The organism is Pseudomonas sp. lyk4-R2A-10 (assembly GCF_030209075.1).
GTDB classification, from domain to species: Bacteria; Pseudomonadota; Gammaproteobacteria; order Pseudomonadales; family Pseudomonadaceae; genus Aquipseudomonas; species Aquipseudomonas glycinae.
The window spans coordinates 739615-796682 of sequence record NZ_JARVSR010000010.1; the positions used below are offsets into that span (position 1 = coordinate 739615).

Annotated in this window: 52 protein-coding genes and 1 pseudogene (2 of these 53 only partly in view); 30 read left to right on the forward strand and 23 right to left on the reverse strand. The window is 59.7% G+C overall.

All coding sequences use genetic code 11. The annotated features are described in order from the left end of the window. The 3 genes from QRN46_RS16730 to QRN46_RS16740 form a co-directional block, all read right to left on the reverse strand. Nucleotides 1-21 carry the 5' portion of an SDR family NAD(P)-dependent oxidoreductase gene (locus tag QRN46_RS16730; RefSeq protein ID WP_011334280.1) on the reverse strand. The gene continues 741 nt to the left of window position 1, outside the view, so only the first 21 of its 762 coding nucleotides appear in the window; its start codon is at nt 19-21; its stop codon lies off the left edge, out of view. A 16-nt stretch (nt 22-37) separates the two neighbouring features. Beyond that, nucleotides 38-1702, reverse strand: a complete 1665-nt coding sequence (locus QRN46_RS16735) for an AMP-binding protein (RefSeq protein WP_221614602.1) — start codon at nt 1700-1702, stop codon at nt 38-40. 313 nt (nt 1703-2015) lie between these two features. Beyond that, nucleotides 2016-3032 (reverse strand): AraC family transcriptional regulator, encoded by a 1017-nt coding sequence (locus QRN46_RS16740; protein ID WP_201818499.1) that lies wholly within the window; start codon nt 3030-3032, stop codon nt 2016-2018. 179 nt (nt 3033-3211) lie between these two features. Between QRN46_RS16740 and efeU the strand changes: the two genes are divergently transcribed. Genes efeU through efeO (QRN46_RS16760) form a run of 4 tightly spaced genes read left to right on the forward strand, consistent with a single transcriptional unit; the run spans nt 3212 to nt 7421 of the window. Next, nucleotides 3212-4051 (forward strand): iron uptake transporter permease EfeU, encoded by an 840-nt coding sequence (gene efeU / locus QRN46_RS16745; protein WP_011334283.1) that lies wholly within the window; start codon nt 3212-3214, stop codon nt 4049-4051. An 8-nt stretch (nt 4052-4059) separates the two neighbouring features. Continuing rightward, entirely contained in the window at nt 4060-5259 is a 1200-nt protein-coding gene (gene efeO, locus QRN46_RS16750) for an iron uptake system protein EfeO (RefSeq protein ID WP_201818497.1), read from the forward strand. A gap of 17 nt (nt 5260-5276) precedes the next feature. Next, on the forward strand, nt 5277-6575 hold the full coding sequence (efeB, locus tag QRN46_RS16755; protein ID WP_011334285.1) for an iron uptake transporter deferrochelatase/peroxidase subunit: 1299 nt from the start codon (nt 5277-5279) through the stop codon (nt 6573-6575). Nucleotides 6576-6596: 21 nt separating this feature from the next. Further along, nucleotides 6597-7421 carry an iron uptake system protein EfeO gene (gene efeO, locus QRN46_RS16760; RefSeq protein WP_011334286.1) on the forward strand — a complete coding sequence of 275 codons (825 nt, stop codon included), beginning with the start codon at nt 6597-6599 and terminating at the stop codon, nt 7419-7421. Nucleotides 7422-7484: 63 nt separating this feature from the next. Here the strand turns inward: efeO (QRN46_RS16760) and pssA are convergent, their stop codons facing one another. Then, nucleotides 7485-8828, reverse strand: a complete 1344-nt coding sequence (gene pssA, locus QRN46_RS16765) for a CDP-diacylglycerol--serine O-phosphatidyltransferase (protein WP_041475284.1) — start codon at nt 8826-8828, stop codon at nt 7485-7487. 216 nt (nt 8829-9044) lie between these two features. On the opposite strand from pssA, the gene QRN46_RS16770 reads away from it, so the two are divergent. Both QRN46_RS16770 and QRN46_RS16775 read left to right on the forward strand, forming a co-directional pair. Then, complete coding sequence (locus tag QRN46_RS16770) at nt 9045-9611, forward strand: TetR/AcrR family transcriptional regulator (RefSeq protein ID WP_011334288.1); 567 nt, start codon at nt 9045-9047, stop codon at nt 9609-9611. A 53-nt stretch (nt 9612-9664) separates the two neighbouring features. Further along, the gene (locus QRN46_RS16775; protein WP_007951263.1) at nt 9665-10144 is read left to right on the forward strand and encodes a nuclear transport factor 2 family protein; all 480 of its coding nucleotides are present in this window, start codon (nt 9665-9667) and stop codon (nt 10142-10144) included. A 42-nt stretch (nt 10145-10186) separates the two neighbouring features. On the opposite strand, the gene sfnG is transcribed toward QRN46_RS16775, so the two are convergent. Further along, a complete protein-coding gene (gene sfnG / locus QRN46_RS16780) occupies nt 10187-11281 on the reverse strand; it encodes a dimethylsulfone monooxygenase SfnG (protein ID WP_221614601.1) in 1095 nt (364 codons plus the stop codon). A 258-nt stretch (nt 11282-11539) separates the two neighbouring features. Between sfnG and QRN46_RS16785 the strand changes: the two genes are divergently transcribed. After that, nucleotides 11540-12319 (forward strand): TSUP family transporter, encoded by a 780-nt coding sequence (locus tag QRN46_RS16785; protein ID WP_011334290.1) that lies wholly within the window; start codon nt 11540-11542, stop codon nt 12317-12319. Here QRN46_RS16785 and nudC read toward each other — a convergent pair. From nudC to QRN46_RS16800, 3 genes are all read right to left on the reverse strand, one after another. Then, complete coding sequence (gene nudC / locus QRN46_RS16790; RefSeq protein WP_011334291.1) at nt 12287-13117, reverse strand: NAD(+) diphosphatase; 831 nt, start codon at nt 13115-13117, stop codon at nt 12287-12289. The genes QRN46_RS16785 and nudC overlap by 33 nt on opposite strands. Nucleotides 13118-13123: 6 nt before the next feature. Then, nucleotides 13124-13936, reverse strand: coding sequence for a crotonase/enoyl-CoA hydratase family protein (locus QRN46_RS16795; RefSeq protein WP_221614600.1), 813 nt, complete (start codon nt 13934-13936; stop codon nt 13124-13126). Nucleotides 13937-14018: 82 nt separating this feature from the next. Further along, entirely contained in the window at nt 14019-14792 is a 774-nt protein-coding gene (locus QRN46_RS16800; RefSeq protein WP_011334293.1) for a class I SAM-dependent methyltransferase, read from the reverse strand. Between the two features lie 158 nt (nt 14793-14950). Between QRN46_RS16800 and QRN46_RS16805 the strand changes: the two genes are divergently transcribed. From QRN46_RS16805 to QRN46_RS16830, 6 genes are all read left to right on the forward strand, one after another. Continuing rightward, the gene (locus QRN46_RS16805; RefSeq protein ID WP_011334294.1) at nt 14951-15484 is read left to right on the forward strand and encodes a tetratricopeptide repeat protein; all 534 of its coding nucleotides are present in this window, start codon (nt 14951-14953) and stop codon (nt 15482-15484) included. A 62-nt stretch (nt 15485-15546) separates the two neighbouring features. Then, complete coding sequence (locus QRN46_RS16810) at nt 15547-16032, forward strand: RNA polymerase sigma factor (protein ID WP_080511038.1); 486 nt, start codon at nt 15547-15549, stop codon at nt 16030-16032. After that, entirely contained in the window at nt 16029-16787 is a 759-nt protein-coding gene (locus tag QRN46_RS16815) for an anti-sigma factor family protein (RefSeq protein WP_221614599.1), read from the forward strand. Before QRN46_RS16810 ends, QRN46_RS16815 begins: the two co-directional genes overlap by 4 nt. A gap of 50 nt (nt 16788-16837) precedes the next feature. Beyond that, a complete protein-coding gene (gene pncA / locus QRN46_RS16820; RefSeq protein WP_011334297.1) occupies nt 16838-17464 on the forward strand; it encodes a bifunctional nicotinamidase/pyrazinamidase in 627 nt (208 codons plus the stop codon). 377 nt (nt 17465-17841) lie between these two features. Then, nucleotides 17842-19221 carry a hypothetical protein gene (locus tag QRN46_RS16825; RefSeq protein WP_201818491.1) on the forward strand — a complete coding sequence of 460 codons (1380 nt, stop codon included), beginning with the start codon at nt 17842-17844 and terminating at the stop codon, nt 19219-19221. Nucleotides 19222-19288: 67 nt separating this feature from the next. Further along, nucleotides 19289-20218 carry a hypothetical protein gene (locus QRN46_RS16830; protein WP_011334299.1) on the forward strand — a complete coding sequence of 310 codons (930 nt, stop codon included), beginning with the start codon at nt 19289-19291 and terminating at the stop codon, nt 20216-20218. A gap of 39 nt (nt 20219-20257) precedes the next feature. Here the strand turns inward: QRN46_RS16830 and QRN46_RS16835 are convergent. The 3 genes and pseudogenes from QRN46_RS16835 to QRN46_RS16845 form a co-directional block, all read right to left on the reverse strand. After that, nucleotides 20258-20401, reverse strand: a pseudogene (locus QRN46_RS16835) (GNAT family N-acetyltransferase); the annotation flags it as partial. A gap of 11 nt (nt 20402-20412) precedes the next feature. Continuing rightward, the gene (locus QRN46_RS16840) at nt 20413-21714 is read right to left on the reverse strand and encodes an ATP-binding protein (RefSeq protein WP_285355996.1); all 1302 of its coding nucleotides are present in this window, start codon (nt 21712-21714) and stop codon (nt 20413-20415) included. A gap of 4 nt (nt 21715-21718) precedes the next feature. Continuing rightward, nucleotides 21719-22420 (reverse strand): response regulator, encoded by a 702-nt coding sequence (locus QRN46_RS16845; RefSeq protein WP_007960391.1) that lies wholly within the window; start codon nt 22418-22420, stop codon nt 21719-21721. Between the two features lie 184 nt (nt 22421-22604). Here QRN46_RS16845 and QRN46_RS16850 point away from each other — a divergent pair, with 184 nt between their 5' ends. The 4 genes from QRN46_RS16850 (at nt 22605) to QRN46_RS16865 (ending at nt 28241) form a co-directional block, all read left to right on the forward strand. Further along, complete coding sequence (locus QRN46_RS16850; RefSeq protein ID WP_011334302.1) at nt 22605-23762, forward strand: efflux RND transporter periplasmic adaptor subunit; 1158 nt, start codon at nt 22605-22607, stop codon at nt 23760-23762. A gap of 15 nt (nt 23763-23777) precedes the next feature. Further along, on the forward strand, nt 23778-26876 hold the full coding sequence (locus QRN46_RS16855; RefSeq protein WP_285356003.1) for a multidrug efflux RND transporter permease subunit: 3099 nt from the start codon (nt 23778-23780) through the stop codon (nt 26874-26876). Nucleotides 26877-26955: 79 nt separating this feature from the next. After that, nucleotides 26956-27597: a DUF1345 domain-containing protein gene (locus tag QRN46_RS16860; protein ID WP_011334304.1), complete on the forward strand. Its 642-nt coding sequence runs from the start codon at nt 26956-26958 to the stop codon at nt 27595-27597. Between the two features lie 161 nt (nt 27598-27758). Continuing rightward, nucleotides 27759-28241, forward strand: a complete 483-nt coding sequence (locus QRN46_RS16865) for a hypothetical protein (protein ID WP_041475285.1) — start codon at nt 27759-27761, stop codon at nt 28239-28241. Nucleotides 28242-28317: 76 nt separating this feature from the next. On the opposite strand, the gene QRN46_RS16870 is transcribed toward QRN46_RS16865, so the two are convergent. The 3 genes from QRN46_RS16870 to QRN46_RS16880 all read right to left on the reverse strand — a co-directional run bounded on the left by QRN46_RS16870 (nt 28318) and on the right by QRN46_RS16880 (nt 33657). Then, the gene (locus QRN46_RS16870; protein WP_201818486.1) at nt 28318-30561 is read right to left on the reverse strand and encodes an autotransporter outer membrane beta-barrel domain-containing protein; all 2244 of its coding nucleotides are present in this window, start codon (nt 30559-30561) and stop codon (nt 28318-28320) included. A 202-nt stretch (nt 30562-30763) separates the two neighbouring features. Next, a complete protein-coding gene (locus tag QRN46_RS16875) occupies nt 30764-32761 on the reverse strand; it encodes a hypothetical protein (RefSeq protein ID WP_285356006.1) in 1998 nt (665 codons plus the stop codon). 92 nt (nt 32762-32853) lie between these two features. After that, entirely contained in the window at nt 32854-33657 is an 804-nt protein-coding gene (locus QRN46_RS16880; RefSeq protein ID WP_285356122.1) for a hypothetical protein, read from the reverse strand. Nucleotides 33658-33880: 223 nt separating this feature from the next. On the opposite strand from QRN46_RS16880, the gene QRN46_RS16885 reads away from it, so the two are divergent. The 5 genes from QRN46_RS16885 to QRN46_RS16905 all read left to right on the forward strand — a co-directional run bounded on the left by QRN46_RS16885 (nt 33881) and on the right by QRN46_RS16905 (nt 39130). Next, nucleotides 33881-34906 carry a LacI family DNA-binding transcriptional regulator gene (locus tag QRN46_RS16885; RefSeq protein ID WP_201818484.1) on the forward strand — a complete coding sequence of 342 codons (1026 nt, stop codon included), beginning with the start codon at nt 33881-33883 and terminating at the stop codon, nt 34904-34906. Nucleotides 34907-34969: 63 nt separating this feature from the next. Then, the gene (locus QRN46_RS16890) at nt 34970-35752 is read left to right on the forward strand and encodes a sugar phosphate isomerase/epimerase family protein (protein ID WP_285356008.1); all 783 of its coding nucleotides are present in this window, start codon (nt 34970-34972) and stop codon (nt 35750-35752) included. After that, nucleotides 35745-36782, forward strand: coding sequence for a sugar kinase (locus tag QRN46_RS16895; protein ID WP_221614594.1), 1038 nt, complete (start codon nt 35745-35747; stop codon nt 36780-36782). Before QRN46_RS16890 ends, QRN46_RS16895 begins: the two co-directional genes overlap by 8 nt. A 59-nt stretch (nt 36783-36841) precedes the next feature. Then, the gene (locus QRN46_RS16900; RefSeq protein WP_285356010.1) at nt 36842-38140 is read left to right on the forward strand and encodes an MFS transporter; all 1299 of its coding nucleotides are present in this window, start codon (nt 36842-36844) and stop codon (nt 38138-38140) included. 21 nt (nt 38141-38161) lie between these two features. Beyond that, nucleotides 38162-39130, forward strand: coding sequence for a 2-hydroxyacid dehydrogenase (locus QRN46_RS16905; RefSeq protein ID WP_285356012.1), 969 nt, complete (start codon nt 38162-38164; stop codon nt 39128-39130). A gap of 6 nt (nt 39131-39136) precedes the next feature. Here QRN46_RS16905 and QRN46_RS16910 read toward each other — a convergent pair whose 3' ends face one another. Further along, the gene (locus tag QRN46_RS16910) at nt 39137-40324 is read right to left on the reverse strand and encodes a pyridoxal phosphate-dependent aminotransferase (RefSeq protein ID WP_011334314.1); all 1188 of its coding nucleotides are present in this window, start codon (nt 40322-40324) and stop codon (nt 39137-39139) included. A 242-nt stretch (nt 40325-40566) separates the two neighbouring features. Here QRN46_RS16910 and QRN46_RS16915 point away from each other — a divergent pair, with 242 nt between their 5' ends. Beyond that, nucleotides 40567-40920 (forward strand): hypothetical protein, encoded by a 354-nt coding sequence (locus tag QRN46_RS16915; protein WP_285356014.1) that lies wholly within the window; start codon nt 40567-40569, stop codon nt 40918-40920. A gap of 36 nt (nt 40921-40956) precedes the next feature. On the opposite strand, the gene QRN46_RS16920 is transcribed toward QRN46_RS16915, so the two are convergent. The 3 genes from QRN46_RS16920 to QRN46_RS16930 all read right to left on the reverse strand — a co-directional run bounded on the left by QRN46_RS16920 (nt 40957) and on the right by QRN46_RS16930 (nt 45161). Continuing rightward, nucleotides 40957-42582: a methyl-accepting chemotaxis protein gene (locus QRN46_RS16920; RefSeq protein WP_011334316.1), complete on the reverse strand. Its 1626-nt coding sequence runs from the start codon at nt 42580-42582 to the stop codon at nt 40957-40959. 223 nt (nt 42583-42805) lie between these two features. After that, nucleotides 42806-43945 (reverse strand): glycerate kinase, encoded by a 1140-nt coding sequence (locus QRN46_RS16925; RefSeq protein WP_285356017.1) that lies wholly within the window; start codon nt 43943-43945, stop codon nt 42806-42808. A 91-nt stretch (nt 43946-44036) separates the two neighbouring features. Then, the gene (locus tag QRN46_RS16930; RefSeq protein WP_285356019.1) at nt 44037-45161 is read right to left on the reverse strand and encodes a sugar diacid recognition domain-containing protein; all 1125 of its coding nucleotides are present in this window, start codon (nt 45159-45161) and stop codon (nt 44037-44039) included. A 171-nt stretch (nt 45162-45332) separates the two neighbouring features. Between QRN46_RS16930 and QRN46_RS16935 the strand changes: the two genes are divergently transcribed. Then, nucleotides 45333-46643 (forward strand): MFS transporter, encoded by a 1311-nt coding sequence (locus tag QRN46_RS16935; RefSeq protein ID WP_285356021.1) that lies wholly within the window; start codon nt 45333-45335, stop codon nt 46641-46643. A 56-nt stretch (nt 46644-46699) separates the two neighbouring features. Here QRN46_RS16935 and QRN46_RS16940 read toward each other — a convergent pair whose 3' ends face one another. The 3 genes from QRN46_RS16940 to QRN46_RS16950 all read right to left on the reverse strand — a co-directional run bounded on the left by QRN46_RS16940 (nt 46700) and on the right by QRN46_RS16950 (nt 48490). Further along, entirely contained in the window at nt 46700-47071 is a 372-nt protein-coding gene (locus QRN46_RS16940) for a DUF6124 family protein (RefSeq protein ID WP_011334319.1), read from the reverse strand. Between the two features lie 352 nt (nt 47072-47423). After that, complete coding sequence (locus QRN46_RS16945; RefSeq protein ID WP_285356024.1) at nt 47424-47789, reverse strand: VOC family protein; 366 nt, start codon at nt 47787-47789, stop codon at nt 47424-47426. After that, nucleotides 47786-48490 (reverse strand): SDR family oxidoreductase, encoded by a 705-nt coding sequence (locus tag QRN46_RS16950; protein WP_285356026.1) that lies wholly within the window; start codon nt 48488-48490, stop codon nt 47786-47788. Before QRN46_RS16950 ends, QRN46_RS16945 begins: the two co-directional genes overlap by 4 nt. Nucleotides 48491-48589: 99 nt before the next feature. Between QRN46_RS16950 and QRN46_RS16955 the strand changes: the two genes are divergently transcribed. The 3 genes from QRN46_RS16955 (at nt 48590) to rarD (ending at nt 51740) form a co-directional block, all read left to right on the forward strand. Then, a complete protein-coding gene (locus QRN46_RS16955; RefSeq protein ID WP_285356028.1) occupies nt 48590-49489 on the forward strand; it encodes a LysR family transcriptional regulator in 900 nt (299 codons plus the stop codon). Nucleotides 49490-49558: 69 nt separating this feature from the next. Continuing rightward, the gene (locus QRN46_RS16960) at nt 49559-50572 is read left to right on the forward strand and encodes an aldo/keto reductase (protein WP_201818473.1); all 1014 of its coding nucleotides are present in this window, start codon (nt 49559-49561) and stop codon (nt 50570-50572) included. 286 nt (nt 50573-50858) lie between these two features. Continuing rightward, nucleotides 50859-51740, forward strand: coding sequence for an EamA family transporter RarD (gene rarD / locus QRN46_RS16965; protein ID WP_011334324.1), 882 nt, complete (start codon nt 50859-50861; stop codon nt 51738-51740). A 63-nt stretch (nt 51741-51803) separates the two neighbouring features. Here rarD and hppD read toward each other — a convergent pair whose 3' ends face one another. Together hppD and QRN46_RS16975 are read right to left on the reverse strand one after the other, a co-directional pair. Then, nucleotides 51804-52880 (reverse strand): 4-hydroxyphenylpyruvate dioxygenase, encoded by a 1077-nt coding sequence (gene hppD / locus QRN46_RS16970; protein ID WP_011334325.1) that lies wholly within the window; start codon nt 52878-52880, stop codon nt 51804-51806. Between the two features lie 247 nt (nt 52881-53127). After that, complete coding sequence (locus QRN46_RS16975) at nt 53128-54075, reverse strand: DMT family transporter (protein WP_285356032.1); 948 nt, start codon at nt 54073-54075, stop codon at nt 53128-53130. A gap of 77 nt (nt 54076-54152) precedes the next feature. Here QRN46_RS16975 and QRN46_RS16980 point away from each other — a divergent pair, with 77 nt between their 5' ends. The 3 genes from QRN46_RS16980 to QRN46_RS16990 all read left to right on the forward strand — a co-directional run. Then, nucleotides 54153-55025 (forward strand): LysR family transcriptional regulator, encoded by an 873-nt coding sequence (locus QRN46_RS16980; protein ID WP_011334327.1) that lies wholly within the window; start codon nt 54153-54155, stop codon nt 55023-55025. 106 nt (nt 55026-55131) lie between these two features. Further along, nucleotides 55132-56667: an EAL domain-containing protein gene (locus QRN46_RS16985; protein WP_285356035.1), complete on the forward strand. Its 1536-nt coding sequence runs from the start codon at nt 55132-55134 to the stop codon at nt 56665-56667. A gap of 234 nt (nt 56668-56901) precedes the next feature. Next, a protein-coding gene (locus tag QRN46_RS16990; protein WP_011334329.1) for a histone-like nucleoid-structuring protein, MvaT/MvaU family crosses the window boundary here: on the forward strand, nt 56902-57068 show its start. 199 nt of this gene lie beyond the right edge of the window; 167 of the gene's 366 nt are visible here — the first part of the coding sequence; it begins with the start codon at nt 56902-56904; the stop codon falls past the right edge of the window.

Here is a 57068-nt window from a genome sequence, read left to right on the forward strand (position 1 = left end):
AACCTTGTTCTCGATCTGCATGACTGTTTCCTTGGGTTCAAGCTGAAACGTTGTGCGCCGCAGCCTCTTGAGCCTTGGCGATTTCCTGGTTGCGCAAGATAAAGCGCTGCAATTTGCCGCTCGGGGTTTTCGGCAACTCGCTGACAAATTCGATTTCACGGGGGTACGAATGCGCGGCCAGACGTTTGCGCACGTGTTGCCGCAGTTCTTCGGCCAGCGCCGGTTCGGCGCGGTATTGCGGGTTGAGCACGACGAAGGCTTTGACCAGTTCGGTGCGCTCAGGATCGGGCTTGCCGACCACGGCGGCTTCGACAACGGCCGGGTGTTCGATCAGTGCGCTCTCCACGTCGAACGGGCCGACGCGATAGCCGGAAGTGGTGATCACGTCATCGCTGCGGCCGACGAAGCTGATGCTGCCGTCCGGGTTCCACTCGACGGTGTCGCCGCTCAGGTAGTAATTGCCGACGAAGGCCTTGGTCGGCACGCCTTCATAGCCGGCGAACCAGCACATCGGCGACTGTGTGCGGTCGATGGCGAGGATGCCGGGCTGGCCGACGCCGAGTTCGTTGTTCTGCTCGTCAAGCACCACGATGCGATGGCCCGGCGAGGCGAAACCGGCGGCGCCGAGGTGGATCGGGTGTTCGAGGCCGTGGTGGTTGCACAGGACCATGCCCAGTTCGGTTTGGCCGTAGTGGTCGTGAATGGCCACGCCGAGGTTGTCGGCGAACCAGCGGATCACTTCCGGATTCAACGGCTCGCCGGCGCTGCTGACGATGCGCAGCTTGCCCTTGATCGACTTGGCGAACTCATCGCCACCGGCAATCAGCAGGCGATACGCCGTGGGCGAACCGGTGAGGTTGGTGATCCCGTACTTGTTGATCACCCGGCAGGTGCTTTCGAGGGTGAACGGGCCATCGTAGAACGTGATCGGATGGCCCATCGACAACGGGCCGGTGACGCCGAAATAAATGCCGTAGGCCCAGCCCGGATCGGCAACGTTCCAGAACGCATCTTCCGGGCGCAGATCCACGGCATCGCGGGTGTAGCTCTGGAACGCGACGATGGCCTTGAGCGGCACCGACAGCGCCTTCGACGGGCCGGTAGTACCCGAGGTGAACATCAGCAGGAACGGGTCTTCGCCGGTCAGCATCAGCGGCTCGCAGACACTGGAATGGTTGGGCAGCTCGGCCCAGAAACTGAAATCGCCACGGACGATGCCCTGGCCTTTCGGACCACCGACAGTGACCAGCGTCGGGCAATCGGCGACTTCGCTGAGTTTTGGCCGATTGACTGCATCAGTGACTACAACCTTGGCGCCGGAGCTGTTCAGGCGATGCTCGAGGGCTTTGGGGCCGAACGCGGTGAACAGCGGTTGATACACCGCGCCGATGCGCCAGGTGGCGAACACGGTGATCAGCAATTCGATGTTACGCGGCAGCAGGCCGGCGACCTTGTCGCCCTTCTGCACGCCCTGGGAGAGAAGGAAATTGGCGAAACGCGCGGCTTTGTCCTGTAGGTCGCTGAAGGTGTAAGTCGCACTGGCGCCCTCGCGGCCTTCCCAGAACAACGCGATGCGCCCCGGCAAGGCGTGACGGTCACAACATTCGACGCAGGCGTTGAGCGCCTCGAGCGAGCCGCTGAGTGCGGCGTCCACGGTGTGCTGATAATCAAACTGTGCGGTGGCAGACAAGTAATCGCGCATTGCCAGAATCCCTCTGTTCTTATTAGGTTGGGGAACCGTAAACAACAGAGGAATACTCGCGCCGCACGCTGGCTGCGGCAATGGTCAAAGCCCTCAAAGTGGATGACTGGTTTGGCCAAGGTTCCGGACTTTGATCGCTCCCACGCCGTGCCGCGATGATCGTTCCCACGCTCTGCGTGGGAATGCCTCAAGGGACGCTCCGCGTTCCAGCTCTGGAAGGGACGCGGAGCGTCCCGGGCTGCATTCCCACGCAGAGCGTGGGAACGAGAGTTGGCGGTGGGCGGTGGGCGGTGGGCGGTGAGTCTGTGGTGGATCAGACCGCTTCGTTGAGAATCAAGCTGCGGTAATGCCCCGGATTGGTCCCCGACCACTTGCGAAACGCCTTGTAGAACGAGCTCGCATCGGCAAACCCCAGGCGCGTGGCGATCTCGGCAAAACTGATCGAAGGCTCCGCCAACCAGGTGATCGCAAGCTCCTTGCGCACGCTGTCCTTCAAGCCCTGATAAGTCTGCCCTTCCTCGGCCAGTCGCCGACGCAGGGTCGAGGCCGACATGCACAACTGCTGGGCCAGTGCGTCGGTTTCCGGCCAGTGATCGGCGGACAACTGACGCAGATCCTGCTTGATTCGGCTGGCGAGGCTGTCCGGGTCGCGGTACTTCACCAGAATGTTGGCCGGGGCATGGGCCAAGAAGCGTTTCAACTCCTCGGCGCTGCGCTTGATCGGCAGATCGAGCACATCGGCGGCGAAGATCATCCGCGTGCGCGGCCGGTCGAAGCGCAGGTTTTCCGAGAACATCACCCGATAGTCATCGCAGAAATCCGGCGCGGGGCAGCGCAGCTCGATAGCCAGGATCGGGATCCGTCGCCCCGCCAGCCAGCACGCCACGCCATGGACGATCATCCAGTAGGTGAAATAGGTGAAGGCGCGGCGCGGTTCCGGGGCGTCTTCCAGCAGAACGATCTCTGCCAGACTCTGCTGGTGCACCAGTTGCGCCGGCAGACGTTCAAGCATCAACGACAGAAAATTCAGACCGCTGCTCAGCCCCGCAGCCAGATTCGGCTGGGCCATGGCGCTGCGGCAGAGGAACTCCAGGCTGCCGGATTTCAGCTTGCGTGGGTCCATACCAAAGAATTCGTCATCGCCGCGCCGCGCCAGCAGGCGCCACAACCGCGCGTACTGACTGGCCGGCACACGGGCGTCATCGGTGGACAGCAGCGCCGGATCAATCCCGACCTTGCTCAAGACTTCCTCCGTGGCCACGCCCGGGGCACAACTTTGCAGCAGTGCTTCGCGCACCAGTTGAATGGCGATGGTGTCTTTTTCCGACATGGAACGCGCGCAATCCTGTTGTTGTTCGAGTGGCGGGCATCTTAGCGCAGCTGACTCGGTGGCGTGGATGTTCAGACTCGTTCAGCTCCGGTTCAGCTAAATGTCAATGAATGCCATGTGAGAATGACTTTCATTATGTTACAACTTGTAACCTCATTTCGTTACACAGTGATCGTCGAATGCTCGTTCCCTTTTTGATCATGTTGCGCGAAGGCATCGAAGCCGCGCTGATCGTTGGCATCATCGCCAGCTACCTGCAACAGACCGGCCGTGGCCAGTGGATGCCGGCGGTGTGGATCGGGGTTTTTCTCGCCGCCGCGCTGGCATTGCTGGTCGGCGGTGGCCTGGAACTGGTCAGTGCCGAATTCCCGCAAAAACAGCAGGAACTCTTCGAAGGCGTGGTCGGCCTCGTCGCCGTGGGGATTCTCAGTTCCATGGTGTTCTGGATGCGCAAAGTGGCGCGTTCGATCAAGCATTCGCTGCAAGCCTCTCTCGATCACGCGCTGACCGCGTCGAAGCATCAGGTTATCGCGTTGATCGCCATGGTGTTCTTCGCCGTGGCTCGGGAAGGTCTGGAAACCGTGTTCTTCCTGCTCGCCGTGTTCCAGCAGAGCGAAGGCCCGGCCGCGCCGATCGGCGCCCTGCTCGGCCTGATCCTGGCGATTGTCGTCGGCTTCCTGATCTACAGCGGCAGCATGCGCCTGAACCTGTCGGCGTTCTTCCGCTGGACCGGGCTGTTCATCCTCGTGGTCGCCGCCGGGATTCTCGCCAACTCGGTGCAGGCCCTACATGAAGCCGGGGTCTGGAACCACCTGCAAGCCGTGCTCTTCGACTTCAGCGCGACGCTGCCGATGGACGGCCCGCTGGGCTCGGTGCTGGCCGGCATGTTCGGTTATCAGGATGCACCGACCGTCAGCACCCTTGGCGCGTACCTGATTTATCTGCTGGTGGCGCTGGTCATGTTCTTCATGCCGGCACCCAAGCCTGCTGCCCAATCGTCTTCCGTTTCCAGCCAATAAGGGCCTTCATGTCAAAGCCTAATACTCCTCAGGCCTCGCCTCCCCGCGCCTTGCGCTGGGCGGTGGCCGGTTCGGTGGTCGTGATGATCGCCGCCGGTGGCCTGTTCTACTACGCCTCGAAACTGGCCGCCGCCAAACGTCAGCACAACCGTGACGAAGTGGTGGTCAACATTCATCCGCACAGCTGCGAACCGAACACCCTGACGGTGCCGGCCGGTCGCGCTAGTTTCCGCATCGTCAATCGCTCCGACCGGGCGGTGGAGTGGGAAATCCTCGACGGCGTGCTGGTGATCGAAGAGCGCGAGAACATCGCGCCGGGCCTGAGCCAGGTGATCAACGCCAACCTGCAACCCGGCGACTACGCTATCACCTGTGGCCTGCTGAGCAACCCGCGCGGCACCCTGCACGTGACGCCGACCGCCGCCTCGGATGCCGCCGCCAAGGCCAAGCCGTCGATGGTTGCCTTCGTCGGGCCGCTGTCGGAGTTTCGCGTCTACCTGGCCAGCCAGGGCAGCGCGCTGATCAAGGCCGTGACGGCGCTGAATCAAGCCATCGACAGCGGCGATCTGGCCCAGGCCCAGGCGTTGTATTTGCCGGCCCGCGCGGCGTATCAGCGTCTGGCCCCCGCCGCACAACGCCTGGCGGAACTGGACAACAGCATCAACGCCCGCGCCGATTACTTCGAAAAACGCGAGCAGGATCCGGCCTTCGTCGGTTTCCACCGTCTCGAATACGCGCTGTTCCAGCAACGCAAACTCGACGGGCTGACACCGATTGCCCAAGGCTTGCTCGACAACGTCACCACGCTGAAACAACAGCTGCTTGTTCAGTCGCTGCCGCCGGAGCAACTGGTGGAAATCGTCGTGCGCAACCTCAACACCCTCGCCGACGTGCGCGCCGCCAGCGGCGAAGAGGAACGCTACAGTCACAGTGATCTCAACGGCTTCGCGGCCAATCAGGAAACCGCGCGCAAAGTCGTCGAACTGCTGCGCCCGCTGCTGAGCAAATCCGCCGCCGACCTGCTGCCGAAAATCGACGGCGCGCTGGCTGATTTCGATACCACGCTGGACGGTTTCAGGGTCAAGGACGGCTACGCCAGTTACGACACCGTCAACGGTGAACAACGCAAGCAGATCGCCGACAAGGCCAAGGCCCTGGCCGACGCCCTCGACGCCATTGATCCCGCCCTCGGCCTCTCCGGCCTGTAAGCAGAAGACGACTACCGATGAACGATTCCGAACACTTCAACCTGCAACGTCGCCGCGTACTGATGGGCATGGGCGCCGCCGGTGTCGCACTGGCCGGCACCGCTTTGAGTTGCCCGGCGATGGCCGCCGCGCCTGCGCAAGTGACCGAAGCGCCGAGCAGCGACAAGACCCAGGATCACCACGATTTCCATGGCGTGCACCAGACTGGCATCGTCACCCCGCGTCCGGCGGCCGGCATGCTGGTGTCGTTCGATGTGCTGGCCAGCGACCGTGAAGACCTGGAGCGGCTGTTCCGCACCCTCAACGAGCGCATCGCGTTCCTGATGAAAGGCGGCCCGGTGGCGCAGATCGATCCGAAGTTGCCGCCGCCGGATTCCGGAATCCTCGGCCCGGTGGTGACGCCGGACAACCTGACCATCACCGTGTCCGTCGGCGAGTCACTGTTCGACGAGCGCTTCGGTCTGGCCGCCGCCAAACCCAAGCGTCTGGTGCGCATGGTCGGTTTCCCCAACGATGCGCTGGAAGCCGATTGCTGCCACGGCGATTTGAGCCTGCAGTTCTGTTCCAACACCGCCGACACCAACATCCACGCCCTGCGCGACATCGTGAAAAACCTGCCGGACCTGCTGCTGGTGCGTTGGAAACAGGAAGGCAGCGTGCCGCCGCAAGCGCCGGCCAAACCCGGTGTGCCGGCGCAATCGGCGCGTAACTTCCTGGGTTTTCGCGACGGTTCGGCCAACCCGGATTCCAACGACGGCAAGGCCATGGATCGCATCGTCTGGGTGCAACCGGGCAGCGACGAACCGGCCTGGGCGGCCCACGGCAGTTATCAGGCGGTGCGAATCATCCGCAACTTCGTCGAACGCTGGGACCGCACGCCGTTGCAGGAACAGGAAAGCATCATCGGCCGGGTGAAAACCACCGGCGCGCCGATGGGCGCCAGCCATGAAACCGAAGTCCCGGATTACAGCAAGGACCCGGAAGGCAAGCTGACCAAGCTCGACGCGCACATTCGCCTGGCCAATCCGCGCACCGCCGCGAGCCAGGCCAACCTGATCCTGCGCCGGCCGTTCAACTACTCCAACGGGGTGAACAAGAACGGCCAGCTCGACATGGGCCTGCTGTTCATCTGTTACCAGGCCGACCTAGAAAAAGGCTTCATCACCGTGCAGACCCGCCTCAACGGCGAACCGCTAGAGGAATACCTCAAGCCGGTCGGCGGCGGTTACTTCTTCACCCTGCCGGGTGTCACGGGCGACAAGGACTTCATCGGTCGCTCGCTGCTCAACGCTACTCAACCAAAAACAACTGCATAGCATTCAACAGGAGCCGCCCCCATGAAAAAGACGCCACTCGCGTTATTGCTGACCCTTGGTTTGCTCAACACCCCGCTGTCGGCATTCGCCGCGACCGCGCCACTGGATCTGGTGGGGCCGGTGTCGGACTACAAGATTTACGTCACCGAACAACTGAATGAATTGGCCAGCCATACCCAGCAGTTCACCGACGCGGTGAAAAAAGGCGACCTGGCCACCGCGCAAAAGCTCTACGCGCCAACCCGCGTTTTTTATGAGTCGATCGAGCCGATCGCCGAGCTGTTCAGTGACCTCGACGCGTCCATCGACTCCCGCGTTGACGACCACGAGCAAGGCGTGAAAGCCGAAGACTTCACCGGTTTCCACCGCATCGAATACTCGCTGTTCTCGGAAAAAAGCACCAAGGACCTCGACGCCCTGGCCGATGGCCTGAACAAGGACGTGAAAGACCTGCAGACCCGCGTCGCCGGCCTGACCTTCCCGCCGGAAAAAGTCGTCGGCGGCGCCGCTGCGCTGCTCGAAGAAGTCGCCGCGACCAAGATCTCCGGTGAAGAGGACCGTTACAGCCACACCGACCTGTACGACTTCCAGGGCAACATCGACGGCGCGAAGAAAATCGTCGACCTGTTCCGTCCGCAGATCGAGAAACAGGACAAGGCCTTCGTCGCCAAAGTCGACAAGAACTTCGCCACCGTGGACAAGATCCTGGCCAAGTACAAGACCAAGGACGGTGGCTTCGAGACTTACGACAAGGTGAAGGACAACGACCGCAAAGCGCTGGTCGGCCCGGTCAATACCCTGGCGGAAGACCTGTCGACACTGCGTGGCAAGCTCGGTCTGAACTGAGTCCGCGCATAAAAAAATCCCCCGGACGCGTCCTGCGTTCGGGGGATTTTTTGTGGGCCGGTTTTAAAGAATGCGATAGAGCAACCGCTCGACCCGCACCCGGCTCACACGCTTGAGAAATTTCGCCACACCCGCCGGGTAGTCCGGCAAGGCTTCCAGATCCTGGAAGCGTGCGATTCGCGTGGTGTGAACGAAGATGTTCTCCAGCTCCACGCGGCGCGGCTCCAGCCACTCGCCTTTCGGGTCATCGATCAGCAAGGCGTTTTCCAGATCGAGACGGAACGCCCGCGGATTGAGGTTGTTGCCGGTCAGCAGCGTATAGCGCTGGTCGATCCACATGCCCTTGAGGTGATAGCTGTTGTCGCCCTCACGCCACAGGTGCAGGTTCAACTGGCCGCTGTCGATGTTGCGCTGATGTCGCTTGGCGAAACGGCGCAGGCTGATCTCGTACAGGTACGGCAGCGCGGCGATCACCTTGAACGGCTCGGTCGGCGGGATGTAGAAGTCGTTGGCGGTCTTGTCGCCGACCACGATGTCGATCTTCACGCCGCGAGCCAGCGCCCGGTTGATCTCGCGGATCACCCCCAGCGGCAGATTGAAGTACGGCGTGCAGATGGTCAGTTGCTTCTGGGCGCTGGCGATCAGCTCCAGAATCACCCGGTTCAGCGGGTTGTTCTTGCCCACGCCGAGCAACGGACTGACCGACAGGCCGGTATGCGCCGTGCTGCCGGCACTGGTGTCGTACGCCGCGTATTTGAGACGGCTGCGCAGATCGCCGATGTCGTTGCGCAGGCTGCGGGTGGTCGGCAGGTTCGGCAGGTCGAGGCGATGCACTGCTTTCGATTCGATCAGGCCGTGCTTGACCAGATGGTGCATCGAGTCCGCCAGTTCGCGGCTTTGCAGCACGTGATAACGGTCGAAACGGTACTTGTCGAATTTGTGCAGGTAGACGTTGTTCAGGCTGGCACCGCTGTAGACCACGCAATCGTCGATCACGAAGCCTTTGAGGTGCAGCACGCCGAACAACTCGCGGGTCTGCACCGGCACGCCGTAGACCGGCACCACGCTCTGGTGGGTGCGGGTCATTTCCTGATACCACGCCGAGTTGCCCGGCTGCTTGCCGGCACCGATCAAGCCGCGCTGGGCCCGCAGCCAGTCGACGACCACCGCGATTTCAAGCTCGGGACGCTTGAGTTTGGCGGCGTGCAAGGCATCGAGAATTTCCTGGCCGGCTTCGTCGTTTTGCAGATAAAGCGCGACGAGGTAGATGCGCTGGGTCGCCTGGGCGATTTTCTCCAGCAGGCAACGGCGGAAATCGGCGGCACCGGGCAGGATCGTCACGGCCTCGGCGGTCAGCGGAAAGCTGCGCAGTTTGGGCAGCAGAGAGCGTTTGAAAAGCAACGGCATAGGGCTCGCAATGGGTCGAATCCGAAGAACCCGAGAGCTTACACCATCAACTCCTTCGGGTCTTGTGAGTGTCTGTAATGACTTCATCACCAGCCGCCAGGTTCCCTCGGCTGAAATGCATTTTCCTGTGGGAGCCAGCCTGCTGGCGATCGCTAACTTCCAGATGAACAAAATATCTGCTTGACCAAGGAGAACGATCGTTCTACTGTTCACCACATGAACGAAATCACACGCAACGACACAACCCGAGACATCATTCTGGATGTCACCGAAAAGTTGATCTACAAAAGTGGCATCGCGGCCACCGGCATGGATCTTCTGGTGAAAACCGCCGGCGTTTCCAGAAAGAGTATCTACCGCTACTTCGCCAACAAGGAGGAGCTGACCGTCGCCGCCCTGCAACGCCGCGACGTGCGTTGGATGCACTGGTACAGAAGCACCGTCGATCAGGCCGAAACCCCGGCCGACCGCCTGCTCAACCTGTTTACCGTGCTCAAGGGCTGGTTCGCCTCGGAAGGCTTTCGGGGCTGTGCCTTCATCAATACCAGTGGCGAAACCGGTGATCCCGAGGATCCGGTCCGCCTGGTCGCCAAAGACCACAAACAGAAACTGCTCGACTACCTGTGCGAGCTGTGTACCGAACATGGTGCCGAGGATCCGCAACTGCTGGCCAAACAGCTGCTGATCCTGATTGACGGCGCCATTACCGTAGCGCTTGTGATGGGTGATCACAGTGCCGCCGATAATGCGCAATGCATGGCGCGAAAGTTATTGGACCTGTAACGCCTTAATAAGCCTGACACGTTGTTTAACTGTTAATAGATCGGGAGACAAACATGTCTACTGCAGCCGAAGTTCGTCCGCCATTGCCACCGTTCAACCGTGAATCGGCCATTGAAAAAGTTCGTCTGGCCGAGGATGGCTGGAACTCCCGCGACCCGGAGCGCGTGTCGCTGGCCTACACCCTGGACACCAAATGGCGGAACCGCGCCGAATTCGCCAACAACCGCGAAGAAGCCAAGGGTTTCCTGACCCGCAAATGGGCCAAGGAACTGGATTACCGCCTGATCAAGGAACTCTGGGCCTACTCCGACACCCGCATCGCCGTGCGCTACGCCTACGAATGGCACGACGACTCGGGCAACTGGTTCCGCTCCTACGGCAACGAAAACTGGGAGTTCGACGAGCACGGCCTGATGTTCCAGCGTTACGCCTGCATCAACGACATGCCGATCAAGGAAAGCGAACGCAAGTTCCACTGGCCGCTGGGCCGGCGCCCGGATGATCATCCGGGGTTGTCGGAACTGGGTCTGTAATTCAGCAGCCGATCCCTCCTGCTCAGTGTGCAGGAGGGATCTTCAGGCAACTTCGGCAGTCCGGGCCGATTGCGCTTTGGCTTCCAGCTCCCGCACCAGCGGCAACACCCGCTGACCGAAATACTCCACCTCTTCCTGAAAATGCAGGAAACCCGCCAATACCAGGTCCACCCCCACCGCTTTCAACGCCACGATCCGTTCGGCAATCTGCTGCGGCGTACCGATCAGATTGGTCTTGAAGCCGTCGTTGTACTGCACCAGATCCTCAAAGGTCGATTTGGCCCAGTTGCCCTCACCTTCCGGCGACGCCCTGCCCGCCTGTTTCGCTGCATCACCGAAGGCATTCACCGCTTCCGGGTCAGCCTGATCGATGATCTGCGCCAGCACCGCTTTGGCTTCTTCTTCGGTATCTCGGGCGATCACAAAAGCATTCACCCCGATTTTTACTGAATGGTGGTTTGCCGCCGCTTTGGCGCGAATGTCGTCGACCTGTGCCTTGATGCCCTCGACGCTGTTGCCGTTAGTGAAATACCAATCCGACACCCGCGCCGCCATGTCACGTGCGGCACGGGAGCTGCCGCCCTGAAAGATTTCCGGGCGGCCCAGCGGCTTCGGTTTGAGGCTGTAGTTGTCGAAGCGATAGAAATCGCCACGGAAGGTGAAGTTGTCCTGACTCCAGATCCCTCGCAATGAACGGATGAACTCTTCCGAGCGACGATAGCGCTCGTCGTGCTCCAGCCAATGCTCGCCAATGGCCTGGAATTCGCCCCTGAACCAGCCGCTGACGATATTCACCGCAATCCGGCCGTTGGTGAGTTGATCGATGGTCGCCAACTGCTTGGCCGCCAGCGCCGGTTGCCACGGCCCGGGCAGAATGGCGGCGATGACTTTGAGCTTGCTGGTGGCCGCGAGCAGCGCGTGGCTGAAGGCAACCGATTCATGCTGAAACTCGGCGCCGTAACCGGCGGTGAAGCGGATTTGCGTCAGGGCGTATTCGAAACCCGCCGCCTCGGCCAATTGCGCCAGTTTGCGGTTGTAGTCGATGCCCCAGTCGGTGCGTTGCTCGATCTTGCTGACCACCAGCCCACCGCTGACGTTCGGCACCCAGTAGGCAAATTTCACGGCTTGCTGACTCATTGGCGTGTCCTCGGGACAGTTGATGAAGATGAGTGAGCTAGAGCAGCAAGCATGCCAGCGGCGGGAGACCCGGTTTTATTGGGGTTTCAGGCAACAGGAATGCACGGTGAGAGGGTGAATTGTTGGGTGCGTGTTGGGTGGGCAACAGTTGAGCCGTCGCTGGTCGAGTCTTATGGGTCGCCGCAACATTCGGAAATGAGTAACATGACTGCCCTCCCCGCAGCCCAGCTCTGCGCCCTGCCGAAATAAGCCGATTCCATGCCTTTCGAACTCAGCGTTGACCTCACCACCCTGGCCGTTCTGGCCCTTGTCGCTTTCATTGCCGGATTCATCGACGCCATCGCCGGCGGTGGCGGTCTGTTGACCACACCGGCGCTGCTCACTGCCGGCCTGCCGCCGCACCTGGTGCTGGGCACTAATAAACTGAGTTCGACCTTCGGCTCGGCCACCGCCAGTTTCACCTTCTATCGACGCAAGCTGTTCCATCCCAAGCAGTGGATGCACGCCATCGTCGGCACGCTGGTCGGTGCGCTGACCGGCGCCATCGTCGCCCATTACCTGCCCGCCGAATGGCTGAACAAGATGCTGCCGGTGATCGTCTTCGCCTGTGGCCTGTACCTGTTGTTTGGCGGCACGCCGAAAGCGCCGTTGGACAGCGATGCACCGATCAAAAAGAAGTGGCAATCGACCCAGGGCTTCAGCCTCGGTTTCTACGACGGCGTGGCCGGCCCCGGCACTGGCGCGTTCTGGACTGTCAGCAGTCTGCTGCTGTACCCGATTGATCTGGTCAAGGCCAGCGGCGTGGCGCGCAGCATGAACTTCGTCAGCAACATTGCGGCGCTGTCGGTGTTCGTGTTTTCCGGGCAGGTGGACTGGATCATCGGCCTGAGCATGGGCCTGTCGGTGATGGTCGGCGCGTTCTTCGGGGCGCGCACCGCGATCAGCGGCGGCGCCAAGTTCATTCGTCCGGTGTTCATCACCGTGGTGCTGGGGTTGACCGTGCGCCTAGCCTGGCAGCACTGGTTCAGCGTGGCCTAAGCGCCGCGCCACATAGACGTCGATCAGGTATCGGGCAATCGATTTGGACGCCGGCAACGGCGGCAGATCGTGCACGTTGAACCACTGGGCGTCTTCGATCTCGTCTTCCTGGCAGACAATCTCGCCACCGGCGTATTCGGCATGGAAGCCGAGCATCATCGAGTGTGGGAATGGCCAGCACTGGCTGCCCATGTACTGAATGTTCTTCACCTCGATCTGCACTTCCTCGCGCACTTCGCGGATCAGACAATCCTCGGCCGACTCCCCCGGTTCGGCAAACCCGGCCAGCGTGCTGTAGACCCCGGTGACGAAACGCGGTGAGCGCGCCAGCAGCACTTCATCGCCACGGGTCACCAGCACGATCATGCTCGGCGAAATTCGCGGATAACTGCGCAGATCGCAGGGCTGGCAATACATCGCCCGCTCCCGTGGCACCTGGGTCATGGCCTGACCGCAATTGCCGCAAAACCGGTGTTCGCGAGCCCACGTCCCGATTTGCGCGGCGTAGCCCAGCACTTTGTAGATCGTGTGATCGCCGTCGAGCATGAACGCCCGCAGGCCTTTCCAGTTGCAACCCGGCACCTCGCTGGTGCTGTGCAGTTCCAGCAGATACACCGGTTCGCCATCGAGATGACCGATACCGTGTTCGGCGAGGATCGACAAGTCCTGGCGCTTGAGCCATTCCCGGGGGAACAGCACGCCGTTGTCATCGAACAGGAAACCCTCGGGGCTGCGCGCCACGGCCCAGCCGCCGGGTTGATCGGTGTCCAGTACTGCAGTGGTCCAGCGAGATGTCATGGTTTCTCAATCCAGAAATTCGGGTTTCTGTTTGCTCATATGGGCGGCCATGGCCACGCGCAAATCGTTGGATTGCAGCATGGCGGCGTTCCAGGTGGCAACGTACTCGAGACCGTCGTCAATGCGATGGTCGCGCATGTAGCTGATCATTTCCTTGGTGCCGGTGACCGCGATCGGCGACTTGCCGGCGATGTCCCGGGCAATGTCCATCACGCCTTCGATCAAGCCGTCCTTGTCGCTGTAGACGCGATTGACCAGGCCGATGCTGCGCGCTTCTTCGGCGCCAAAGGTGCGACCGGTGTAAGCCAGTTCACGCAGCATGCCGTCACCGATGATCCGTGGCAACCGTTGCAAGGTGCCGACGTCAGCCGCCATGCCGATGTCGATTTCCTTGATCGAGAATTGCGCGTCTTCGGCGGCGTAGCGCATGTCGCAGGCGGCGATCAGGTCGATAGCGCCGCCCAGGCAATAACCCTGGATCGCCGCGAGTACCGGTTTACGGCAATCGTCGACCGCATTGAACGAGGCTTGCAGGGTCAGGATCTTTTTGCGCAGCAGGCGCGCATTGCGGCCCACGTCCTTGCCCAGCTCATTGGCCACACCGGCCAGCATCATCAGGTCGATGCCCGAGGAGAAATGTTTACCGGCACCGCTGAGCACCACCACCCGCACTTCGTCGGTGTCGTCGATCCACTGGAACACCTCGACGATTTCGCTCCAGAACGCGGCGTTCATCGAGTTGATCTTTTCCGGACGATTGATCTGCACATGGGCGATGTTGTCGGCCAGTTCGACGCTGAAGGCGGTGTATTGAGTCATGGCAGAAATCCTTTACCGGGCTGAAAATGAGGCCCGAACTATAACAAGGCATCAGCACGGCGGTTCGGCCAAATGCGGGACTCTAGCCGTTCTTCACCGCAACGAAGGCGGCGGTCTCGTAAGGCACCGTCACTATCTCCCTGCCCCGCAGCTGCGGCTCGCCGGCAATCAGTTGAGCAATCTGCTCGTCGATCTTCGCGCGCTGCTGATCGCTCAGCGCGGCAATGAAACTGGTGGAGCGCACCCGGTTGAAAATCACATCTTCCGGCGAGCCGGTGTGGCCATGCTGAAAGTGCTGGGCCTGCAATGGCCCGAACGCCGGATGGGGAAAAGCCTTGCGCCATTCGCCGGTATAGAAGCGCGGTGTATCGCCTTCCAGCGCATTGACGATGGCGTCCAGCTTGGGCACCCAGTCAATCCGGGTGTCGCGCAGGTTCCAGATCAGGCCCAGTTTGCCGCCCGGTTTGAGGACCCGGGCGATTTCATCCAGCGCCTCGGTGCTGGCAAACCAGTGAAAGGCCTGCGCGCACACCACCGCATCCACCGAGGCATCGGGCAACGGCAGATCCGTTGCCGTACCGCTGACGGCCAGCACCTGCGGCCAGGCCAGCGACAGTTTTTCCAGCATCTGCGCCACCGGTTCCACGGCAATCACCTGGGCGCCGGTCGCCACCAGCCGTCCGGTGAACTTGCCGGTGCCGGCGCCGAGGTCGATAACGGTCTTGTGACCATTGAGGCCCAGTGTGCCCGTCAGCCATTCGCTGACCGCCGGCGGATAGTCGGGCCGGCCTTTGACGTAGGTGTCGGCGGCGGTTTTGTAGCCGCTGGCGGCCGCGTGGTGAACCTGATCTTTCATGGCCAAACTCCCATGGTAGAACTGCAGATCAACGACGAACGATGACGAGCATAGCGCCGGAAAAAGGGCTTTCCTTTAACAAAGCCTGACAAAGCAATGAATAAATTTTCACCCTGTGGTGTTCAAAGTGAAACATGACCCCCTGTGGAGCCTTGCCCATGACTATCCGTTCCGTTATGTTCGCCGCCCCGTTGCTGGTGGCCGCGATGTTGTCCAGCCCTTTGGCCCTGGCCCACGGCGATGAAGACGAGCCGGTGCAGAAACCCAACTGCCCCAAAGGCCAGGTGTTCGACACCAAGACGCAGAAGTGCGTGATGCAGACCAGCCATCTGGTGCCCGACGCCGACCGGACCGACTACGCCTACCGTCTGGCCAAGGCCGGCCGTTATGAAGAAGCCCTGGCCCTGCTCGATACGCTGGAACAACCGAACACCGCCAAGGCCCTCAACTATCGCGGTTACGCCACGCGCAAACTGGGGCGCACTGACGAAGGCATCGGTTATTACCTGCAATCGGTGAAACTCGATCCGCAGTACGCGCAAGTCCGCGAGTACCTGGGCGAAGCCTATGTGATCAAGGGCCGCGTCGATCTGGCGCAGGAGCAGTTGCAGCACATCCAGAAGATCTGCGGCACGACCTGCGAGGAATACCGGGACCTGGCCGAAGCCATCAACGATTCATCGAAAACCTGACACGACACGTGGAGGCGAACATTTTCAGCGATCAGGCCTTCAGGGCCGAACTCGGGCAACACCTGGCGCGCCTGTGGCGTTACGGCTTGCTGCTGTCGCGCAACCGGCACGTGGCCGAGGATCTGGTGCAAGCCACCTGCGTGCGGGCGCTGGAGCGTTCGGGTCAGTACGTGGCCGGCACACGCATGGATCGCTGGCTGCTGAGCATTCTGCATTCGATCTGGCTCAACGAAGTGCGCGCCCGCCGGGTGCGCCAGGGCCAGGGCGTGGCGGACGCCGACAGCCAGCTGACGTTCGATGGCGAATACGCCGCGCAAACCCACGTCATGGCCGCGCAGGTGATCCGCCGGGTCGATGCGCTGCCGGAAACCCAACGTGAAACGGTGTATCTCGCTTACGTCGAGGGCCTGTCCTATCGCGAAGTCGCCGAAATCCTGCAAGTACCGATCGGCACGGTCATGAGCCGGCTGGCCACCGCGCGCCTGAAACTGGCCGAATACCCGCCGCTGCAAGCGGTACCGAACAGCCCCGCAGGAGACCGGCAATGAATGCGCCTTCCGACGAGCAACTGGTGGCGTATCTGGACGATGAACTGGATCGCGAACAGCGCAGCCAACTCGACAACCTCATCGCCGACGATCCGCTGCTGAGCCTGCGGGTGCAATGGCTGAGTCGCAGCAGTCTGCCATTCAAGGCGGCCTACGACGAACTCGCGCAACAGGCGCCGCTTGATCGCTTGCAGGCCCGGCTCGACGCCGCGCCGTCACCGCAGAAACCCGGTTTCAGCCGGCGCTGGTTCATCGGCGCAGCGGCAGCGGGCGTTGCACTCGCCGCTGTCGCGGCGGACCGCTTGTTTCTGGCCTGGCAGGCACAGCAATCGCACAACTGGCGCGAGCTGGTGGGCGATTACATGGCGCTGTATGTGCCGCAGACCCTTGAGCATTTATCTACCGACGAGGCCTCGCAATTGGCGCAGTTGCGAACCGTCGATGCGCGGCTCGGCGTGAGTCTGTCGCCGGCGAAACTGAAACTGCCCGGTGCGCAGTTCAAACGTGCGCAATTGCTTGAATATGGCGGTGTGCCGATTGCGCAGATGACCTGGCTCGATGCCAAACATGGCCCGCTGGCGCTGTGCGTCACCCGAACCAACAGCGGCAGCCAGCCGCTGGCCCATGAGCGCCGGCACGGAATGAACGTGGTGTACTGGACCGAGCGTGAACACGCCTGGATGCTGATCGGCCATCACCCGGCTTCCGAGCTGGAAGACATGGCGAAAATGTTTAAGACCCGGCTGAACGTTTAAAGAATTTTGTCACTATGCTGCTCGGGTGATTTTCCCAGAAGGATGGATTTATGCCGATTTCGCCACGCACCGCCCTGCTGGTCATCGACGTGCAGAACGACTTCATTCCCGGCGGCCAGTTGGCCGTGCCCGAAGGTGACCTGATCGTCCCGCTGATCAACCGGCTTGCCGGGCAGTTCAAGCAAGTGGTGATCGCCCAGGACTGGCACCCGGCCGGGCATGCTTCGTTTGCCTCCAGCCACCCCGGCCGCCAGCCTTACGACGTGATTCAACTGCCGTATGGCGAGCAGACACTGTGGCCGGATCACTGCATTCAGGGCTCACGCGGTGCCGAGTTTCACTCGGGACTCGATCTGCCCCATGCGCAATTGATCATCCGCAAGGGCTGCAACCCGGACATCGACAGCTATTCGGCGTTTCTGGAAGCGGATCGCGTCACGACCACGGGTCTGGCGGGTTATCTGAAGGAACGCGGCATCGACACGGTGTACATGGTCGGCCTGGCGCTGGATTTTTGCGTGATGTTCTCCGCCTTGGACGCGCGAGCGTCGGGGTTCAATGCGTTTGTGGTGCTGGATGCTTGCCGGGCGATTGATTTGAACGGCTCGCTGGCGGCAGCGATCGAGCGGATGCAGGTGGCCGGGGTCGGGCTGATCCAGTCGACTGAACTGCTCTGATGATGCCCGTTCCCGCCTAGCGCACTGATCGTTCCCACACTCTGGACTGACCGCGGTCGCGGGGAATTAGGCTCTGTAACTGTTGTGCGAGGCAATTCGGTGGCGAAGCATTTCGCCCAGTTGCTGTACGTCGTCCACCTGATTGCTCTCGTAGAGGAGCGATACCGCGAAGGTCGATCATGGCAGGTTCAGCGTCGAGGCGTACGACAAACCCGGGACGTGTCAACCGGTCTGCAACGGGAAGATTACGACGAACGGTTGATTTTTCGGGGTTCACCTGTCAGATCTGACAGTAGCAAGGCACGGACGCGCGGTGTTTGATGACGGTACCCGTTGCAGCTCACGCAACCACTATCTCGAATACCAGGGCGCAGAAGATGAGCAGTCCGTTTACGGTTTTTCCCGCCAAAATTGTTGGGGGAGTCAAGAGCCCCATTTACTACCCCGACCCCAACGTGAAACCACACTACGGCGTACCGCTCGCACTCTTCTCCGTGCCCGGCGATTTGCTGCGCCTTGAGATTATTCCCTGGGACAAGCAGGCGGTGAACGATAGTGGATGGTTGATCATCAACAAGGGCGCTCCCCTATTCATGAAAACCATCCAAACGGGGGAAGACGGCAAGACTTTCTTCCATGACGTGCCTAAAGCCTTTTTAAATGATGGCCTCAACACGCTGGTGGTGCGGGTCACTAACCAGGTCCAGCCCGGAGGAACGGATTCGATTGATCTGCTAACACTGGTCCACATTCCGCGCCCGGGAGGAGAAGTGGCGGGTTCGGGACCCAATCCGAATCTGACTTTTACAGTGTCCCACACGAGCGTAGGTCCCACAGAGGCTGCAAACGGGGTCGATGTCACCTTGCGCTACACCTACATGCGAGAAGGTGACGTTATTGGCCTTGATCTGGACGGTCGATCCTATCCGCATACAGTGACCGCAACACAGGCTTTGCTTGGCCAAGTGGTCATAAAGCTCTTCGCCAAGGATTTCTGGCAGGACAATAAACAGTTCGCCATTCGTTTCCGGGTGACTGACAGTCTCGGCAACACATCGGGCCCGCTGGCGATCTGGTCGGCAACCACCAACATCGATGTGCAGGTGAAACAGCCTGCCCTCGATCTTATCCCCCCCAAAGTACTGGAAGCGAAGGAAGCGAACGGTACGCAATTGAATTTCGAGAAGGATTTTTATCAGAACACCCACGCCACCGTAGAAGTGCAATACACGGGTTCCAACGCAGGACAGAAAGTCAGAGTCTATTGCATCGGACGCGCGGAAACTTACGGCAGCGAGACCCAGACAGTTTCTTCAGCCGGGCAAAAATTGACGTTTTTGATCCCGCGTCGAGTGATCGTCGACTCCATCGCCAACAAGATCCAATTCTCTTACACCGTTATTCTGCCGAACACAGAACCCGAGCGTCCCTCCAAAGACCTCGACGTCAACATCACCCGACAGAAGCACATCTGTGGCGTACCCACGATCAACGCTGCCAGAGACAACCTCAGGCTTTACGCCCCAAATCCCCTCGAAGCGCAATACACGGTACGTATTTCATTGACCATCGATGGTCAGACACGTCTCGACAGCCAAGAGATCCCTTACGTCCAGGGTTCCTACATGGACTTCGGGGTTCCGCGAGGCTGGGTGAGCAGCAACCCAGGCAAAACCGGCTATTTCAACTATTCCATCAGGCGTACGGGTAGCACGGACCTCATCATTTTTTCGCCGTATGTGAAGGTCCTCCTCTAGGAAGACTCATCTTCAGCAATAACGCCAATCACTCACCGGCCCGTTAACAGGGGCCGAGGGTCCGGTCGTGCACAAGATAATCAACTTACTACTTTTGGCTCTGCTGGTCGGTTGCGCACAAGTGGCGACTCCGCCGGCCGACACGATCAATGGCAACGGCGCACAAGTACTCAGCGGCCCGGCCATCGCGGCGCAACTCAACACCCTTTACAGTCGCACCTTCCCCAACTGCAACAAATCCGACTCGCAGCCAGCATTCCTGTGTTCAGGGGTGACACTGCGGGTCACGGTAAAAGATCCGAACAATCAGTACAAAGTCTGGGACCCTAGCCCGACATCGGTCGGGTCAGGTGGAGTTTCTTTCTCCTATCTGCGCAGTGATGCCAATTTCGGCCGTCTCGCGTGGGGTAATCAGAATGGCTACATCCTGTACCCGATTTTCGAAGCCCCCGCTGACAAGATCGATCTGGATTATCTGTGTGCCTACCCCCAGGATGCCTGGACCTGGCATCGCGATCCGAACAGTGTCTGCGGTCCTCATAAAGACTACCCAGTGCAAAGTCAGCTTTGTCAGAACGCCGGAGTGACAACTGCGGAGCAGTGGCTCGCTGTCTGGAACATCGCGGGCGGTAACCCGAATCTGCGTCAGTGCGGATTCGATATTCGTGACGAGCGCAATGCGCTCGGCGGCATTGCGTTTTATCAATCTGTCCGAGCCAAAACGCTAAGGGGAGCGGCTGGATTCGTGGAGCATAACGAAGTCATCATCAAAACCTGGACATCCAGAAACCCGAACATTTTTCCGATCATGGCTTTTTTCTATATCGCTGGCGGCACCAACGCCGGTCTCGCGGATGCCCAGTACAACCAACGGGACTTCTACAACTCGACCAACCCGAAAATCGTCGTGCCGATCATTGCACTGACACCCGCGAACAGCGTGACCGACAAAGCCACCTTCAGCTTTCTCGCCGGGGATCAGGCGGTCACTCAATAATTTGAGTGCCCCGCCAGAGGAGGTTTTCTGATAAGCGACTCAAGCTCGGGTTGAGCGACGCAGCCGCGCCATGCTCAAGGTATCGAGCCACTGCCCGTCGCGCACGGCGTAGTCGCGAAACAGGCCCGCGGTCTCGAAGCCGAACTTGCGGTAGAGGCCGATGGCCGCCTCGTTGTCGGCGTACGGAACGATCATCAGATCGGGGTTGGCAGCCAGAGCCTGAACCTCGCCCCACCCAACGGCGAACCTTCCACCGTCAACGTCCCGCCTTGGGCTTCCAGCGCCCGCCGGCTGATCGCCAGCCCCAGGCCAAACCCGCCGGTCGCCCGATCGCGGCTGCGGTCCAGTCGATAGAACGGCTCGAAAATCCGCTCCCGCTCGTCTTCCGGAATGCCGATTCCGTCATCGTCCACCCAGATCTCGCAGCCCTTCGGGCAGACCTGCACGCCAATCTGAATGCGCTTTTCGCAGTAGCGCATGGCGTTGCGCAGCAGGTTCTGAATCGCGCGGGCCGTCAAGCGCGGGTCGAGGGAGAAGCGCTCCAGCTGATTGTGCAGCAGCACATCGATGACGATTTCCGGGGATTCCAGTTCTTCATCGACGCTGCCCAGAATGCTGTCGATGAACTCGTCCAGCGACACTTCGACCTGCTCCGGCAACTTCGCCGGATTCTGCAGGCGACTGTAGGACAGCAACTCCAGCACCAGTTCATCCAGTTCACGAATGTGCGCGACCAGCCCTTGCAAGCGTTCGCGGCTGGCTTGCGGCAAGTCATCGGACAGCGCCAGCGCCAGGCCGAAGTCCAGGCGGGTCAGCGGCGTGCGGAGTTCGTGGGACACGGCGTTGAGCAGATCGCGTTGCTGGTTGAGCAGGTTTTCGATGTCGCCGGCCATGGTGTCGAACACGTGGGCCAGGCTGCCGATGTTGGAGCTCGGGCCAATCTGCGTACGCTCGCTCAAATGGCCCTTGCCGAAACGTTCGGCCGTGCCCTTGAGGCGTTCCAGATCGCGCCAGTGCGGACGAAACCAGAGCAACAGGCACGCCAGCAGACTCGCGCCGATCAGCACGTTGATGCTCCAGTACAACAGGTTCACGTCCATCGGATCCGGCGGCACCACCATCTGCACCGCCATTTCGTCGTTCAGTGGCGTGACCGCCAACGTGCGCCAGCCCCAGTCGCCCACCCGCACCATGTTCTCTCCGCGCCGCAGCCGCTCTTGCTCGATGGCGGTGAAGCCGGGGTCATCGATACGGGCGAGCACGATGTGCAGCGGCTGGAAGTCCTTGTCCATCGACGCCGCGAGCGCCGGCCACTGATCCTGCGGCACCGCGCGAAACTGCTTGGTGATCAGCGATTGCAGACCACGGGAATAGTCGAGGTTGTAGGTGACGAACCGCTGCTTGAACACCATCACCACCAGATCCGGCACCAGATAGATCGCCGCACTGTAGGAGACGATCGTCACCAGATAGAGGCGAAACAGGATTCTGAACATCGAATCAGCATTCCCACTCGGAACGGCTGAACAGATACCCCTTGCCCCACACGGTCTTGATCTTGCGCGCCTCGCCGGCGTGGTCGTCGAACTTGCGTCGCAGCTTGGAAATCGCCACGTCCACCGAACGGTCAGTGCCGTTGAACTCGATACCGCGCAGGCGTTGCAGGATCTGGTCGCGGCTCAGCACTTCACCGGCATGACGGGCCAGCACCACCAGCAGGTTGTATTCGCCGCTGGACAGTTCCACCGGTTGTTCGCGCCAGGTCACCGTGCGCTCCGACAGGTCGATGCACAGGTTGCCCATCAGGATCCGGTCGTTGGCGGTCATCGGCTCGCCGAGGCTGCTGCGCCGCAGCAAGGTGCGTACCCGCGCCAGCAGGACCCGTGGCTCGCAGGGTTTGGTGACGTAATCGTCGGCGCCCATTTCCAGGCCCAGTACCTGATCGTGGCTGTCGTCACGGGCGGTGAGCATCAGGATCGGCAGCGTTGCCGAATCGGCCCGCAGCAATCTGCAAACCTGCAAGCCGTCGAGGCCCGGCAGCATCAGGTCGAGAATCACCAGATCCGGCGGATTGAGCCGCGCCCGTTCGCGCACATGGTCGCCACGGCCGATCACGCTGACGGAGTAACCGTTGCGCTCCAGATAGCTGGAAATCAGTTCGGCGAGGGCGGTGTCGTCTTCGACCAGAAGAATGTTGGGCATTGAGGTGATCCAGAACAGGCGGTGGCGACTGCTATGTCGCAAAAAATTTCAAGGCCTGAAGGATATACGCCCTCGCCCGTCCCTGAGCAAAACCCTTACACAATTTCACACAGCACCTACAAAGCTTCACCGCTACCCTCGGCGACTGTCCGTAGGATGCGCAGATCAATATTGGGGGTTGTACATGTCGAAGAATCTGCTGGCCGGGCTCGGCCTGATCGCATTGGCGCTGACGCTGAGTGCCTGTGATAAATCCTCGAACGCCGAGGAACAGGCGCCGCCGGCCACCGTGCGGATCGAAACCCTTGAGGCGCGCCCCCTGTCGATCAGCAGCGAACTGAGCGGGCGGATTGCCGCCCCGCGCATCGCCGAAGTCCGCGCCCGGGTCGCCGGCGTAGTGCTGCAACGCACCTACCGCGAAGGCAGCGACGTGAAAAAGGGCGACGTGCTGTTCCGTATCGATCCGGCGCCGTTCAAGGCTGACCTCGATAGCGCCGAAGCGGCCCTGCGCAAGGCCGAGGCAAACGCGTTCCAGGCAAAACTTCAGGAACAGCGCTACGCCCAGTTGATCGACGACAAGGCCATCAGCGCTCAGGATTACGACAACGCCCGCGCCAACGCCCGGCAGACCGCCGCCGATGTTGCCGCCAACAAGGCAGCCGTCGAGCGGGCGAAGCTGAACCTCGGTTACGCCACCGTCACCGCGCCGATTTCCGGGCGCGTCGGGCGTGCCCTGGTGACTGAAGGTGCGCTGGTCGGCCAGAACGAAACCACGCCCATGGCGCTGATCCAGCAGCTGAACCCGATCCACGCCGACCTCACCCAGTCGACCCGCGAACTCAACGAGTTGCGCAGGGCATTCCGTTCCGGCCAGTTGCAGCAGGTCGGCCAGGATCAGGTCAAGGCCACGCTGATCCAGGACGATGGCAGCCTCTATCCGCTGCCGGGCAAATTGCTGTTCAGCGATATCACGGTCGATCCGGGCACCGGACAAATCATTTTGCGCAGCGAGTTCCCCAATCCGGATCTCGATCTGTTGCCGGGCAGCTACGTTCGCGTGCGTCTGGAGCAAGGCGTGATCCAGCATGGCCTGACCGTGCCACAACGCGCGGTACAACGTGACAGCGCCGGTGTGGCGCAGGTCCTGACGGTCGACGACCAGATGCGCGTTGCCCAGCAGCCAGTGCAGCTCGGCGCGGTACAGAACGACCGCTGGATCGTCACCGGCGGCCTCAAGGCCGGCGACCGCATTGTCATCGAAGGCCTGCAACACGCCCGTCCGGGCGAAGTGGTGCAGATCGACGACACCCCTCTTCCACTTGCCCAGACCTCTGGTCAGTAAGCAGGACGCTCTTCTATGCCGCAGTTCTTTATCGACCGCCCGGTGTTCGCCTGGGTCGTCGCGTTGTTCATCCTGTTGGCCGGTGCGCTGGCCATCCCGCAATTGCCGGTGGCGCAGTACCCCGACGTCGCGCCGCCGCAGATCGAAATCTATGCCGTGTACCCCGGCGCCTCGGCGCAGACCGTCGACGAGAGCGTGGTCAGCCTGATCGAGGAAGAGCTCAACGGCGCCGATCACCTGTTGTATTTCGAATCCCAGAGCAGCCTGGGTAGCGCCACGATCAAGGCGACGTTCCAGCCGGGCACCAACCCGGAGCTGGCGCAGGTTGATGTGCAGAATCGCCTGAAAGTAGTCGAGTCGCGCCTGCCGCAAGCGGTCAATCAGCAAGGTTTGCAGGTGGAGAAAGTCTCCGCCGGTTTTCTGCTGCTGATCACTTTGACTTCCAGCGACGGCAAGCTCGACGACGTGGCGCTCAGCGATTACCTGGCGCGCAACGTGATGAACGAGATCAAACGCATCGACGGGGTCGGCAAGGCCCAGCTGTACGGCGCCGAGCGGGCGATGCGGATCTGGGTCGACCCGCAGAAGCTGATCGGTTTCAACCTGACACCCGCTGACGTCAACGCCGCCATCGCCGCGCAGAACGCCCAGGTGTCGGCCGGCAGCATCGGCGATCTGCCGAACCCGAGCACCCAGGAAATCACCGCGACGATTCTGGTCAAGGGCCAATTGTCGACGCCGGAAGAGTTCGCCGACATCGTGCTCAAGGCCAACCCGGACGGCTCCACCGTGCGCATCAAGGATGTGGCGCGGGTCGAGATCGGCAGCCAGGAATACCAGTTCGGCACCCGTCTTAACGGCAAGCCGTCCACCGCCGTCGGCGTGCAACTGTCGCCGGGCGCCAACGCTTTGAGCACCGCCACGCTGATCCGGGCAAAGATGGATGAACTGTCGCGCTACTTCCCGGCGGGCGTGGAATACAAGATCCCCTACGACACTTCGCCATTCGTGAAGGTCTCGATCACCAAAGTGATCTATACCCTCGGCGAAGCCATGCTGCTGGTGTTCGCGGTGATGTTCCTGTTCCTGCAGAACATCCGTTACACCCTGATTCCAACCCTGGTGGTGCCGGTGGCGCTGATGGGTACCTTCGCCACCATGCTGGCGCTGGGGTTCTCGATCAACGTGCTGACCATGTTCGGCATGGTGCTGGCCATCGGCATTCTGGTGGACGACGCCATCGTGGTGGTGGAGAACGTCGAACGGATCATGGCCACCGAAGGCCTGTCGCCCAAAGAAGCGACACGCAAGGCGATGAGCCAGATCACCGGCGCGATCATCGGCATTACGCTGGTGCTGGTGGCGGTGTTCATTCCGATGGCCTTCATGCAGGGTTCGGTAGGTGTCATCTACCGCCAGTTCTCGCTGTCGATGGCCACCTCGATCCTGTTTTCGGCCTTCCTCGCCCTGACCTTGACCCCGGCACTGTGCGCCACCTTGCTCAAGCCGATTGCCAAGGGCGAACACCACGAAAAAACCGGGTTCTTCGGCTGGTTCAACCGCCGTTTCGAGCAACTGACCGATCGTTATCAAGGCTGGGTCGGCTACGCGCTGAAACGCACCGGTCGTTATCTGCTGATCTACGTTGTGTTGCTGGTCGGCCTGGGCCTGTGCTTCGCGCGCCTGCCCTCCTCGTTCCTGCCGGTCGAGGACCAGGGTTACACCATCACCGACATTCAACTGCCACCCGGCGCGAGCAAGAACCGTACGGTGCAGGTGGTCGAGCAGATCGAAGCGCACAACGCCGGCGAACCGGGTGTTGGCGACAGCACGGTGATTCTCGGTTTCAGCTTCTCCGGCAGCGGGCAGAACGCCGCGCTGGCGTTCACCACGCTCAAGGACTGGTCGCATCGCGGCAGCGACGACTCGGCAAGTTCGATTGCCGACCGCGCCAACATTGCCCTGAGCCAGATCAAGGACGCTGTAGCCTTCGCCGTACTGCCGCCGCCGGTGGATGGCCTCGGCACGTCCAGCGGCTTCGAGTTCCGCCTGCAGGATCGCGGCGGCCTCGGTCATGCAACCTTGATGGAAGCGCGCACCCAACTGCTCGCCGCCGCCGAGAAAAGCCCGATCCTGATGAACGTGCGTGAAAGCGCGCTGGCCGAAGCGCCGCAAGTACAGCTGGAAGTGGATCGCAAGCAGGCCAATGCACTGGGGATTTCATTCGCCGACGTCGGCAACGTGCTGTCAACCGCCATCGGCTCCTCGTATGTCAACGACTTCCCCAATCAGGGGCGAATGCAACGGGTTGTTGTCCAAGCTGAAGGTGATCGCCGCAGTCAGGTCGATGACTTGCTGAAAATGCACGTACGCAATGATGCCGGGAAAATGGTGCCGCTGTCGGCGTTCGTCAAAGCCACATGGACCCAGGGTCCGGCGCAGTTGACCCGCTACAACGGTTACCCGGCGATCTCGATTTCAGGCGAACCGAAACCCGGCCACAGCACCGGCGAAGCCATGGCGGAGATCGAACGGCTGGTGGCACAAGGGCCGAAAGGTCTCGGTCAGGAGTGGACCGGCCTGTCGCTGCAGGAGCGTTTGTCCGGCAGTCAGGCACCGATTCTGCTCGGGCTGTCGCTGCTGATCGTATTCCTGTGTCTGGCGGCGTTGTACGAGAGCTGGTCGATTCCGACGTCTGTGTTGCTCGTTGTACCGCTCGGCGTGCTCGGCGCAGTGCTGGCGGTGACCCTGCGCGGGATGCCCAACGATGTGTTCTTCAAGGTCGGCTTGATCACCATCATCGGCCTGTCGGCGAAAAACGCGATCCTGATCATCGAGTTTGCCAAGAGCCTGTATGACGAAGGTCATGACCTGATTGATGCCACGCTGCAAGCGGCGCGTCTGCGGTTGAGGCCGATTGTCATGACTTCGCTGGCGTTCATTCTGGGTGTGGTGCCGCTGGCGATTGCCACCGGCGCGAGCTCTGCGAGTCAGCAGGCGATCGGAACCGGGGTGATTGGCGGGATGATTACCGCGACACTGGCGGTGATTTTCGTACCGGTGTTCTTCGTAGTCGTGATCAAACTTGTGCGCAGGTTCGCCAAGCCTGATTGATAGAGCGCTCCCGGCGCGGTGGCCACAGGTCGCCGCGCTGGGCTAAGGTGTCTGAACCACCCTGGCCCATCGAGTCCCCATGCGCTTCCTCGCCCGCACCCACCCTCGCCTGTCTGCCGCTGCTTTGTTTGGGCTTGCCGTCGGCCTGCTCACACCCGCCGACTCCGTCATCAGCAAAATCCTCATCGGCTGGAATGCCGGGATCTGGACGTACCTGATCCTGATGCTTTGGCTGACCATCCGCGCCAAAGCGCCGGACGTCAAACGCATCGCCGAAGTCGAGGATGAAAATGCCGGGCTGGTGCTGTTCGTCGTCTGTATCGCCGCTTTGGCCAGCCTGGCGACCATTACTGTCGAACTGGCTGGCAGCAAGGACCTGGAAACCACCCGAAAACTCCTGCACTACGGTTTTACCGCATTGACCGTGATTGGCTCATGGCTGCTGATCGGGGTGATCTTCTGCGTCCACTACGCCCGTCTGTTTTACACCTGGGACGGCAAGGAGCCGGCGCTACGCTTTTCCGAAGGCCTGACGACACCCGATTACTGGGACTTTCTGTACTTCTCGTTCACCATCGGCGTCGCTGTGCAGACGGCAGATGTCGGCGTGGCCACGCGAGAGATCCGCAAGATCGTGCTGGCACAGTCGTTGATCGGGTTTGTGTTCAACACGGCGATTCTCGGGTTCTCGATCAACATTGCGGCAGGGTTGTTTGGTTGACAAAAAATACTGCATGAACAGCACTCATGCTTCACCTTTTCCGACGTTTGTAAACTGTCAGGTATGACAGTTTACAAACGTCGGTCTTAAGCGCTCTGATAGGGAATCCGGGAAGTTCCATTACCTGGATATCCAATGTCATCAATGCAGAGACAACTTTTATGAAAAATATCAAAAGCATGGCCAAGGCCGGTAATTGCTCTGGAACCGTTGGCACTGACAAACCCTTCAATGCCCAACTGGTCGAGCTGACATCAAAAGTATTTCCCCCTCCATTTGGTACAGCTTTGGTCATGTTTGCCAGGCATCGAGAACCACACCCGAGCTACAAGACAAAAGAAATCCATATTTCGTTCGGTAGAAGTTTGGCGAATGATGAATACATTGTCACGCCAGAGTCCAATCAGGTTCGTATCACCTTTGTCGACAACACTTTATCGACAGAGCCTTTGATTTATTCGCAGAAAAGCGGAGTCGCAACGTTGGCATTTGACAATGAAGAAGGCATTTTTTCGGGAAAATTGACAAATATCGTACTGCTGAATCAGGACGAAGATGACTTAGAGCTGCTGGTCAACCTGGATTTCAGTGCGCAGGGTAATGTCTATATCGCAGGACTCAAAAAGAATTTGAAGGTTGCTTGAGACGCATGAATATTGGCACGCAATAAAAAAGGAAGCATTGGCTTCCTTTTTTATTGATCTCTTATTACAGCGTTATCTAGAAGTTATAACGGGCACCGATGTTCAAGCCTATTGGCCGCTCTATATTTTTCCCGTTGCTGTAGTCCGCATCAAAGTGCACCTGCAGGCGGTCGGTCATGGCAATTGCCACGCCAACGGCCAGTTCACCTCGACTCCCCGACAAATCATTGTTGAATTCATTGTTGTTGACCTTGACCTCATTGTTTTTCGCGAACTCGTGCGCCATCGCGACACGGGCGTAGGGTTGAACTTTCAAATCGCGTTCGAGCGCAAATGTGCGTCCCACGGTCATGCCGGCCTCGCCCAGGAGTGATCGAGTACGGTCGCCATCGGCTTGCATGTCGTTATCCAGGGAAAAATGCTTGCCCTCAATGACCACGCCGGACCACTTGGTGTAGGGCTCAATGAAAACACCATCTTCCAGTTTGATGCGCCGCCCCAGCTCGACTGAACCACCCAATCCCGTGTTGTCGTAATCGCCCTTGGCCCTGCCACCGTCACTCAAGCCGACTTTTGCGTCGTTGCGAAAGCGGTTCACCTTGAGTACAGCATCAACGTAATAACCGCTGAGCGGGTCAATCCAGGTGAGGTAGGTTCCCAGATAATTGCTTGTAACCGTGCCGGAAGTGCCGCCATCCAGGTTCAGATCCGATTTGCTGTGCCCTGCCATCACGCCGATCAGCCATTGTCCGTCTCCAAATGGCAGTGGAGTATCAGCGCCTAACGTAAAACCCTGCTGGGTTTGCTGGTAGCCGACACCTGAGGCATCGGCGACATTGTATTTATTGCCATAGGTACGCCCCCACGCACCACCTTGCCCACCGTTGAAACGCAACTCGCCCATGCGCGAATGCAGTGAGGCAAGTTCGCCATACCACACGGTTGGCGCAGTTTTAAATAGCGCCAACACCGAACGCGTTCCAGGGCTGACCGTTTTGGTTGTGGGATCAAGAACCCAGTCATTGCCGTTTTTTTCCAGACCGTATGAGTAGGTGCCAAGGTCGACAGGATGATTTATGAAGAACTCTGCATCGCCCCCGGCAGTCTGCACCACCCTGATCGGTTGACCGGCCGCCGGATCGACACCGGAACTGCTGATTGCGAGCTCATGGCGCCCCGTCGCTGTCCCCGTCACATTCAGCAAGTCTGTCTGACCCGTGGCGAAGTCAGTGCCCAACTCGAAATGGCCAGTTCCCGCCAGTTGCCCGACGTTTAATTGATAAAAAGCATTGTCAGCGCCGAAGCGCACGGTGCCACCGTTCAAAGTAAGGTTTTCAATCTGGCCATCGCCCACCAGAACCCAACGAGATGTGTCGTTGATGGTTGCATGAGAAACGTTTTCCAAACGCCCGGTCAGCGCCGAGTTGTTTTGCAATACCAATTCAGCCGTGCTGCCAGCTTCATTGATGACATTGCCATTCAAGGTACTGTTATTCACCGTCATCGAGGCCGTTGCACCGCCCCGTACATCCAGTATCGTGCCGTTGCCTGCCAACAGATTCGCATTGTCCAGAGTGATGGTCGCTCTGGACGATCCAGCGTTGGCGAAGTCGACCAGAATGGCGGAGCCCGTTACGCCTTCAACGGTTGTCTTGGTAAGGGTCAGTGTCGCAGGCTGAACGGAGTTACCGTCCAGACCAATGATTACGCCGTTTTGTCCTCCTATGATTGTGCTGTCCGTTGCCGTTGCCTGACCGCTCGCCAGGCGCACCCCATAACTGCTGGCACCCGTTGCCTGAAGGGTTGAGTCGACAATATCCAGACGACTGAACGCGCTAACCAATGCGCCGCCCGTCACGCCGGTTATAACGCTTTTGCCGCTTACGGTGGCAGTCGATCCGGTCAGGGTACTTGCGTCACGCACAACCTGAAGCCCGACACGATTACCATTGATCGTGCTGTTTTTGATGCTGCCATCGCTGTTGACAAGTGTCACCGCTGCCAAACCACTTGCACCTGAAACGTTCGCGCCGCTCAGATTGACTTGTGAACCATTGCGGGCAGCAATTTGTTGAGTATTACCCGAATTGACATTGAGGACTGAAGCATCCGTGTTGATAAACAAGGTGTCAGCACCATTGACATTCAAGGTTGCATTGGAACTGAGCGTCCAGTCCTCGGGAGTGCCTCCAGTAATCGTTGTAGTCCCTCCGATCAGATTTCCTCCGATGGCGATTTGCGAAAACGGAGCTAGAAACGATGAAAGCACTAGCCCCCAACGGATATCGCGTAGACGTACATTCGATATTTTTCTTTGCATAGTGAACACCTGTTATTTAAAACGAGCCACGGGGAAAGGGCCATGAAAACGAGGGTCGCTAAGCTAGCTTGAAGTAGCGTAGATTTATGTAGGATTAATCTCTTTCTTTGTCGGAAAAACCCACCATAAAACTTTTATGCGGTGAACAAAGTAACAGCAGACAGCACGCCCGGCTCCCCGGCCGCACTGTCTGCCGCCCGCTTTAAGGTGCGGGGTAAACTTCGTCACAGTATTGTCCTTCGCTGTTAGTCAGCAGGATGAAATGCTGCGCTTTTGCTGAATCGGGAGTCGGTGTTGTGCCCGTACGAGTAATGGTATAAGACAGCACTCCGTTGGCCCGGTTGGCTGGTTTGAAGTGTGTTTCATACACACCAATGTCAATGGTTGCGCCTGCATCTGGATAAGGATCAGGTACGTCTAGCTGTGCTGTAGTGTCCGTCCCTGGAACCAGTACCGGAGGAGTGGCATCAGTATACGCAGCGAAACTCAACGTAATTTTCTCGCCAGAAACGGTGTAGGCACTTTTCGGAATGATGACGCGCAAGTTCCGGCGAGAAGTTCCGTCACCGGTGCCCCAGTTCAATGTTGTACAACCGATTCTTTTCAGTGGGCCAGCAAGATTTTGCACTTCAGGTGCCGGTGTCTGGATTGGAAACGCAGCAACAGGAATATCTTTTGGAGTACAGGAAATCGGGTTGGGATTGTTATCACTATGAAGTATCCAGTGGACAGGTTTGGTGCCTGGACCGTGAGTGAATATAGTGTTCCAGGGTAAAGTCGCCTCTAGCGTTGTGCCCTCATCACCGCCCCGCAGCTCGAAGGTTTTGACCAACTCATTGTCATAGTAGATCGTAGCTTTCCAACCTTCTTCGGCAGGAGGGGCCGTGAACAGTTCTACGGAAAGTGTCGCATCATTCCCGTAGTCCGACTCCTCTACCTTGTCTGTACTACCGCCCGCAAACTGCAGTACAGGTTTCTCAAGAACAGGGTTGACCGGATTGGGCTCATCGGGATTGACGGGGCCGCGGTAGAAGATGTTGACAAGGGTCGTGTCCTTGTTGCCACCAATATATCGATTGCCTCTGAACATGGCATAACTGAACTCGGTTTCTTCATCACCGTCGGTATTGCCGTATACCTTCTTGATCTTGTCATAGGGTACATCCCAGGTCAGCTTTCCACCGACGGCGCCACTGACGGGTTTCTCACCCAACTCCTCACTACCCCAAAAAGCCGCCAAGGTGTCTGTTGGCGCATTCGGAACAGGCACTTCGGCCTCAAGAGTAACGCCCACACTGCAGTCGGCCAGATCAATCAGGTCGTCTGCAGCCAGTGGCACGACCGGAATATCAAACTTCGTCGGATCGGCAATCCGTCTGATTTCACGGGAGACGGGATTCGAGTTTTTTCCCTCGTTACCGGCAAGGTCCCGTACTTTATAGATAACCGTGTTACTACCCTCTTCAGCGTCAACGTACGTCTGGATGGGTATCGTAAATTCACGGGAAGCAGGCAAGGTGACTTTAACTACCGGCTCGTCACGCACCGTATCCGGAGCCTTGCCAAACCAGGCCCACAATTCGTCCGTGGCGTGATAATTGTCGTAAGCCGCAGCAGTCAACACGATACCGCCCGGATTATCCGCGATAACCTTTTCATCGATGACACTGCCCGGCGGGATGGAGGCCGGATAATTGGCCGCCTTGGGAGAAAGATTGGAAGCCGGGTTTTTGACTCTGTAAGGCGGCGTCCGGTCAATGGCGTATGTCTTAATCAGCGAATTGCCTTGGTTGACCGCGCCGTACCAGTAGATATATTGAACTTCGTATTCTGTTGGAGCCTCCGGTGTCGTTTTTTCGGTCATCCATGGCGTTAACGGAATGGTTTTTGGCAAAGGCCACTTGCGTTCGGCAATCGGCCCCAGCGCTTGCATGGGTTCGATGTCGCTCCAAAGGGTTGTGCCTTTTTCGCGAATTTTGAACTCGATCAAATCATCTTTATCTTCTGGTTCAGTTGGCTTTGGGATCGTGTACTCAAGTGGTGCGGAAAGCGCTGACACCGGAATACGCAAATCGCCGCCAGGCAGCGTTTGCGCAGGAATGTCGACGGCTGGAGGATCTGCGAACACTCCAGCTGCGCCATAACTTTTCTGAAGTAAAACCCTCCTGGACAATATAGCCTTTTCAACCCGACTGTTCATTTTAAAACTCCCGCTATTAAATTAATCAAGACGTGATATTTTCGATTACTGCTTCCCAACAGTGCTGCTCAAAACTCACTTATCGTCAAACTTCAAGGGCCGCAGGGCATTTCTTGACCTGGCAGAATTCTGTCAATTTTTACCAGTGCGACCTCGGACGTTCCTACTAGTCGGCTTCCACGAAACATTCGATAAATGACGGTGGCTGAGGATTCCCTCTCCATGGGTTCTATATGTACATTGTAGGGCTCCACCAAGAGCGGATATCCTTCACGAATGTCCTTGTCAGTCAGACTATTCCGTACATTTCCCCATCTCGCGCCAACGATCTCCGGGCCGCTGCCATTTAGCGAAGAGTACCCTCGCCAGGTCACTTCACATCGATCGCCTGTTCTAAATAAAGTTAATGGCGGAACATGAATATGTATGCCTTCCCAAATCGGCGGAGTGGTTTGGCAGTGGTAGTAACCCCAAATATCGGTATTCAAAAATTTGGCACCTTCCAGATCGACCGCTACAGGCGTGCGATCAATCGTCAGGTTCCGCCGCTGTGATTTGGATGGATTATCGGCCGTGTCTAAAAGGTCATACCAGAGTTCTCCGACGCCATCATTCAACAAGTGCTCGGGGCCGATATGTATCCTGAACTCAGGCCGCATATCTTCGGGTCGGTAGATGTTCTGGATTTTTACCGGGGTTTGACCGGGCTGCTCAAAGTTCACAGTCAGAATATCCCGCTCCCCGGGATCGGTGGCCGGCTCTTTCCAGAGGGGGACGACAACGTCAATCCCCGTGCGGAGTAACTCGAGCGGAATCCATCCCTCCGGATCGATTGCCGGATCTTCTACGCCGTCGACCTGCGGCGGATCGAAATCCAACGGACCACTTGAGATCACGAGCAATCCCCCTCTTGAACATGGCTGAATGTCAGATATTGCATTGACTGGACGCTGACCAGATTAAGCGCCGTGTCGAAGCGATCGCCAACTGTCAGATCTGACAGGTCTTTCTACCGTCGGTCGGTTTTCTTTGTGGGGAAGCGGTTTTTCTGGCTTGACGAGGAGCCGAGAAACGGGTCTCCTGAAACCGGTTTCATGACATAAAAACAAGGTTCACCCTATGAACGACTTCTCCGCCGCCCAGCGCAGCCGCGTCACCATGCTCGACGTCGCCGAACACGCCGGTGTGTCCAAGGCCAGCGTCTCGCGCTTTATCGGCGATGACCGCGCCCTGCTCTCCGATGCCATTGCCCAGCGCATCGAGCAGGCGATTGCCGAACTCGGCTATCGCCCCAATCAAATGGCTCGAGGCCTGAAACGCGGACGCACCCGACTGATCGGCATGCTGGTGGCCGATATCCGCAACCCTTATTCGATTGCCGTGATGCACGGGGTGGAAACCGCCTGCCGCCGACATGGCTACAGCCTGGTGGTGTGCAACACCGACCGCGATGACGAGCAGGAACGCCAGCACCTGGCGCTGTTGCGCTCGTACAACATCGAAGGGCTGATCGTGAACACCTTGGGCCACCACCGGGATGAACTGGATGAGCTGAAGCGGGAAATGCCACTGGTGCTGGTGGATCGCAAGGTCGATGGGCTGGACAGCGACATGGTCGGTTTGAACAACCCGCGAGCCATCGAGCTGGCGATGGAACATCTTGAGCAACGCGGCTATCGCGATGTGCTGTTGGTGACGGAACCTTATGACGGCACCAGTTCGCGGATCGAGCGGGTCAGCAGTTTTCAGCAGCAGGTTGGCCAGCGCAAAAGCATGAATGGTGCGGTGCTGGAAACCGGCCCAAGCCTTGCGAACGATCTTCAAACCTTTTTAGACACACCTGATTCGGGCCCTAAAGCCCTGTTCTGCGCCAATGGCGTGGCGGCGCTGGCTTGCACCCGGGCCCTGCGCGAGATCGGCTGCCGGTTGTTTGAGGATGTCGGGATGATCGCGCTGGATGATCTGGATTGGTATCCGTTGGTAGGTAGCGGGATCACCGCCCTCGCTCAGCCTACAAAGGAGATTGGGGCGCGGGCGTTTGAGTGTTTGCTCAAGCGGTTGCGTGGGGATGATGAAGTCGCGCGAACTCTGGATTTTGCACCGATGCTGATCGAGCGCGGCTCAACGCTCAGCAAGGCGGAATAAGACCCTACGGGGCCACCAAAAAATTTTTGAACAAAATGAAACCGGTTTCAGAGGTAGATAACAATGAATAGACCTGCCGTTTCCATCAGCCTGTCCAGCTACGGCGCCGACCTCGTCCGCCGCAATGGTCAGGCTTCGTTCATCAAAGTGCTGGCCGCCGCCGGCGCCAATCGCATTGAATGGCGCGAAGAACTGCTGACCATCGAAGTCCCCGAACAACTCGCCGCCGCCACACAAGCCGAAGGCCTGCAAAGCGTCTATTCCTCGCCCACCGAACTGTGGCTGGTCGGTCAGTCACGGCCCAATCCCGAACTCATCACTGCGCTGCAAAACGCTGAAGCGTTCGGCTCGAAGTGGCTGAAGGTTTCCCTGGGTTTCTTCACCGACAACAACGACCTGCAGACACTGGGGCAAATACTCGCGCAGAGCCCGGTGCATCTGCTGGTAGAGAACGACCAGACCTTGCACGGCGGGCGCATCGAACCGTTCCAGCGGTTCTTCGCCGCCGTCGAGCAACACAACCTGCCGATCAAGATGACCTTCGACATCGGCAACTGGCAGTGGCAAGACCAGTCCGCCACCAGCGCCGCGCGCTTGTTGGGCCGTCATGTCGGTTACGTGCATTGCAAAGCCGTGGCCCGCCGCGCCGACGGCAAACTTGTAGCTGTGCCGCCCGCCGCCACCGACCTGCATCTGTGGGAACAACTGCTGCGGCACATGGCCCAAGGGGTCATGCGCGCCGCCGAATACCCGTTGCAGGGCGATGATCTGGTGCAGCTGACCACCGAACACGTCGCCGCCCTCGCCCGCCTCGGCCAATCCCGTCTGGAGCCTGCTCATGTCTGAGATCGATATTCTGTCGTTCGGCGAAACCATGGCCATGTTTGTCGCCGAACAGAGCGGCGATCTGGCCTTCATCGACCAGTTCCACAAACGGATTGCCGGGGCCGACAGCAACGTGGCCATCGGACTTTCCCGACTTGGTTTCAAGGTCGCGTGGTTGAGCCGTGTCGGTGCCGATTCGCTGGGACGATTTGTCGTTGAGACCCTGGCCCGCGAAGGGCTGGATTGCAGTCACGTTGAAGTCGACCCGGCGCACCCGACCGGTTTCCAGCTCAAGTCGCGCAACGATGACGGCAACGATCCGACGGTCGAGTACTTCCGCCGTGGCTCGGCGGCCAGTCATCTGTCGCCGCAGTCGATCACCCCGAAACTGCTAGGCGCCCGGCATCTGCACGCCACTGGTATTCCGCCGGCGCTGTCCGCGTCGGCCCGGGAAATGTCCCGTGAACTGATGACCCGCATGCGCAACGCCGGGCGCAGCGTGTCGTTCGACCCGAACCTGCGCCCGAGCCTCTGGGCCGGCGAGCGGGAGATGATCCGCGAGATCAACCGCCTCGCCGCCCTCGCCCACTGGGTGTTGCCCGGGTTGAGCGAAGGCCGGCTGCTGACCGGGTTTGAAGATCCGGCGGATATCGCCGCGTTCTATCTCGATCAGGGTGCCGAAGCCGTGGCGATCAAACTCGGGCCGCAGGGCGCCTACTACCGCACGCATCTGGATCAGGGGTTTGTCGCCGGGGTGCCGGTCGAGACTGTGGTCGATACGGTCGGCGCCGGCGATGGATTTGCGGTCGGGATGATCAGTGCCCTGCTGGAGCATCAGAGCTTTCCCGAGGCGGTCAGACGTGCCAACTGGATTGGCAGTCGGGCGGTGCAGAGCCGGGGTGACATGGAGGGTTTGCCGACCCGTTCCGAACTAGCCGTTGAATTCGAGGCCGCCATCGCTGGCAAGTCGAATCGTCTCACCGCGGCTCCCACAGTGTCCGTGGAGTACACAAAACCTGTGGGAGCTGGCTTGCCAGCGATGAGGCCCTGACAGACAACACATTTTTTGAACCTGCTGCGACAAAAACAACAAGCTCAGGAGCAAGACCCATGAAAACCGCAACCCTCGCCACCCGCCGCTGGTGGTACATCATGCCGATCGTGTTCATCACCTACAGCCTGGCGTACCTGGACCGCGCCAATTATGGATTCGCTGCTGCCTCCGGAATGGCTGAAGACCTGATGATCACGCCGGGCCTGTCCTCGCTGCTCGGCGCGCTGTTCTTCCTCGGTTACTTTTTCTTCCAGGTGCCCGGCGCGATCTACGCGCAAAAGCACAGCGTCAAGAAGCTGATCTTCGTCAGCCTGATCCTCTGGGGCGGGCTCGCCACACTGACCGGCGTGGTCTCCAACGCCTATTGGCTGATTGTCATCCGCTTCATGCTCGGCGTGGTCGAAGCGGCGGTGATGCCGGCGATGCTGGTGTACCTGTGCCACTGGTTCACCCGCGCCGAACGCTCGCGGGCCAACACCTTCCTGATCCTCGGCAACCCGGTGACGATGCTGTGGATGTCGGTGGTTTCCGGGTATCTGGTGCAGCATTTCAGTTGGCGCTGGATGTTCATCATCGAAGGTCTGCCGGCAGTCCTTTGGGCCTTTATCTGGTGGAAGCTCGCCGATGATCGTCCGGCCCAGGCCAAGTGGCTCAGCGATCAGGAGAAGCACGATCTGGAAAGCGCGCTCGCCGCCGAACAGGTCGGGATCAAAGCGGTGAAGAACTACGCCGAAGCCTTCCGTTCGCCGAAGGTGATTATTCTGGCGCTGCAGTTTTTCTGCTGGAGCATCGGCGTCTACGGCTTCGTACTGTGGCTGCCGTCGATCCTCAAGGCCGGCGCGCAGATGGACATGATCGAGGCCGGCTGGCTGTCGGCGTTGCCGTATCTGGCGGCGGTGATCGGCATGCTGCTGGTGTCGTGGGGCTCGGACAAGCTGCAAAAGCGTAAACGTTTCGTCTGGCCACCGCTGCTGATTGCCTCGGTGGCGTTCTACGGTTCCTACGCTTTGGGCGCGGAGCATTTCTGGTGGTCGTACACGCTGCTGGTGATTGCCGGCGCCTGCATGTACGCGCCTTACGGGCCGTTCTTCGCCATCGTCCCGGAGATTCTGCCGGCCAACGTGGCCGGTGGCGCCATGGCGCTGATCAACAGCATGGGCGCCCTCGGTTCGTTCGGCGGCTCGTATCTGGTCGGTTACCTGAACAGCTCCACCGGTTCGCCCGGCGCTTCGTATCTGTTGATGAGTGGCGCGCTGATGCTCTCGGTGGTGCTGACCATTTTTCTCAAGCCCGGCGCCAGCGACCGGGTGACGACCAAGCGCGTCGCACCGCGTCCGCTGCCGGCCCATTCCTGAATTGATAGAGAGATGACTGCGATGAAAAAGCAGGTTGTGTTGTACAAGAAACTGTCGCCGGCGCTGATGGCGCGCCTTGAGGAACAGGTCGATGTGACGCTGATCGACAGCCTCGACGCCGACGGCCTGATGAAACTGCGCGACGCCCTCCCCGGTGCCCAAGGCCTGCTCGGTGCGAGCCTGAAACTGGACGCGGCGCTGCTCGATCTGGCGCCGAACCTTGAAGCGATTTCCAGCGTCTCGGTGGGTGTCGACAACTACGACATCGACTACCTGACCCAACGCAAGGTCATGCTGACCAACACCCCGGACGTGCTCACCGAAACCACCGCCGACACCGGTTTCGCACTGATCCTGGCCACCGCCCGGCGCGTGGTTGAGCTGGCGAACATGGTGCGCGGCGGCCACTGGCACCGCAGCATCGGCCCGGCGCATTTCGGTACCGATGTGCACGGCAAGACCCTGGGCATCATCGGTATGGGGCGGATCGGTGAGGCGCTGGCCCAGCGTGGACATTTCGGGTTCGGGATGCCGGTGATCTATCACAGCCAGTCGCGCAAACCGGCGGTTGAAGAACGTTTCGATGCACAGTACCGCAGCCTTGAAGACTTGTTGCAGCAGGCGGATTTCATCTGCCTGACATTGCCGCTGACGGCGCAGACTGAAGGTCTGATTGGCGCCGAACAGTTTGCGTTGATGCGACCGGAGAGCATCTTCATCAACATTTCACGAGGCAAAGTTGTGGATGAGGCCGCGCTGATCGACACCTTGCGCCATAACCGGATTCGCGCGGCGGGGCTGGATGTGTTCGAGCGTGAACCGTTGAATCATGACTCGCCGTTGTTGCAGTTGAACAACGTGGTGGCGACGCCGCACATGGGCTCGGCAACCCATGAAACGCGCGAAGCGATGGCGCGGTGTGCGGTGGAGAATCTGTTGGCGGCGCTGGCGGGACAAAGGCCCGCCAATCTGGTGAATCCCCCACTCTGATCTTGGTCAGGCGCTGCGCACCTGGAGAAGCTGCGCAGCGCACAGCGCAATCCGCGAACACGCATCCGCCAGCTTCACCCGATCCACCACCAACCCGATGCGAATATGCCCCGCCGCACTGGGCCCGAACGCTTCACCGGCCAGCACCGAAACCCCATAGCCCTCCAGCAACCGCTCGGCAAAGTCCTGCGCACCGAGCCCGGTCTGACGTACATCAACCATCACGAACATCCCGCCATCCGGCTTGATCGGGTACAACCCCGGACAGCCGCGCAACCGTTCGCACACCAGATCCCGGCGCAAGCGGTATTCCTCGCGCATTTGCGTCACTTCCGGCAGATCCTTTTCCAGTGCGACCTGCGCGGCCTTCTGCACAAAATCCGGCAGGCCGAACAGCATGCTCAGCGAAAGATTCACCAGATGTTCGGCCAAGGGTTTCGGTCCGATCATCCAGCCGATGCGCCACCCGGTCATGGCGTGGGATTTGGACAAGCTGTTGATGGTCGCGGTGCGCTCGGCCATGCCCGGCAGGCTTGCCGGGCTGACGTGCTCGCCTTCGTATAACAATTCGCTGTAGACCTCATCGCTGATCAGCCACAGGTCATGACGGATACACAGCGCCGCCAGCTCCTGCCAGATCAACAGCGACAGACTGGCGCCGGAAGGATTATTGGGACTGTTGAGCAACATGGCCCGAGTCTTTGAGGTGATTCGCGCCGCAACGTCCACCGGATCGACTCGAAAGCCGTTTTCCGGCCGTACCGGCACCGGCACCACGGTTGCACCACAGGCACCAAACACGCCTTCATAAGTCACGTACATCGGTTCGGCGACGATCACCTCATCATCCGGATCCAGCAGACACTGCGCCACCGAATACACCGCGCATTGCGCGCCGGGCAACACGATCACATGCTCGGCATCGACGTCCTGACCGCTGCTGCGCCGATGGCGCTCGGCAATCCGCTTGCGCAGCTCCAGTCGGCCGCGCACTTCGGAATAATGCGTATCGCCCGCCAACAGGCTGTCGATGGCGCCATGGATGATCGGCAGCGGCGTATCAAAATCCGGATCGCCCACGGACAGCAGCAAGACATCAATGCCCTCGGCGCGCAGCTCCAGCGCTCGGTCGTGAATCCGCCAGGCCGCTGCTCCCTCCCCGGCGATTCGTTGGGTCAAGGCTGAATAGCGCATGTACGTCTCCTGATTGCGCGGTCTCCAGCCTTCACCCTAGGTCAAATCACGAAGCGTGCCACCATCGCGCTCCCTCCTTCCAGCGGATGCGATGAAACTCTTGGAAAACTAAACACCTTCGACCTCCGAATGCACTGATGTCTACTGTCAGAGTTGACAGTATCGAGGCACGCGAAAGAGTTTTAGTGTTCCGTGGCACCTATCTGAATCAAGGCATTTTTTAACGCCAAGGAGAAATTGATATGCAAGCCACCCCGCCAGCGCCAACACTTCCGCCTGATCTGGAAAATGGCCTCGTCGATACAAAGTATCTCGATGAACATAACGGAGAACTTATCGTCACCTTCAAGCATGACGGTACTGCCCTCCCACCCGATATTATCCAAGTTTATCTAGAAGCGAATGTCAACGTACCTACCACCCCGGTGTACTCCGGTCAATTCAAAGACCCAGAGGAAATCAAGGTCCCTTTTTCAAAGGCTGTATTCAAAGAGAAAGGCAATGGAATTCGCTATTTTAACTACGATTGGATATTCCCAGACGGGTCTCGAAGCCCGCTATCACATCCTGCACGGGTAACGGTGCTAATTCCCTAAAACCAATCGTCGGGCTCGATATCCGAGCCCGTCATTTCAAATCACAAAGCGCGCCACCATCGCATTCAAATCCACCGCCAGGCGCGACAGTTCGTGAGTCGCGGCGCTGGTTTGATTTGCGCCGGCGGCCGATTGAGTGGCCAGGTCGCGGATGTTGACCAGGTTGCGGTCGACCTCGCGGGACACCTGCGCCTGCTCTTCCGAAGCGCTGGCGATCACCAGGTTGCGCTCGTTGATCTGGTGAATCGATTGGGTGATCTGCTCCAGCGCAACGCCAGCGGCGCGGGCCATTTCCAGGGTGGTCTGGGTGCGCTGGTTACTTTGCTGCATCGACTCGACTGCTTCACCGGTGCCGTTCTGAATGCCGGCGACCATTTTTTCGATTTCCTGGGTCGACTGCGCGGTGCGATGGGCCAGGGCGCGAACCTCGTCCGCTACCACGGCGAAACCGCGTCCCGCTTCACCGGCACGGGCCGCTTCGATGGCGGCGTTGAGCGCCAGCAAGTTGGTCTGCTCAGCGATAGCGCGAATCACGTCCAGCACTTTGCCGATGTCGCGGCCCTGAGCGGCCAGGCCTTCGATCATTTGCGCGGTGTTTTGCACGTCGTGGGTCATGGTCTGGATCGCGTCGACGGTTTTCACCACCTGATCGCGACCTTCACGGGCGGCGTGGGTCGACTGGTTCGAGGCTTCGGAGGTCGACACTGCGTTGCGTGCCACCTCTTCCACCGCAGCGGTCATTTCGTTGACGGCGGTGGCGGCCTGTTCGATTTCATCGTTCTGCTGTTGCAGGCCACGGGAGGCCTCTTCGATCACCGCGCTGAGTTCTTCGGCGGCGGCGCCCAGTTGGGTGGCGGAGCCGGCAATCTGCTCGATGGTCTTGCGCAGGTTGGTCTGCATCGCGGCCAAGGCTTCAAGCAGGCGCGCCGGCTCGTCCTTGCCGTCGACTTCGATGGCTTTGGTCAGGTTGCCGCCAGCGATGGTTTGCGCGGCAGCGACGGCGCGGTTCAGCGGCGTGACGATGCTGCGGGTCAGCAGCCAGGCCAGCAATACGGTCAACAACGCGGCAATCACAGACACGGCGATGATGCCGGTAATGGCACTGTTGTAATACTCACCCGCCTGAGTGGAAGCGGTCTTCGCGTCGGCGGCGTTGATCGCGATCAGCTTGTTGAGTTGTTCGCCCATCTTGTCGGTGCCGTCCTTGATCTTCGTATTGATCAGGGCGCGCATCTCGTCGAGTTTGTCCTGGCGCGACAGCTCCATCATCTGGTTTTGCGCCTGCACGTAGTTGTCGAGGGTCGTCGAGAACTCCTGATATAACGCGCGCTCTTGCGGACCGGCCGGCAATGCCGCGTAACTGGCCTGAGCAGTGCGCACCTTGTCCACCAGCACACCGATGCGGGTCTGGGCTTCCTGCAAACCGGCCGGGTCGCGGTTGACCAGAATGCGGAACGAGAGAATCCGCAGGCGCAGCACGTTCTCCGTCACCACCGCGAGTTGGGTGACGCTTGGCAACTGCGTAGAGTCCATCTCCAGGGAAGCCTGACGGATGATCGACATGCGGTTGACGGCGAACACGCCGAGCACAATCACCAGCAAGGCAATAAAGGCAAAACCGAGGAAGGCACGGGGCGCGATATTCAGATTACGCAAGGACATAGGAGGACTCTCGGATGATTGAAACTACGAGCGTCCATGCCGTGATCACTGGCCCTTGGAGTGGGCGTCAGTCCGGCGTCACTGTTTTGGAAAATCTTGTGTGCGCCTGATTTCTGTATCGGCCAGGCTTGAGGAATTTTGCAGGTAAAGAGCAAATATTTTTCTAATTATTGCGAGTGTTTCGCTATTGAAACACCCGACGGTTTAGATGATGGGTGACAGGTCAGGCCGGAGTCGCCATGCGCCAGACGCGGGCAATATCGGTGGCGCGTTCGCGCAACAGACGCGGTGCTTCGGCGCAAGCCTGTTCGAGGGTCATCGGGCCGCTGGTGGCGGCGAATGCGGCGTCGATACCGTGATCGTAGAGCGCTTGATAGCCCTCGCCCAAAGTCCCGGCAACGACGATCACCGGTACGCCGTGTTGCTTGGCGATCCGCGCCACGCCAAACGGGGTTTTGCCGCGCAGGGTCTGGGCATCGAAGCGCCCTTCGCCGGTGATCACCAGGTCAGCGCCCTTCACAGCATCGGCCAGACCGACCAGCTCGGCGACCACTTCGACACCGGCCTGGAATCGCGCACCGAGAAACGCCTTGGCCGCAAAGCCCAATCCACCCGCGGCACCGCTGCCCGGCTCATCCCGCACATCCTTGCCCAGCACTTGCGCGCAGAGTTCGGCGAAGTGGCCGAGGGCCTGATCCAGTTGTTGCACTTGCGCCGGGGATGCGCCCTTCTGCGGGCCGAAAATCGCCGAGGCACCGTGGGGGCCACACAGCGGATTGTTGACGTCGGCGGCGATGTCGAACCGGACGTGCGCCAGTCGCGGGTCGAGTTCGCTCAGGTCCAGTCGTGCGAGTTGCGCCAGCGCCAATCCGCCCGGCACCAATGTTTGCCCTTGAGCATCCAGCAACTTCACCCCCAACGCCTGGATCGCGCCGGCGCCGCCGTCATTGGTGGCGCTGCCGCCGATGGCCAGAATCACTCGTTGTGCGCCAGCATCCAGCGCCGCGCGGATCAGTTCACCGGTGCCGAACGTGCTACTTATGCATGCGTCACGCTGCCCCGGCGGCACCAATTGCAATCCACTGGCTTCGGCCATTTCGATGATTGCAGTGTGGTTATGCGGCAGCCAGCCCCACGCGGCTTCAACCGCTGCGCCCAACGGGCCGCGCACACGGGTGCGGCGCAGTTCGCCTTCGCAGGCGGCGAGAATCGACTCCACCGTGCCTTCGCCACCGTCAGCCATCGGGCACTTGACCAGCGTCGCCTGCGGCCAGACCTGCGCCAGGCCCAGCGCAATGGCTTCTGCAACGCCTTGAGCACTCAGGCTGTCCTTGAACGAATCGGGGGCGATGACGATTTTCATGCGAATTCTCCAGTTCCAATGCCCCTCATGCTGCCAGTCGCCTTGCCCGTTGACGCCTGTCCGCTGCACAAGTGGCGCAGGCGTTTATTGTTCATTTCGACAAATCGTCGGTCTGTGGCAGCAATTGCACACCCAGATACAACGCCAGCATCCCGTCGAGCTTCAACGGATCGACCCCGCTCAACTCGGCAATCCGCTCCATCCGGTAACGCAGACTGTTGCGGTGAATCCCCAAGGCATCGGCGCAGGCCTGGCTCTGCCCGTCGTGATCGCACCAGCTGCGCAAGGTCGCGAGCAACTGGCCGTTGCTGTCCTTGGCGATCACTTTGCGTAACGGTTTGAGCAGTTCATCCAGCGCATCGTCGTTGCGATGGCGCCAGAGCATCACCGGCAAGCGATAGCGATTGAGGGTCAACAGCCGTGAGCGCGGCAGCACTTCGCGGCCATAGGCGAGCAAATCGCCGACCCGCCGATAGCAACGGCGCAACCCGGTCAGCCCATCAGCCTGCCCGCCGACCGCAATGCGCAGGATGTTCCAGCCCAAGCCATCGAGTTTTTCCAGCAGTCGATCATGCTCGACGTTCTGACTCGCCGGCCGGCACCACAGCAGTGACGACTTGGCCGAACTCACGCACCAACTGTCCGGATAACGCGACATCAGCCAGGCACTCAGCGCCTCGACGGTTTGCCGCGGCCCATGTTCCAGGCCCAACTCGAACAGATACGGCACCCGCGTCAGTTGCGGTTTGAGCCCGAGTTGCTGGGCCTCATCGACCAGCCTTGGCGAATCCCCCGCCTCGCTCAGCAGCAAGGCCAGCAAATCATCGCAACGCTGCCGCCGCCATTGCTGTTCGGATTGCTGGTTGCGCTGGCCGACCAGCATTTCAGCCGTCATGCGCACCAGTTCGGCGTAAGTGCGCAATTGCTCCGGCTCGCCGGTGATACCGAGTACACCGATCAAACGCTGATCGAGCAATAGCGGCAGGTTGATCCCCGGTTGCACGCCTTTCAAATGCACGGCGGTCTGCGCGTCTATCTCCACCACTCGCCCGTTGGCCAGTACCAGTTGCGCGCCTTCATGGCGGGTGTTGATCCGCTCCGGCTCACCACTGCCCAGGATCAATCCCTGGCTGTCCATGACGTTGACGTTGTACGGCAAAATGGCCATGGCCCGGTCGACGATGTCCTGGGCGAGGTCGTGATCGAGTTCGAACATAAGGGTTGGAATCCTTGAAAACAGGCGCGGACGGTTGTTCACCCGCACAGGGTCTGGCAGCAAACCCTGTGCTCAGGCACAAAGACAATCCGGCCAAAGGTGGCCGAGACTCTCAGGGCGATCAACGTTACCCTTTGCATCGCAAAAAATCATAATAAAGAGAGAGCCGCCATGTCGCAGAGCGCCGCTGCCGCCCAGACCATCGCTGACAATAAAAATGCCGTCTACAAACGCATCACCCTGCGTTTGATCCCCTTCATCTTCATCTGCTACCTGTTCAACTACCTCGACCGGGTCAACGTTGGATTCGCCAAACTGCAGATGCTCGACGCGCTGAAATTCAGCGAAACCGTGTACGGCCTCGGTGCCGGGATCTTCTTCATCGGCTACGTGCTGTGCGGCGTACCGAGCAACCTGGCGCTGACCAAATTCGGCCCACGGCGCTGGATTGCGCTGATGATGATCACCTGGGGCACATTGTCTACCTGCCTGCTGTTCGTCACCACGCCGACCGAGTTCTACACCCTGCGCCTGTTCACCGGCGCCGCCGAAGCCGGATTCTTCCCAGGTGTTGTGCTGTATCTCTCGCAGTGGTTCCCGACCTTCCGCCGTGGCCGGATCATGGCGTTGTTCATGTCGGCGATTCCGGTGTCGGGCCTGCTCGGCAGCCCGTTTTCCGGCTGGATCCTCAATCACTTCGCCGCCGGCCAGGGTGGTCTGGCCGGTTGGCAGTGGATGTTCCTGCTGCAAGGCATTCCAACCGTGGTGCTGGGCGCACTCGCCTACTTCCTGTTGAGCGACAACTTCGCCGCTGCCAAATGGCTGACCCCGCACGAGCGTTCGGTGCTGGAAGCCGATCAGGCAGAGGACCTGGCGAACAAACCGAAAACCACTTCCGATTCGCTGATTGCCGTATTCAAGAACCCGGCCATCTGGGCCTTCGGCCTGATCTACTTCTGCATCCAGAGCGGCGTGTACGCGATCAACTTCTGGCTGCCGTCGATCATCAAGAACCTCGGCTTCAGCGACAACCTGGTGATTGGCTGGTTGAGTGCGATTCCGTATCTGCTGGCGGCGGTGTTCATGCTGGTAGTTGGTCGCTCGGCGGACTTGCGCAAAGAGCGTCGCTGGCATCTGGTGGTGCCAATGTTGATGGGCGCTGTCGGCCTGCTGATCGCGGTGAACTTCGCGGCGAATCCGGCGATTGCGATTCTCGGTCTGACCATCGCGACCATGGGCGCGTTGACCGGTCTGCCGATGTTCTGGCCGGTGCCGACTGCCATGCTCAGTGCAGGTGCTGCGGCGGGCGGGTTGGCGTTGATCAACTCGATGGGGCAGATGGCCGGGTTCCTCAGCCCTTACCTTGTGGGTTGGGTGAAGGACAGCACCGGGTCGACCGACGCGGCGTTGTATCTGCTGGCGGGTGTGATTGTTGGCGGGAGTCTGCTGGCGTTGCGGATGACGCGGACGTTGCGGGCTTAAGCCTTAGTCGAAATACAGAAACGGCCCTTTTCGGGCCGTTTTTCTTTTGGATCTAGCTACAGCGGTGCTTCAGTCTTGAGTTCCAGATTATCCAGCGCCCGGTTCACCGCCAGTTCACTCAGCATGATCAGTTGCGCAATGCCCAGCAGCACATGCCTCTGCGAGCCGTCCACCAGTCCGGCGAAGTCGGTCGCCATGACTTTGGCAGAGGTCAGCGTCTCGCAGGCATCGGCCAGCAGTTCTTCGCTGTCGATGCCGGGGGCGATGAGGTAGCGGGCGTTGGGTTTGAGCAGCGGTTTTCTGGGGAGCAGCGGATTGAGGTAGTGATCGAGGGCGCGTTCGGCGGCTTCGTGGAATTTCTTTGAATCGAGGGTTTCGTAGGGAGACGTTGAATCGGCTTCGGGTGGGTTGGGTGTTGGTTTGATCATGGTGGAACTCCTAAGGCACATATATGGAGCCACCACTCTCGCTACCAAACGATGGTGGTGGCCAGACGCAGGTTGGTAGACCGGGCCTTAGGAGAAACGGCGCACCCGAAGGTGCCCTGCGAATGACCACCATAAAACAGAGACAAAAGACTCTACAAAATGGAGCACTCTGCACTTAAAGACCCGGGCTACCAAACCCGATCGCTGTTCTTTTCAGCGACGGGACAACGATAAAACCCGGCCCCCAAGCGCACAAGCCGGCGGATTCTGGCGCAGTCGTAGGCAACGGCGCAAGGTTGTGTAGCCTGGGGTGCGTGTCTGAACGTGTCCTTTAAACGCCACGATTAAACACTCACAAAATCCCCGTTTTTGCATCCAGTTCCAGCACCAGGCCTCCCGGCATCTGCACAAAAATCTGCCAGATCCCGTCCTCCGGCACCTGCGCCACCTGATACGGCAACCCACTGCCCTGCACCCGCTTCAAAACCACCGCCGCGTCTTCATCCGTACGAAACGCAATATGACTCAAACCAGCGTCCTCAAACGAAGGCTGCTCAATCACATGCACCAACGCCTCCCCATTCTGATACAACCACCGCCCGGGAAACGGAAACGGCGGCCGCCGCCCCGGCGTCAATCCCAGCAATACATTGAAGGCGTCCTGAATCGGCTGCCCGTCCGGCGCATTGAACGCCAGGTGATCGAAGTGCCAGGTCATAACAATCCACCTCCGTCGACATCGATGATGCTGCCGCTGATAAAGCCGTTTTCCATGACCAGCATAAAAGCGGCGGCCAGGTCCTGCGGCTTGCCGACCCGACCCACCGGCAGCGCCGCCGAGGTACGGACGAACATTGCATTGCGCTGACTTTCGTCCATGCCTGCGTAAGCTTCGGTGTCAGTCACACCGGGGCTGATCACATTGACCCGGCGCGGCGCCAACTCCTTCGCCAGTTGTTTGGCGAGCGATTCAAGCGCGGCGTTCAACGTGGTCTTGATGAACTGCCCAGCGACAAATTTGCGCGACAACAAACCCGACGTCAGGGTGATGCTGCCCCGTTCGCTCAGGTACGGCAGCGCCGCTTGAATCGCGCGCAAGGTGCCCCAGAATTTCACGTCGAAGGCCTGCTGCGCCTGAAGCAGATCGCTGTCGGCCAACAGCTTGGCGCTGACGCTCGGCCCGGCGGTAATCACCAGATGATCGAGGGCGCCAATGCGTTCGAACAGTTGACGCAGCGAGGCGTCATCGGTGACATCGGCGGATTCGTGGCGGACACCGTCATGGGTTTCTGACGTTTCAACACGGCGCCCAACCGAATAAACACGGGCGCCTCGTTCAGCGGCGTTCGACGCGACGGCGGCGCCAATGCCGCTGCTGCCGCCGATGACCACAACAGTCTGGTTGTCGAATGGTTTCATGAGAGTTCTCCGGTGGGCTTGAGGAGATTGCATCTTCCCCGGTTGCCAATCGCAGAAAAATCCCGGTAAATCGGAAGGATCTTTAAAGGATTTTTACCAATGAGCTCGATTCTCGATCTTGAGATCTTCGTCCGCACCGCCGACTCCGGCAGCATTTCCGCCGCCGCCCGGGCGTTGGAGTTGACCCCGGCCGCCGCCAGCATCGCCTTGAAACGCCTGGAAACCCGCCTCGGCATCCGCCTGTTCGCCCGCTCCACCCGCAGCATGCGCCTGACCGAAGAGGGCCGGCGCTATCTGGAAAGCGTGCGCCTGGCACTGGCCACATTGGCCGAGGGCGAACAGGCGCTGAAGCAACAGACCGAAGGCCTGAGCGGCGTGCTGCAACTGGCGGCGCCGTCGGACTTCGGGCGCAATGTGCTGTTGCCGTGGCTGGACGATTTCAAGCGCGAGCACCCGCACATTCAGCTGCAATTGCTGCTCAACGACCGGCATGCGGATCTGTTTCGCGAGACGGTGGATGTGGCGCTGCGCTTTGGCGTGCCGAGTGATTCGACGCTGGTGGCGTTGCCGATTCTGCCTGAGCATCGCCGTGTAGCCTGCGCCAGTCATGCGTATCTGGAACGCCACGGTACACCGCAAAATCCTGCCGAATTGAGCGAGCACAGCCCCCTGCTCTACCTGCGCAACGGCCGTCCCTACAACACCTGGCGTTTCCATCGCGACGACGAAACGGTCGAGGTCGAAGTACGCGGCGACTACCTCAGCGACGACGGCGAAGTGGCCCGCCGCTGGGCGCTCGCCGGACACGGCATTGCCTACAAGGCCTGGCTCGACGTGGCCGAAGACGTACGCGCCGGGCGGCTGGTGACGCTGTTCGATGACTGGCACGGCGAGAGCGTACCGTTCAATCTCTTGTGCCCGCATCGCGTGCAAGTCTCGGAACGGGTCAAGGTGTTGCAAGCGTTTTTGCGCCAGCGCTGCGAGGCACTGCGCCGATAAATTCACTTTGCCGCGCCGGGCGCTTCTGGTATTTGATGGAAGCTTTCCCACCGACAAAAGGATTTCGGCATGAGCTATCGCACACTGGGTCACTCAGGGTTGCAGGTCTCCACCCTCACCCTCGGCACGATGATGTTTGGCGAGCAGACCAGCGCAGAAGATTCGCTGCGCATCATCGACAAGGCCTGGGATCAGGGCATCAATTTCATCGACACCGCCGACGTCTACACCAACGGCCGCTCGGAAGAGATCGTCGGCGAGGCCATCGCCCGTCATCGGCATGAATGGGTGCTGGCGACCAAGGTCGGTTTCGGCCCGGTGGATGGTGTGCCAAACCGCAGCGGTCTGAGCCGCAAGCACATCTTCAATGGTCTGGAGGCCAGCCTGACCCGGCTCGGCACCGACTACCTCGACATTTATTACCTGCACCGCGAAGACCACAACACGCCGTTGGAAGTGACGATCTCGGCGATTGGCGACCTGATTCGCCAGGGCAAGATCCGTTATTGGGGCCTGTCCAACTATCGCGGCTGGCGGATTGCCGAGGTGATCCGCGTGGCGGACAAACTCGGCGTCGATCGCCCGGTGATCAGCCAGCCGCTGTACAACATCGTCAACCGTCAGGCCGAGACCGAGCAGATCACCGCCGCCCAGACTTACGGCCTCGGCGTCGTGCCTTACAGCCCGCTGGCCCGTGGCGTGCTCAGCGGCAAGTACGCACCGGACGTGACCCCGGACGCCAACAGCCGGGCCGGGCGCCAGGACAAACGGATTCTGGAGACTGAATGGCGCGTGGAATCGTTGCGCATTGCCCAGCAGATTCAGCAATACACCCGGGAGCGTGGGGTCGGGATTGTCGAGTTTGCGATTGCCTGGGTGCTGAACAACGGCGCGGTGACCTCGGCGATTGTCGGGCCGCGCACGGAAGAACAGTGGGATGCGTACACCAAGGCGCAGGCGGTGAAGATTACGGCGGAGGATGAGGCGTTTATCGATTCGCTGGTGACGCCGGGGCATGCGTCTACGCCGGGGTTTAATGATGTGAGCCATTTTGTGTCGGGCCGCAAACCGCGTTCGGCTTGAGACCGCTGCCCTCACCCTAGCCCTCTCCCGGAGGGAGAGGGAACCGATTGGGGGATATTGAAGCTAAGCTTTTGCCTGAAGCTCTCGTGGTGAATCCACAATCGACTCGGACTTTCACGTCGCTGAAACTCCTGAGACACCTCGGTCAGTCCCCTCTCCCTTCGGGAGAGGGTTAGGGTGAGGGGCTTTTGGATCTGTTGAAAATAATGACCATCTGGCCAATATTCACCACAAAAACCACGTATCCTGCGCGCCCCGTTTCACCATCCCCCCCCGCGAGGACAGTTTGTCTAAAGGCATTGCTCTATCGGTGACAGCATCGACGCTGTTTGCCGTCATGTATTACTACACCTCGCTGCTCACCCCTTTGAGCGGCGTGGAAATCTTCGGTTGGCGGATGCTGCTGACCGTGCCCTGCATGACCGTGTTCATGCTGGTTTCCGGCGAATGGCGGCGGGTGCTGGAGCTGCTGCGCGGGCTCCCTGCACTGCCGAAGTTGATCGGTGGTCTGATCCTCTCGTCAGCGTTGCTCGGCGTGCAGTTGTGGCTGTTCATGTGGGCGCCGCTCAACGGCTACAGCCTCGATGTGTCGCTGGGCTACTTCCTGCTACCGTTGTCCATGGTCCTGACCGGACGCATCGCTTATGGCGAAAACCTGTCATACCTGCAAAAAGTCGCGGTGTTTTTTGCCAGCCTCGGTGTGTTGAACGAGTTGTATCAGGTCGGCGGGTTTTCCTGGGCGACGCTGGTGGTGGTCGTCGGTTACCCGCTGTACTTCGTGCTGCGCAAATACCTCAAGACCGACAACCTCGGCGGTTTGTGGGTCGACATGACCCTGATGCTGCCGGTGGCGTACTGGTTTGTGCGCGGCGGCGAACAGGGTTTCGGCGTGTTCGATCAGTACCCGGCGCTGACATGGCTGATTCCGTTGCTCGGTCTGATCAGTGCATCGGCGCTGGTGGTGTACATCATTGCCAGTCGCCTTCTGCCGTTCAGTCTGTTCGGTTTGTTGAGTTACGTAGAGCCAGTGTTGTTGCTCGGCGTGGCGCTGCTGCTGGGTGAGAGCATCAAGCCCGGAGAATGGCTGACCTACATCCCGATCTGGCTCGCCGTGGTGGTGCTGGTGTTTGAAGGCTTCAAGCATCTGATGCGCCAACGGCGCCCGTAAGACGCGCAATAAAAAGCCCGGCCTGCATTTCTGCAGGCCGGGCTTTTTTACATCTGATGCGGATTACTCGGTAGCGAGAACGCCACGACGCACCTGGTCACGCTCGATCGATTCGAACAGTGCCTTGAAGTTGCCTTCGCCGAAACCATCGTCGCCCTTGCGCTGGATGAATTCGAAGAACACCGGGCCCATCAGGGTTTCCGAGAAGATCTGCAGCAGCAGACGCTTGTCTTCCTTATCCGATGCGCCATCGAGCAGGATGCCGCGCGATTGCAACTGATCGACCGGCTCGCCGTGGTTCGGCAGACGGCCCTCGAGCATTTCGTAGTAGGTGTCCGGCGGCGCGGTCATGAAGCGCATGCCGATCTTCTTCAGCTGATCCCAGGTCTTGACCAGATCGTCGGTGAGGAACGCCACGTGCTGGATGCCTTCGCCGTTGAACTGCATCAGGAACTCTTCGATCTGCCCGGCGCCCTTCGACGATTCTTCGTTGAGCGGGATGCGGATCATGCCGTCCGGCGCGGTCATCGCTTTCGAGGTCAGGCCGGTGTATTCGCCCTTGATGTCGAAGTAACGGATTTCGCGGAAGTTGAACAGTTTCTCGTAGAAGTTCGCCCAGTAGGCCATGCGACCGCGATACACGTTGTGGGTCAGGTGATCGATGATCTTCAGGCCGGCACCGACCGGGTTGCGATCAACGCCTTCCAGGAACACGAAGTCGATGTCATAGATCGAGCTGCCTTCGCCGAAACGGTCGATCAGGTACAGCGGCGCGCCGCCAATGCCTTTGATCGCCGGCAGGTTCAGCTCCATCGGGCCGGTTTCGATGTGGATTGGCTGGGCACCGAGTTCCAATGCGCGTTTGTAAGCCTTCTGCGAATCCTTGACCCGGAACGCCATGCCGCAAACGGATGGACCGTGCTCGGCCGCGAAGTACGAGGCCACGCTGTGGGGTTCGTTGTTGAGGATCAGGTTGATCGCGCCCTGGCGGTACAGGTGCACGTTCTTGGAACGGTGGGTCGCGACCTTGGTGAAGCCCATGATCTCGAAGATCGGCTCCAGGGTGCCAGGGGTCGGCGATGCGAACTCGATGAACTCGAAGCCCATCAGGCCCATTGGGTTTTCGTATAAATCTGCCATGGTTGGCGCCTCATCATTCTTAATCAATTAACCAAAGTTATTTGTCAGTAATGCTGAGACCGGTGGGTGGCGCACAGGAGATGCCACGCACACTGCGGGCGAGGAAGTCACCGTAGATCAGTTGAAACCCGAATATCTTCATTGTCGACCCAAGGCTCTTGCGGGCGAGGCTTCTGCTGCCAGAAGACGATTATTATTGTATGCGTAACCCGATTCTACACAGCGTAAATAGGGTTGTCTGCCCTCTCTATAAAATCCGCTTTTTTCCGGCTGGTGCAAGGGGTTTGTTGCACAGCCAGATGCCCGTCAGAATCAGCGCGCCGCCCAGGCACATGGCCACCGTCAGCTGTTCGCCCAGCAGGATTGCGCCGGCCAGCACGGCGGTCAGCGGGTTGAGCGCAATGAACACACCAGAGCGCGTGGCGCCGATTTTACGGATGCCATCGTAGTAACCGATGTAAGCCAGCGCCGAGCCGAGTACGCCCAGATAGGCCAGGCTCAGCCATTGGCGCGAGCCAAGTGCGGCCAGCGCCGCAACGTCGACTTCGCCACGGCTCAGGGCCAACGCCCACAACATCAAGGTGCCCAGCAGAATCGAAAAGGTCACGGTCTGCACCGGGCCGATGCTCTGGTTGAGGCTGCGCGAGAACAGCGAATAGACGCCCCAGCTCAGCACACAGCCGAGGATCAGCAGGTCGCCAATCCACGCGTCCGGCGTTTCGCTCAACAACTGCGGGTTGCGACTGACGATCACCACACCTGCCCCACCGATGCAGATTGCGATGCCGATGACCCTCAGCCGGCTCAGCCGCTCCTTGAACAGCAGCCACGATGCCAGACCGATCACCGCCGGATTCAGCGCCACGATCAACGAGGCCCGGGAAGCGTTGATGTATTGCAACCCGTAAAAGAAGCACAGGTTGTAGAAGAAGATCCCGAAGAACCCCAGCAGCGCCAGTTGCAGCCATTGCCGGGGCGTGGGCCGCGCCAGCGCAATCCGGGCCAGTCGCAGAAACCCGAGCAACGCCACACTGGCCAGCAGAAATCGCAAGCTGGCGGCGAAGACCGGACTCAGGCTGCCGGCCAGAAACCGCCCGGCCACCCACGTTCCGCCCCAGATCATGGTGACCAGGGCCAGGTTCAAATAGACGGGCATGTCCGAGGCGGCCGGACGGACAGGTTCATGACAACTCATAACGCTCCCAACGATGAGACTGAGGGATGACGTATCATTCGATTGATTCCTCATCATCGTAAAATGAGTCTTTACTCATGACCCTGACCCAACTCGAAATTTTCTCGCTGGTGGCCGAACTGCGAGGTTTTACTCTCGCCGCCCATCGCCTCGGGATTTCCCAGTCAGCGGTGTCCCACGCCTTGAAGTCGCTGGAACAGGAACTGGGCGTCGAACTGCTGCGCCGGCACCAATCGCAAGTGGAACTGAGCGACATCGGCGAGCAATTGCTGCTGCGGGCCCGGGCGATGCTTGGGCTGGCCAATACCCTGCGCCAAGAGGCGGCGGATGCGCGCGGCATGAAGCGCGGCACATTGCGCATCGGTTCGTTCGGGCCGACATCGTCGATCAAGTTGTTGCCCAGGATTCTGCAGCAGTATCGCGAGGCGCATCCGGGGATCGAAGTGCACATCGATGAAGGCCCGGATCGGCAGGTCATCCAGTGGCTGGAGGAGCGACGGATCGACATCGGCTTTGTGGTGCTGCCCGAGGAACGCTTCGACACGTTTGCCTTGATCGAAGATCAGATGGTCGCCCTGCTCCCGCTCGGTCACCCGTTGGCGGCGCACGAATCAGTGACGCTGAAAGACTTATGCAACGATCCGTTCGTGCTGACCGAGGCCGGTTCGTCGGAGCTGGTATCGCGCCTGTTCAACACGGCGCGGTTGAACCCGAACATCCGCTATCGCTGCTCGCAGCTGCTCAGCACGCTCGACACCGTGGGCCGGGGCGATGCAATGACTGTGGTGGCGGAAGGCTCGTTGCCCTTCGATTCCGACCCGCGCTATGTAAAACGGACATTGTCACCGCCCGTCAAACGGCAGGTCGGACTGGCGGTACTGGATCAGCGCCAGGCATCGCCCGCCACGCTGGCATTCATTCAACTGGCAACACGGCTGGATTACCGTTGAGCAGCGCAGGCGTCATTGGCCATCTATCATGGGCTCAGACCCTGGGCTTTGCGCGCACGCTTCGCCTGCCATCTAGAGCCCCACTCCATTGCGACAGGATGCGCCCATGCCACTGACTGTCAGGCCCCGCCGCAAGCGCAGCACCCGGATAATAATGACTTTGCTGTGCGGCTTGCTGCCGATCGTACTCGGCAGTGTGATTCTCTATATGCAGGCCGGACGCGCCCTTCAGCAGAGTTCGCAACACACCGCCGAAGAAGCCCTGCGTCAGTTCGAACTGATGCTCGACAACACTGCCCAGGCCGCCCGCGAACTGTTGCCTTTGGCCGGCCAGACCTGCGAGACCGTCAAACTGGCCTTGCGCGAACAAGTCACCCGCCGCCCGTTCGTGCGCTCGACCAATCTGGTGTGGGACGACAATCTCTATTGCAGCTCCTTGTTCGGCGATTTCAAGGAAGCCGTCAATCCAGGCGACTACGCCCAAGGCAAGTTGTGGCTCATGAACGGCAACCCGGTGACGCCTGACACCGCGCTGCTGGTGTACCGCCTCAGCGAAGGCCGTGGTGGCGCACTGACCACGCTGGACGGCTATCACCTGAGCAACATCCTGCGCCTGATCGGCCGGCACACATTGTTGTTGCTGCAAGTCGGCAACAACTGGCTCTGCGCCGACGGCAAAGTGCATCAAGGCGCCTTGCCCGCGTTGCCGGTGGCGCAAAGTACCTTGCACTCGTCGCACTATGCGTTCTCGGTGACAGCCGCTTTTCCAGAAGGCGAAACCTGGCGCTACATGAAAGATGAATACCCGCCGCTGTTCAGCCTGCTGATGTTCTTCGGTGCAGTATCGGGAGCAATCGGTTACATCGTGCAAAAACGATCCACGTCGCCCAGCCATGAAATGCTTCGGGCGCTGGAGGCGGGAGAGTTCATTCCCTACTTTCAACCGGTGGTGCACGGCGACAGTAAACAGTGGTCGGGCACGGAAGTGCTGATGCGCTGGAACCATCCCAAGGAGGGGCTGGTGCGTCCGGACCTGTTCATCCCGTTTGCCGAACACTCCGGACTGATCGTGCCGATGACTCGGGCCTTGATGCAGCAGACGGCTGTCGTGCTGGGGCCGCTGTCATCGACCTTTACCGCGCCGTTCCACATTGGCATCAACATCACCGCCAGCCATTGCAACGATCTGGAGCTGGTTGAGGATTGCCGTGAATTTTTGTCAGCTTTTCAGCCGGGCAGCATCAGCCTGGTTCTGGAACTCACCGAACGTGAGCTGATCGAGCCGTCCGACATTACCCATCAACTGTTCGCGCAGCTGCGTGCAATGGGCGTGAAGATCGCGATTGACGACTTTGGCACCGGCCATTCAAGCCTCGGTTACTTGAGGACGTTCAATGTCGACTTCCTCAAGATCGATCAGACATTTGTCGCCATGATCGATAAAGATGCGCTGTCACGGCATATTCTGGACAGCATCATCGAGCTCTCGACCAAGCTGGATCTGGGCATCGTGGCCGAAGGTGTGGAGACGCAAGCCCAGTGTGATTATCTGGCCGCCCACCATGTCAACTTTCTGCAGGGCTACCTTTTCGGCAAACCGATGCCGGCTGCGGACTTCATCGAAGCATTAACTCATCATTAACTTCTCTGGATAAATCCGGACTCGCCGACAGCCCGCACCAAATTGATACAAAACAGCGTTGTTGTTACATGAAGAAAAAGTCAGGATTTACTCTTGCCGCATTAACTACTACAATTTTTCTTACCTGTTGCAAGATGGGCAGGTGAGCCATTATCACCGAGTCGCTTCAAGGCTCTTGGCTTATAGCTTTGTTTGCGGTTGGTATCAGCCAAACACACTATTGGAGTAAAGATATTGTCCAGACTCGCTGAATTTCGTGCAGCTGAAAAGGCCCTTCAGGAACAGCTCAAGCAGCTGGAATCGCTGAAGAATGATGCCGGGCTCAAGAAAGAAATCGAATTCGAAGAAAAGCTCCAGGGGCTGATGAAAACCTACGGCAAAGGCCTGAAAGACATCATCGC

Bases quoted from the DNA above. Each gene is read 5' to 3' on its own strand.
- QRN46_RS16905 (WP_285356012.1), top strand. From the start codon at position 38,162: ATGAAAAAGCAGGTTGTGTTGTACAAGAAACTGTCGCCGGCGCTGATG.
- QRN46_RS16890 (WP_285356008.1), top strand. From the start codon at position 34,970: ATGAATAGACCTGCCGTTTCCATCAGCCTGTCCAGCTACGGCGCCGAC.
- QRN46_RS16980 (WP_011334327.1), top strand. From the start codon at position 54,153: ATGACCCTGACCCAACTCGAAATTTTCTCGCTGGTGGCCGAACTGCGA.
- QRN46_RS16925 (WP_285356017.1), bottom strand. From the start codon at position 43,945: ATGAAAATCGTCATCGCCCCCGATTCGTTCAAGGACAGCCTGAGTGCT.
- QRN46_RS16870 (WP_201818486.1), bottom strand. From the start codon at position 30,561: ATGCAAAGAAAAATATCGAATGTACGTCTACGCGATATCCGTTGGGGG.
- QRN46_RS16800 (WP_011334293.1), bottom strand. From the start codon at position 14,792: ATGAAAGATCAGGTTCACCACGCGGCCGCCAGCGGCTACAAAACCGCC.
- QRN46_RS16735 (WP_221614602.1), bottom strand. From the start codon at position 1,702: ATGCGCGATTACTTGTCTGCCACCGCACAGTTTGATTATCAGCACACC.
- QRN46_RS16955 (WP_285356028.1), top strand. From the start codon at position 48,590: ATGAGCTCGATTCTCGATCTTGAGATCTTCGTCCGCACCGCCGACTCC.
- QRN46_RS16785 (WP_011334290.1), top strand. From the start codon at position 11,540: ATGCCTTTCGAACTCAGCGTTGACCTCACCACCCTGGCCGTTCTGGCC.
- QRN46_RS16910 (WP_011334314.1), bottom strand. From the start codon at position 40,324: ATGCGCTATTCAGCCTTGACCCAACGAATCGCCGGGGAGGGAGCAGCG.
- QRN46_RS16895 (WP_221614594.1), top strand. From the start codon at position 35,745: ATGTCTGAGATCGATATTCTGTCGTTCGGCGAAACCATGGCCATGTTT.
- pssA (WP_041475284.1), bottom strand. From the start codon at position 8,828: ATGCCGTTGCTTTTCAAACGCTCTCTGCTGCCCAAACTGCGCAGCTTT.
- sfnG (WP_221614601.1), bottom strand. From the start codon at position 11,281: ATGAGTCAGCAAGCCGTGAAATTTGCCTACTGGGTGCCGAACGTCAGC.
- QRN46_RS16860 (WP_011334304.1), top strand. From the start codon at position 26,956: ATGCGCTTCCTCGCCCGCACCCACCCTCGCCTGTCTGCCGCTGCTTTG.
- QRN46_RS16900 (WP_285356010.1), top strand. From the start codon at position 36,842: ATGAAAACCGCAACCCTCGCCACCCGCCGCTGGTGGTACATCATGCCG.
- QRN46_RS16975 (WP_285356032.1), bottom strand. From the start codon at position 54,075: ATGAGTTGTCATGAACCTGTCCGTCCGGCCGCCTCGGACATGCCCGTC.
- hppD (WP_011334325.1), bottom strand. From the start codon at position 52,880: ATGGCAGATTTATACGAAAACCCAATGGGCCTGATGGGCTTCGAGTTC.
- efeO (WP_201818497.1), top strand. From the start codon at position 4,060: ATGTCAAAGCCTAATACTCCTCAGGCCTCGCCTCCCCGCGCCTTGCGC.
- efeB (WP_011334285.1), top strand. From the start codon at position 5,277: ATGAACGATTCCGAACACTTCAACCTGCAACGTCGCCGCGTACTGATG.
- QRN46_RS16815 (WP_221614599.1), top strand. From the start codon at position 16,029: ATGAATGCGCCTTCCGACGAGCAACTGGTGGCGTATCTGGACGATGAA.
- QRN46_RS16845 (WP_007960391.1), bottom strand. From the start codon at position 22,420: ATGCCCAACATTCTTCTGGTCGAAGACGACACCGCCCTCGCCGAACTG.
- pncA (WP_011334297.1), top strand. From the start codon at position 16,838: ATGCCGATTTCGCCACGCACCGCCCTGCTGGTCATCGACGTGCAGAAC.
- efeO (WP_011334286.1), top strand. From the start codon at position 6,597: ATGAAAAAGACGCCACTCGCGTTATTGCTGACCCTTGGTTTGCTCAAC.
- QRN46_RS16875 (WP_285356006.1), bottom strand. From the start codon at position 32,761: ATGAACAGTCGGGTTGAAAAGGCTATATTGTCCAGGAGGGTTTTACTT.
- QRN46_RS16805 (WP_011334294.1), top strand. From the start codon at position 14,951: ATGACTATCCGTTCCGTTATGTTCGCCGCCCCGTTGCTGGTGGCCGCG.
- QRN46_RS16950 (WP_285356026.1), bottom strand. From the start codon at position 48,490: ATGAAACCATTCGACAACCAGACTGTTGTGGTCATCGGCGGCAGCAGC.
- QRN46_RS16825 (WP_201818491.1), top strand. From the start codon at position 17,842: ATGAGCAGTCCGTTTACGGTTTTTCCCGCCAAAATTGTTGGGGGAGTC.
- QRN46_RS16920 (WP_011334316.1), bottom strand. From the start codon at position 42,582: ATGTCCTTGCGTAATCTGAATATCGCGCCCCGTGCCTTCCTCGGTTTT.
- QRN46_RS16930 (WP_285356019.1), bottom strand. From the start codon at position 45,161: ATGTTCGAACTCGATCACGACCTCGCCCAGGACATCGTCGACCGGGCC.
- QRN46_RS16960 (WP_201818473.1), top strand. From the start codon at position 49,559: ATGAGCTATCGCACACTGGGTCACTCAGGGTTGCAGGTCTCCACCCTC.
- nudC (WP_011334291.1), bottom strand. From the start codon at position 13,117: ATGACATCTCGCTGGACCACTGCAGTACTGGACACCGATCAACCCGGC.
- QRN46_RS16855 (WP_285356003.1), top strand. From the start codon at position 23,778: ATGCCGCAGTTCTTTATCGACCGCCCGGTGTTCGCCTGGGTCGTCGCG.
- QRN46_RS16840 (WP_285355996.1), bottom strand. From the start codon at position 21,714: ATGTTCAGAATCCTGTTTCGCCTCTATCTGGTGACGATCGTCTCCTAC.
- QRN46_RS16915 (WP_285356014.1), top strand. From the start codon at position 40,567: ATGCAAGCCACCCCGCCAGCGCCAACACTTCCGCCTGATCTGGAAAAT.
- QRN46_RS16985 (WP_285356035.1), top strand. From the start codon at position 55,132: ATGCCACTGACTGTCAGGCCCCGCCGCAAGCGCAGCACCCGGATAATA.
- QRN46_RS16770 (WP_011334288.1), top strand. From the start codon at position 9,045: ATGAACGAAATCACACGCAACGACACAACCCGAGACATCATTCTGGAT.
- QRN46_RS16935 (WP_285356021.1), top strand. From the start codon at position 45,333: ATGTCGCAGAGCGCCGCTGCCGCCCAGACCATCGCTGACAATAAAAAT.
- QRN46_RS16775 (WP_007951263.1), top strand. From the start codon at position 9,665: ATGTCTACTGCAGCCGAAGTTCGTCCGCCATTGCCACCGTTCAACCGT.
- QRN46_RS16885 (WP_201818484.1), top strand. From the start codon at position 33,881: ATGAACGACTTCTCCGCCGCCCAGCGCAGCCGCGTCACCATGCTCGAC.
- QRN46_RS16740 (WP_201818499.1), bottom strand. From the start codon at position 3,032: ATGTCGGAAAAAGACACCATCGCCATTCAACTGGTGCGCGAAGCACTG.
- QRN46_RS16945 (WP_285356024.1), bottom strand. From the start codon at position 47,789: ATGACCTGGCACTTCGATCACCTGGCGTTCAATGCGCCGGACGGGCAG.
- efeU (WP_011334283.1), top strand. From the start codon at position 3,212: ATGCTCGTTCCCTTTTTGATCATGTTGCGCGAAGGCATCGAAGCCGCG.
- QRN46_RS16850 (WP_011334302.1), top strand. From the start codon at position 22,605: ATGTCGAAGAATCTGCTGGCCGGGCTCGGCCTGATCGCATTGGCGCTG.
- QRN46_RS16865 (WP_041475285.1), top strand. From the start codon at position 27,759: ATGAAAAATATCAAAAGCATGGCCAAGGCCGGTAATTGCTCTGGAACC.
- QRN46_RS16795 (WP_221614600.1), bottom strand. From the start codon at position 13,936: ATGACTCAATACACCGCCTTCAGCGTCGAACTGGCCGACAACATCGCC.
- QRN46_RS16940 (WP_011334319.1), bottom strand. From the start codon at position 47,071: ATGATCAAACCAACACCCAACCCACCCGAAGCCGATTCAACGTCTCCC.